Annotated in this window: 42 protein-coding genes, 1 pseudogene and 2 riboswitches; of the genes and pseudogenes, 16 read left to right on the top strand and 27 right to left on the bottom strand. The window is 74.9% G+C overall.

All coding sequences use genetic code 11. From position 1 onward, the window contains the following. Positions 1-136: 136 nt before the first annotated feature. Complete coding sequence (locus tag C5507_RS17630) at positions 137-889, bottom strand: DUF4383 domain-containing protein (protein ID WP_104529814.1); 753 nt, start codon at positions 887-889, stop codon at positions 137-139. Between the two features lie 133 nt (positions 890-1,022). Continuing rightward, positions 1,023-1,092: riboswitch (cobalamin riboswitch) on the top strand. 57 nt (positions 1,093-1,149) lie between these two features. On the opposite strand from C5507_RS17630, the gene cobN reads away from it, so the two are divergent. The 4 genes from cobN to C5507_RS17610 all read left to right on the top strand — a co-directional run bounded on the left by cobN (position 1,150) and on the right by C5507_RS17610 (position 9,669). Then, entirely contained in the window at positions 1,150-4,767 is a 3,618-nt protein-coding gene (cobN, locus tag C5507_RS17625; RefSeq protein ID WP_104529813.1) for a cobaltochelatase subunit CobN, read from the top strand. Between the two features lie 258 nt (positions 4,768-5,025). Continuing rightward, positions 5,026-6,603: an alpha/beta hydrolase fold domain-containing protein gene (locus tag C5507_RS17620; RefSeq protein ID WP_104529812.1), complete on the top strand. Its 1,578-nt coding sequence runs from the start codon at positions 5,026-5,028 to the stop codon at positions 6,601-6,603. Between the two features lie 84 nt (positions 6,604-6,687). Continuing rightward, the gene (locus C5507_RS17615; protein WP_207225711.1) at positions 6,688-7,710 is read left to right on the top strand and encodes an L-dopachrome tautomerase-related protein; all 1,023 of its coding nucleotides are present in this window, start codon (positions 6,688-6,690) and stop codon (positions 7,708-7,710) included. A gap of 96 nt (positions 7,711-7,806) precedes the next feature. Further along, positions 7,807-9,669, top strand: a complete 1,863-nt coding sequence (locus C5507_RS17610; RefSeq protein WP_242611035.1) for a protein kinase domain-containing protein — start codon at positions 7,807-7,809, stop codon at positions 9,667-9,669. A 96-nt stretch (positions 9,670-9,765) separates the two neighbouring features. On the opposite strand, the gene egtD is transcribed toward C5507_RS17610, so the two are convergent. From egtD to egtA, 4 genes are read right to left on the bottom strand one after another with little or no spacing between them, the layout of a single operon-like run. Continuing rightward, positions 9,766-10,740, bottom strand: a complete 975-nt coding sequence (egtD, locus tag C5507_RS17605) for an L-histidine N(alpha)-methyltransferase (protein ID WP_104529811.1) — start codon at positions 10,738-10,740, stop codon at positions 9,766-9,768. Further along, entirely contained in the window at positions 10,737-11,441 is a 705-nt protein-coding gene (egtC, locus tag C5507_RS17600; RefSeq protein ID WP_104529810.1) for an ergothioneine biosynthesis protein EgtC, read from the bottom strand. Before egtC ends, egtD begins: the two co-directional genes overlap by 4 nt. Before the next feature lie 2 nt (positions 11,442-11,443). Beyond that, entirely contained in the window at positions 11,444-12,733 is a 1,290-nt protein-coding gene (egtB, locus tag C5507_RS17595; RefSeq protein WP_104529809.1) for an ergothioneine biosynthesis protein EgtB, read from the bottom strand. Continuing rightward, on the bottom strand, positions 12,730-13,995 hold the full coding sequence (gene egtA, locus C5507_RS17590) for an ergothioneine biosynthesis glutamate--cysteine ligase EgtA (RefSeq protein WP_242611034.1): 1,266 nt from the start codon (positions 13,993-13,995) through the stop codon (positions 12,730-12,732). Before egtA ends, egtB begins: the two co-directional genes overlap by 4 nt. A gap of 213 nt (positions 13,996-14,208) precedes the next feature. On the opposite strand from egtA, the gene C5507_RS17585 reads away from it, so the two are divergent. Next, a complete protein-coding gene (locus C5507_RS17585; RefSeq protein ID WP_104529807.1) occupies positions 14,209-14,673 on the top strand; it encodes an SRPBCC family protein in 465 nt (154 codons plus the stop codon). Positions 14,674-14,688: 15 nt separating this feature from the next. Here C5507_RS17585 and C5507_RS17580 read toward each other — a convergent pair whose 3' ends face one another. Next, positions 14,689-15,540 (bottom strand): DUF1028 domain-containing protein, encoded by an 852-nt coding sequence (locus C5507_RS17580; RefSeq protein ID WP_104529806.1) that lies wholly within the window; start codon positions 15,538-15,540, stop codon positions 14,689-14,691. Between the two features lie 9 nt (positions 15,541-15,549). Beyond that, on the bottom strand, positions 15,550-16,773 hold the full coding sequence (locus C5507_RS17575; protein WP_104529805.1) for an MFS transporter: 1,224 nt from the start codon (positions 16,771-16,773) through the stop codon (positions 15,550-15,552). A gap of 68 nt (positions 16,774-16,841) precedes the next feature. Between C5507_RS17575 and C5507_RS17570 the strand changes: the two genes are divergently transcribed. Then, the gene (locus tag C5507_RS17570) at positions 16,842-17,201 is read left to right on the top strand and encodes an AAA family ATPase (RefSeq protein ID WP_104529804.1); all 360 of its coding nucleotides are present in this window, start codon (positions 16,842-16,844) and stop codon (positions 17,199-17,201) included. 39 nt (positions 17,202-17,240) lie between these two features. On the opposite strand, the gene C5507_RS17565 is transcribed toward C5507_RS17570, so the two are convergent. Further along, positions 17,241-18,869 (bottom strand): glycoside hydrolase family 13 protein, encoded by a 1,629-nt coding sequence (locus C5507_RS17565; protein ID WP_104529803.1) that lies wholly within the window; start codon positions 18,867-18,869, stop codon positions 17,241-17,243. Positions 18,870-19,004: 135 nt separating this feature from the next. On the opposite strand from C5507_RS17565, the gene C5507_RS17560 reads away from it, so the two are divergent. Continuing rightward, positions 19,005-20,237 (top strand): saccharopine dehydrogenase family protein, encoded by a 1,233-nt coding sequence (locus tag C5507_RS17560; RefSeq protein WP_104529802.1) that lies wholly within the window; start codon positions 19,005-19,007, stop codon positions 20,235-20,237. A 42-nt stretch (positions 20,238-20,279) separates the two neighbouring features. Here C5507_RS17560 and C5507_RS17555 read toward each other — a convergent pair whose 3' ends face one another. The 3 genes from C5507_RS17555 to C5507_RS17545 are packed head-to-tail and all read right to left on the bottom strand — an operon-like array spanning position 20,280 to position 23,466. Further along, a complete protein-coding gene (locus C5507_RS17555; protein WP_104529801.1) occupies positions 20,280-21,041 on the bottom strand; it encodes a DivIVA domain-containing protein in 762 nt (253 codons plus the stop codon). Further along, positions 21,038-22,177, bottom strand: a complete 1,140-nt coding sequence (locus C5507_RS17550; protein WP_104529800.1) for a globin domain-containing protein — start codon at positions 22,175-22,177, stop codon at positions 21,038-21,040. The genes C5507_RS17555 and C5507_RS17550 overlap by 4 nt, the downstream gene beginning before the upstream one ends. Positions 22,178-22,203: 26 nt before the next feature. Then, on the bottom strand, positions 22,204-23,466 hold the full coding sequence (locus tag C5507_RS17545; RefSeq protein WP_104529799.1) for a globin domain-containing protein: 1,263 nt from the start codon (positions 23,464-23,466) through the stop codon (positions 22,204-22,206). Between the two features lie 266 nt (positions 23,467-23,732). Here C5507_RS17545 and C5507_RS17540 point away from each other — a divergent pair, with 266 nt between their 5' ends. After that, positions 23,733-24,767, top strand: coding sequence for an LLM class flavin-dependent oxidoreductase (locus C5507_RS17540; protein ID WP_104529798.1), 1,035 nt, complete (start codon positions 23,733-23,735; stop codon positions 24,765-24,767). Here the strand turns inward: C5507_RS17540 and C5507_RS17535 are convergent. The 3 genes and pseudogenes from C5507_RS17535 to C5507_RS17530 form a co-directional block, all read right to left on the bottom strand. Beyond that, complete coding sequence (locus C5507_RS17535) at positions 24,764-26,311, bottom strand: ATP-dependent DNA ligase (RefSeq protein ID WP_104529797.1); 1,548 nt, start codon at positions 26,309-26,311, stop codon at positions 24,764-24,766. The genes C5507_RS17540 and C5507_RS17535 overlap by 4 nt on opposite strands. Before the next feature lie 39 nt (positions 26,312-26,350). Beyond that, entirely contained in the window at positions 26,351-26,602 is a 252-nt protein-coding gene (locus C5507_RS23430; RefSeq protein WP_341272914.1) for an HNH endonuclease signature motif containing protein, read from the bottom strand. 82 nt (positions 26,603-26,684) lie between these two features. Further along, positions 26,685-27,497, bottom strand: a pseudogene (locus tag C5507_RS17530) (DUF222 domain-containing protein); the annotation flags it as partial. 369 nt (positions 27,498-27,866) lie between these two features. Between C5507_RS17530 and C5507_RS17525 the strand changes: the two are divergent. Together C5507_RS17525 and C5507_RS17520 are read left to right on the top strand one after the other, a co-directional pair. Continuing rightward, positions 27,867-29,306, top strand: coding sequence for a lipase maturation factor family protein (locus C5507_RS17525; RefSeq protein ID WP_104529796.1), 1,440 nt, complete (start codon positions 27,867-27,869; stop codon positions 29,304-29,306). A gap of 78 nt (positions 29,307-29,384) precedes the next feature. Continuing rightward, entirely contained in the window at positions 29,385-30,221 is an 837-nt protein-coding gene (locus C5507_RS17520; RefSeq protein WP_104529795.1) for an HpcH/HpaI aldolase/citrate lyase family protein, read from the top strand. Positions 30,222-30,228: 7 nt separating this feature from the next. Here C5507_RS17520 and C5507_RS17515 read toward each other — a convergent pair whose 3' ends face one another. After that, positions 30,229-31,848 (bottom strand): tetratricopeptide repeat-containing diguanylate cyclase, encoded by a 1,620-nt coding sequence (locus tag C5507_RS17515; RefSeq protein ID WP_249027833.1) that lies wholly within the window; start codon positions 31,846-31,848, stop codon positions 30,229-30,231. 308 nt (positions 31,849-32,156) lie between these two features. Further along, a riboswitch (cyclic di-AMP (ydaO/yuaA leader) is annotated at positions 32,157-32,307 on the top strand. A gap of 274 nt (positions 32,308-32,581) precedes the next feature. Here C5507_RS17515 and C5507_RS17510 point away from each other — a divergent pair. After that, complete coding sequence (locus tag C5507_RS17510; protein WP_104529793.1) at positions 32,582-33,493, top strand: VldE C-terminal domain-containing protein; 912 nt, start codon at positions 32,582-32,584, stop codon at positions 33,491-33,493. Positions 33,494-33,515: 22 nt separating this feature from the next. On the opposite strand, the gene C5507_RS22725 is transcribed toward C5507_RS17510, so the two are convergent. Beyond that, a complete protein-coding gene (locus tag C5507_RS22725) occupies positions 33,516-33,671 on the bottom strand; it encodes a hypothetical protein (RefSeq protein WP_165400439.1) in 156 nt (51 codons plus the stop codon). Between the two features lie 142 nt (positions 33,672-33,813). Further along, the gene (locus C5507_RS17505; RefSeq protein WP_104529792.1) at positions 33,814-34,134 is read right to left on the bottom strand and encodes a hypothetical protein; all 321 of its coding nucleotides are present in this window, start codon (positions 34,132-34,134) and stop codon (positions 33,814-33,816) included. An 83-nt stretch (positions 34,135-34,217) separates the two neighbouring features. Between C5507_RS17505 and C5507_RS17500 the strand changes: the two genes are divergently transcribed. The 3 genes from C5507_RS17500 (at position 34,218) to C5507_RS17490 (ending at position 38,296) form a co-directional block, all read left to right on the top strand. Beyond that, entirely contained in the window at positions 34,218-35,870 is a 1,653-nt protein-coding gene (locus tag C5507_RS17500; protein WP_104529791.1) for a bifunctional 3'-5' exonuclease/DNA polymerase, read from the top strand. Between the two features lie 99 nt (positions 35,871-35,969). Beyond that, the gene (locus C5507_RS17495) at positions 35,970-36,794 is read left to right on the top strand and encodes a TSUP family transporter (protein ID WP_104529790.1); all 825 of its coding nucleotides are present in this window, start codon (positions 35,970-35,972) and stop codon (positions 36,792-36,794) included. 38 nt (positions 36,795-36,832) lie between these two features. Continuing rightward, positions 36,833-38,296 (top strand): protein adenylyltransferase SelO, encoded by a 1,464-nt coding sequence (locus C5507_RS17490; RefSeq protein ID WP_104529789.1) that lies wholly within the window; start codon positions 36,833-36,835, stop codon positions 38,294-38,296. A 55-nt stretch (positions 38,297-38,351) separates the two neighbouring features. Here C5507_RS17490 and C5507_RS17485 read toward each other — a convergent pair whose 3' ends face one another. From C5507_RS17485 to C5507_RS17475, 3 genes are all read right to left on the bottom strand, one after another. Further along, positions 38,352-38,900, bottom strand: a complete 549-nt coding sequence (locus tag C5507_RS17485) for a hypothetical protein (RefSeq protein ID WP_104529788.1) — start codon at positions 38,898-38,900, stop codon at positions 38,352-38,354. 88 nt (positions 38,901-38,988) lie between these two features. Further along, entirely contained in the window at positions 38,989-39,444 is a 456-nt protein-coding gene (locus tag C5507_RS23555) for a WhiB family transcriptional regulator (protein ID WP_165400438.1), read from the bottom strand. Between the two features lie 212 nt (positions 39,445-39,656). Then, complete coding sequence (locus C5507_RS17475) at positions 39,657-40,127, bottom strand: heme-degrading domain-containing protein (protein WP_104529787.1); 471 nt, start codon at positions 40,125-40,127, stop codon at positions 39,657-39,659. A 54-nt stretch (positions 40,128-40,181) separates the two neighbouring features. Here C5507_RS17475 and C5507_RS17470 point away from each other — a divergent pair, with 54 nt between their 5' ends. Beyond that, a complete protein-coding gene (locus C5507_RS17470; RefSeq protein WP_104529786.1) occupies positions 40,182-40,730 on the top strand; it encodes a DUF1643 domain-containing protein in 549 nt (182 codons plus the stop codon). A gap of 4 nt (positions 40,731-40,734) precedes the next feature. Here C5507_RS17470 and C5507_RS17465 read toward each other — a convergent pair whose 3' ends face one another. The 5 genes from C5507_RS17465 to C5507_RS17445 all read right to left on the bottom strand — a co-directional run bounded on the left by C5507_RS17465 (position 40,735) and on the right by C5507_RS17445 (position 46,330). After that, positions 40,735-41,598, bottom strand: a complete 864-nt coding sequence (locus tag C5507_RS17465; protein WP_104529785.1) for a siderophore-interacting protein — start codon at positions 41,596-41,598, stop codon at positions 40,735-40,737. A gap of 119 nt (positions 41,599-41,717) precedes the next feature. Continuing rightward, positions 41,718-42,446 (bottom strand): GAF and ANTAR domain-containing protein, encoded by a 729-nt coding sequence (locus tag C5507_RS17460; protein ID WP_242611032.1) that lies wholly within the window; start codon positions 42,444-42,446, stop codon positions 41,718-41,720. Between the two features lie 173 nt (positions 42,447-42,619). Next, positions 42,620-44,425, bottom strand: a complete 1,806-nt coding sequence (locus C5507_RS17455; protein WP_104529784.1) for a helicase-related protein — start codon at positions 44,423-44,425, stop codon at positions 42,620-42,622. A 137-nt stretch (positions 44,426-44,562) separates the two neighbouring features. Then, positions 44,563-45,597 (bottom strand): uroporphyrinogen decarboxylase family protein, encoded by a 1,035-nt coding sequence (locus C5507_RS17450; protein ID WP_104529783.1) that lies wholly within the window; start codon positions 45,595-45,597, stop codon positions 44,563-44,565. A gap of 112 nt (positions 45,598-45,709) precedes the next feature. Continuing rightward, positions 45,710-46,330, bottom strand: coding sequence for a hypothetical protein (locus tag C5507_RS17445; RefSeq protein WP_104529782.1), 621 nt, complete (start codon positions 46,328-46,330; stop codon positions 45,710-45,712). Between the two features lie 163 nt (positions 46,331-46,493). Here C5507_RS17445 and C5507_RS17440 point away from each other — a divergent pair, with 163 nt between their 5' ends. Continuing rightward, entirely contained in the window at positions 46,494-47,471 is a 978-nt protein-coding gene (locus tag C5507_RS17440; protein WP_104529781.1) for a patatin-like phospholipase family protein, read from the top strand. A gap of 16 nt (positions 47,472-47,487) precedes the next feature. On the opposite strand, the gene C5507_RS17435 is transcribed toward C5507_RS17440, so the two are convergent. Both C5507_RS17435 and C5507_RS17430 read right to left on the bottom strand, forming a co-directional pair. Beyond that, the gene (locus C5507_RS17435; protein WP_104529780.1) at positions 47,488-48,486 is read right to left on the bottom strand and encodes a YihY/virulence factor BrkB family protein; all 999 of its coding nucleotides are present in this window, start codon (positions 48,484-48,486) and stop codon (positions 47,488-47,490) included. 64 nt (positions 48,487-48,550) lie between these two features. Next, positions 48,551-48,908: hypothetical protein (locus C5507_RS17430; RefSeq protein ID WP_211295532.1), on the bottom strand; the 358-nt coding region annotated here is incomplete at its 5' end.

Raw genomic sequence — 48,908 nt, 5'->3', positions numbered from 1 at the left:
TGGGCGACGGTGAGCGCTCCGCCGGGAACGCGCACGCGGGCCAGCCCGCCGTCGGCCGCCGCGTGGGTCTGCAGCGCGCCCGGGCACGCGTCGGCGCGCTCGCGGGCCGGCGGCGGGACGGTCATGTCGGGCAAGGCTACTTCGGCAGCGCGGGCCCGCCGGGCTGCTCGTCGAAGGACATCCACACCCGCCGGCGGTCGGCGCGGCGGGTGTGCGCCGCCATGGCCGCCACCCGGCGCCGCTGGTCGGCGGTGGCGACGTGCTGCACGACCGCCACCTCCGCCTCCCGCATCGCCCGCTCCGCCGCGAACTCCTCCGGCGTCGACGGGTACTCGGTGGCCAGGTCGTCGTCCTGCTCCTGCGCGGTGGTCCGCGCGTAGGGGCTGTCGGGCGGCAGGTTCCCGCTCACCCGGCCGTAGGTGCCCAGGACGAGCAGCACCAGCCCGGCGACGACGGAGAAGACGACGTTCGGGAAGCGGAACGCCAGGATGTTCAGGTCGGTGTTGAGCACCGCCAGGTTGGCCAGCGCGGACACCAGGAACAGCACCCCGACGACGATCATGACCGTCGACGCGATGCGTGGTCCGCGCAGCGCCGCCGCGACGAGGACGGCAGCCGTCACGACGGAGGTGGTCGACAGCAGGCCGTTGGAGGAGAGACCGGCGATCCGCTCGCCTTCCGTCGAGAAGAAGTCCAGTCCGTCGAGGAACCCGAGGATGCCGAACGTGGCGATCACCGCCGCGACGGCGAGCGCTCCGAGGCGGTGCACGGCCCCGACCCGGCCCCCGACGCGGCGCCCGGGGACATCGGGGTCGGCGCCCTCGCGCCGGGGAGCCGGCGCCGGCTCCGTGAGTCCGGCGCGGCGGAAGAGGTGCGGAAGCAGAGCCATGGGAACTCCCTCGGGCGAGCCGATCGACACCCCTCCTTCAGCGCCGCGCGTCCATCCGGATGCGGCGCCGTGTGCCCGGGCGAGTCGGTGCCGGTCGGCTAGTAGCGTTCGGGCCACATCACGGCAGTGCAGCGAGGAAGCCGGTGCGATCCCGGCGCGGTCCCGCCACTGTGATCCCGGGCGACCGGGTCAGCCAGACACTCCGGCTGCCGTGCCTGACCACGACCCGGGGCGCGGATCCCGAGGGAGGCGGCGCCGCCGTGTTCACCCTGCTCTCCACCAGCGACACCGACCTGCTGTCGGCCCGCGGGAGCGCCGCGCAGTGGCGGCTGGGGAACCCGTCCCGGCTGGACGGCCCCGGCATCGCCGCGCTCACCGAGGGCAGCGAGCTGGTGGTGGTCCGGATCCTCGGCGTCCGCCGCCAGTACGAGGAGCTGCTCGCCCCGCTGCTGGCCGGCCCCGCGCCGGTCGTCGTCCTCGGCGGGGAGCAGGTGCCCGACGCCGAGCTGATGGAGCTGTCGACGGTGCCGATGGGCGTGGCCACCGAGGCGCACGGCTACCTGGCGCAGGGCGGCCCGGACAACCTCACCCAGCTGCACCGCTTCCTGTCCGACACCGTGCTGCTCACCGGCGAGGGGTTCGAGCCGCCGGCGGTCGCACCCGACTGGGGCGTCCTGGAGCGGACGCCGCGCACCACGGAGGGGCCGGTCGTCGCCGTCCTCTACTACCGGGCGCACCACCTGGCCGGGAACACCGCGTTCGTCGACGCCCTCTGCGCCGCGATCGAGGACGCCGGTGGCCGGGCGCTACCGGTCTTCACCTCCTCCCTGCGCACCGTCGGCCCGGAGCTGCTGGGCACGCTGGGCACCGCCGACGCCCTCGTCGTCACCGTCCTGGCGGCCGGCGGTTCCCGCCCGGCCACCGCGCAGGCGGGCGGGGACGACGGCGCGTGGGACGTCGGCGCGCTCGCCGAGCTCGACGTGCCGGTGATCCAGGGGCTGTGCCTCACGCGTTCCCGCGCCGACTGGCTGGCCGACGACGACGGCCTGTCACCGCTGGACGTCGGCAACCAGGTGGCCATCCCGGAGTTCGACGGTCGGCTGATCAGCGTGCCGTTCTCCTTCAAGGAGACCGACGAGGACGGGCTGACCTCCTACGTCCCCGACCCGGAGCGGGCCGCCCGGGTCGCCGGCACCGCCGTCGCGCACGCACGGCTGCGGCACACCCCACCCGCCGAGCGTCGGATCGTCGTCATGCTCAGCGCCTACCCGACCAAGCACGCCCGGATCGGCAACGCCGTCGGCCTGGACACCCCGGCGTCGGTGGTGCGGCTGCTGGCCGCCATGCAGGGCGCCGGCTACGACATCGGCCCCTTCGACGGCCCCGACGCGCTGCCCGGCGTCGCCGACCTCGACGGCGACGCGCTGGTGCACGCGCTGATCGCCGCCGGCGGGCAGGACGAGAACTGGCTGACCGAGGAGCAGCTGTCGGGCAACCCGGTCCGGATCCCGGCGGCCGAGTACCGCAGGCACTTCGACAGCCTCCCGGCCGACCTCCGCGAGGCGATGGTCGAGCACTGGGGCGAGGCCCCCGGCTCGCTGTTCGTGGACGGCGACGACATCGTCTTCGCCGCGCTGCGTTCGGGCAACGTCGTGGTGATGGTGCAGCCGCCCCGCGGCTTCGGGGAGAACCCGATCGCGATCTACCACGATCCCGACCTCCCGCCGTCCCACCACTACCTGGCCGCGTACTGGTGGCTGCGCTCGGTGTTCGGCGCGCACGCGCTCGTGCACGTCGGCAAGCACGGGAACATGGAGTGGCTGCCCGGCAAGACCGTGGGGCTGTCGGCCTCCTGCGGCCCGGACGCCGCGATCGGCGACCTGCCGCTGGTCTACCCGTTCCTCGTCAACGACCCGGGCGAGGGCAGCCAGGCCAAGCGCCGCGCGCACGCCACGCTGATCGACCACATGGTGCCGCCGATGGCGCGCGCCGACTCCTACGGCGACATCGCCCGGCTGGAGCAGCTGCTCGACGAGCACGCCAACGTCGCGGCCATGGATCCGGCGAAGCTGCCGGCGGTCCGGGCGCAGATCTGGACGCTGCTGCAGGCCGCCAAGCTCGACCACGACCTCGGCCTCAACGAGCGGCCCGAGGACGACCACTTCGACGAGATGATCCTGCACGTCGACGGGTGGCTCTGCGAGATCAAGGACTCCCAGATCCGTGACGGGCTGCACGTGCTCGGCACCCCGCCGTCCGGGCAGAACCGGGTCGACCTGGTCGTGGCCATGCTGCGCGCCCGCCAGATCTGGGGCGGGTCGGTCGCCCTGCCCGGCCTGCGCGAGGCGCTGGGCCTGGTCGAGGACGGCACCGCGGGCCTCAAGGCCACCGACGCCGTCGAGGAGCTGGCCGATGCGCTGGTCTCCCGTATGGAGGAGCGCGGCTGGACCGCCGAGGTCGTCGACGACGTCGTCCGCGAGGTGCTCGACCGCGACGACGCGCAGGTGGCCGCCGTCCTGCGCTTCGCCGTCGACGAGGTGGTGCCCCGGCTGGCCCGCACCACCGACGAGCTGGACGCCACCCTCCATGCCCTGGACGGCGGGTACGTGCCGGCCGGGCCCTCCGGGTCCCCGCTGCGCGGCCTGGTCAACGTCCTGCCGACCGGCCGCAACTTCTACTCCGTGGACCCGCGCGCGGTGCCCTCCCGGCTGGCGTGGGAGACCGGCCAGGCGATGGCCGAGTCGCTGGTCGAGCGGTACCTGGCCGACACCGGGGAGCACCCCCGCTCGGTCGGGCTGTCGGTGTGGGGCACCTCGGCGATGCGCACCTCCGGTGACGACGTCGCGGAGGTGCTGGCGCTGCTCGGCGTCCGCCCGGTGTGGGACGAGGCCTCCCGGCGGGTGACCGGCCTCGAACCCGTCCCGCTCGACGAGCTGGGCCGGCCGCGGATCGACGTCACCGTGCGGATCTCCGGCTTCTTCCGGGACGCGTTCCCGCACGTGGTCACCATGCTCGACGACGCCGTGACGCTGGTCGCCGGCCTGGACGAGCCGGCGGAGCTCAACTTCGTCAAGGCGCACGTCGACGTCGACGTCGCCGGGCACGGAGACCGCCGGCGGGCTACCACCCGGGTGTTCGGCTCCAAGCCCGGCGCCTACGGGGCCGGGCTGCTGTCCCTGATCGACTCCCGCAACTGGCGCGGCGACGCCGACCTGGCAGAGGTCTACGCGGTGTGGGGCGGCTACGCCTACGGCCGCGACCTCGACGGGGTGCAGGCCCGACCGGACATGGAGGCGGCCTACCGGCGGATCGCGGTCGCGGCCAAGAACGTCGACACCCGCGAGCACGACATCGCCGACTCCGACGACTACTTCCAGTACCACGGCGGCATGGTGGCGACCGTCCGCGCGCTCACCGGGACGGCTCCCGCCGCCTACATCGGCGACTCGACGCGGCCCGAGCAGGTGCGCACCCGCTCGCTGACCGAGGAGACCGCGCGCGTCTTCCGCGCCCGCGTCGTCAACCCGAAGTGGCTGGCCGCCATGCGCCGGCACGGCTACAAGGGCGCGTTCGAGCTGGCCGCCACCGTCGACTACCTGTTCGGCTACGACGCCACCACCGGCGTGGTCGCCGACTGGATGTACGAGAAGCTCACCCAGACCTACGTGCTGGACCCGGAGAACCGGGAGTTCCTGGAGACGAGCAACCCCTGGGCGCTGCACGGCATCGCCGAGCGGCTGCTCGAGGCGGTGGACCGGAAGATGTGGGCCGAGCCCGACCCGGCGCTGCTGGCGCAGTTGCAGCAGGCCTACCTCGACACCGAGGGCGACCTGGAGGGCGGGGAGACCCCGGCGTCCACCGGCGCGGGTCGCGAATGACCGTTCCGGGTACGGAGCGCGGCGGGGTCGGTCCGCGATGGTCTGCCGTCGGGGCTCTTCCCGGACGGTGACCCGCTTGGTCCGTCCCGGGTGTCAGCCAGGCGGCGCGGATACCCGGTGGCCGGGGATGTGCGCCCGCGGACCCGCCCGGCGGAGGTGCGTGTACCGGTCCGGGCGCGGGGTAGGTCGCGTGCGATCGATCGTCGAGACCAGGCGGTCCTCCTACTCCCACCCGTCCCTGAGCAGAGGAGCGCACCCGTGGCCCTGGACTACCCGACCCTGCCCGGCGACATCGATCACCTCATCGCCGACGACCACGCGATCGTCGAGCGGCAGTTCCAGCACCTGGAGGCCGGGCGCGGCAACCGGCGGGTGCTGGTGGACCAGATCTCGCTGGAGCTGGCGCTGCACGCGTTCGCCGAGGAGACGGTGCTCTACCCGATCTGGACCGAGATCGGCATGCAGGACGAGCACGACGACGCCGAGCACGAGCACCAGCGGATCAAGGAGCTGCTCGTCACCCTCGGCCGGACCGAGCCGGGCCAGCCGGAGTTCGAGCAGGCGCTGACCGAACTGATCGGCCTCGTCCGCCACCACGTGGACGACGAGGAGAAGGAGGAACTGCCGGAGTTCCGCCGCAAGGCCGGCCCGGAGCGGATGGCGCAGCTCGGCAAGGAGTTCCTCGCCGCCAAGCGCACGGCACCCACCCGACCGCACCCGAACGCCCCCGACGAGGGCCTGGCCGAGCGGATCGCCGGCATGCTCGCCAAGCCGCTGGACCACGTCCGCGACCTGCTGTCCGGCAAGCAGAAGGAGGCGGCCACCGACGCCTCGGGTCTGCTGAACCCGCAGGCGCAGGCCATCGTCGACGCGCACTCCTCGCTCGGGCCGCTGCCGTTCGAGATCCTGACCCCCGAGCAGGCCCGCAAGCAGCCGGGGCCGAAGGAAGCGGTCGAGAAGGTCATGGCCGAACGCGGGCTGGAGGGCCCGGAGCCGGTCGGCTCGGTCGAGGACCTGGACATCCCCGACGGCGCCGGCGGCACGCAGCGGCTGCGCGTCTACAAGCCGGTCGACGCCGGAACTGCGCCCCTGCCGGTGATCGTCTGGATCCACGGCGGCGGCTGGGTGCTGTTCGACATCGACGACCACTACGACGCCTCGTGCCGCGGCCTGACGAACAAGACCGGCGCGATCGTCGTCACGCCGGACTACCGGCGGGCGCCCGAGGCGGTCTTCCCGGCGTCGCACGACGACGTCCTCACCGCCTGGCACTACGTGAAGCAGAACGCGGCCTCCTTCGGCGGCGACGCCTCCCGGGTCGCCATCGGCGGGGAGTCCGTCGGCGGGAACATGGCCGCGGCGACGTGCCTGCAGCTGGCCGCCAACGGCCAGCCGCTGCCGCTGGCGCAGGTGTGCGTGTACCCGCTGACCACCGGCGAGCAGTTCGGCGAGTCGATGGTCGACGCCGCCGACGGCCGGCCGCTCAACCGGGCGCTGCTGAGCTGGATGGCCATGCACGCCTTCGAAGGGAAGCCGGACGCGGCCCAGGACCCGCGCATCGACCTCCTCGGCTGGACCACCGAGCAGCTGGCGCAGATGCCGCCGACGCTGGTCGTCACCGACGAGCGCGACGTGCTCCGCAGCCAGGGCGAGCAGTTCGCGCGCGACCTCGAGGCAGCGGGCGTCGCCACCACGCACCGCCACTACGCCGGCGTCATGCACGAGTTCTTCGGCGCCGCCGCGGTGCTGGACGAGGCGGAGCAGGCGCAGCAGGAGGCCGCCGCGCACGTCACCCGGGCCTTCGACGCGGCACGCGTGGGCGGCGGGTCGCTGTGACCGCGGCACTGCGGCTGACGGTGGAGGAGACCCTCGGCGAGCTGGAGGTCGTGCACCAGTTCGCCGGGGCGATGCCGACCGGGGGTGACCGTGTCGCACGGCGGGCGGGTCTTCGTCTGCTACCCGAAGTGGGGCGACGACGTCGGCTTCACGGTGGGGGAGCTGCGCGACGGGCAGGAGGTCGCCTACCCCTCCCAGGAGCTCAACGACAACCGCGGGGACGCCGACGCCGAGCGGCTGGTCTCGGTGCAGAGCGTCGTCGTCGACCCGGCCGACCGGCTCTGGCTCCTGGACACCGGCAGCCCGATGTTCCAGCCGACCGAGCACGGCGGGCCCAAGCTGGTGTGCGTCGACCTGACCACCGACCGGGTCGTGCGCACGATCCTGTTCCCGACCGACGTGGCGCTGCCGACCACCTACCTCAACGACGTGCGGTTCGACCTGCGCCGGGGTGAGGAAGGCTGCGCATTCATCACCGACTCCTCCGACCAGGGACCGAACGGGATCATCGTGGTCGATCTCGCCTCCGGGGAGAGCTGGCGCCGGCTGCACGAGCACCCGAGCACGAAGGCCACCCTGCCGCCGGACCTGCGCATGGTGGTCGAGGGCCAGGAGTTCGTCGAACGCGCGGAGGACGGCTCCACCTCGCCTGTCCGCATGGGTGCCGACGGGATCGCCATCGCCGCCGACGGCAGTCGGCTGTACTACTGCCCCCTGGCCGGCCGCCGCTGGTACAGCGTCGCGGTCGACGCGCTGGTCGACCGGGCGCAGGACGAGGACGCGGTGGCCGCGACCGTGCGGGACGAGGGTGACAAGGGCTGCGTCAGCGACGGACTGGAGACCGATGACCGGGGCCGGCTCTACGTGACCGACGGGGAGCACGACGCGATCCACCGGCGGCTGCCCGACCGCAGCTGGGAGACCGTGGTCCATGACCCCCGGCTGCTCTGGCCGGACACCCTGTCGGTCGCCGCGGACGGCCACCTGTACGTGACGGCCAACCAGCTGTACCGGCAGGACAAGTACCGCGGGGGAGAGGACCAGCGGCGCACGCCGTACGTGCTGTTCCGCACCCGCATCGGCGCCGGGCCGGTCCGGCTGCGGTGAGGCGAGGGGCGATCCGCGCGTGTAGCGGCTCGCCCCTGCGGGCATCCCCCTCGGGGCCGATCGGGCCCGCGACGACGATCCAGAGGGCAGGGCAGCGTGACCATCGCCGAGCACGGGAGCGTGGTCCTCGGCGACCGCTACGAGCTCCAGGACCTGATCGCCACCGGCGGGATGGGGCAGGTCTGGCGGGGGCGCGACCTCCGCCTGGACCGGGCCGTGGCCGTCAAGGTGCTCCGCAGCGAGTACGCCGACGACCCCGGCTTCGCCGCCCGTTTCCGGGCCGAGGCCACGCATGCCGCGGCCCTCAGCCACCCCAACATCGCGGCGGTCCACGACTACGGCGAATCCACCGTGGAGAGCACCGGCGAGCACATCGCCTACCTGGTCATGGAGCTCGTGGACGGCGATCCGCTCTCCGCGCTGCTCAGCCAGGACGGTCCGCTGGACCCCGACACCGCGATGTCGGTGCTCCGGCAGGCCGCCGCCGCGCTCGCCGAGGCGCACCGTGCGGGCCTGGTGCACCGGGACGTGAAGCCGGCGAACATCCTGGTCCGCCCGGACGGCCGGGTGAAGCTGACCGACTTCGGCATCGCGTGGTCGGCGGCCAGCGTGCCGCTGACCCAGGCCGGCCAGGTGATCGGCACCCCGCAGTACATGTCCCCGGAGCAGGCGTCGGGGGAGAAGCCCCGTCCGGCCAGCGACGTCTACGCGCTCGGCCTGGTCGGCTACGAGGCGCTCACCGGCAGCCCCGCCTTCGACGGGGACAACCCGGTGACCATCGCGCTCAAGCAGGTGCAGCAGGAGCCCGCGCCGATGTCCCCCGACGTGCCCGAGGACGTGCGCAGCCTCATCGACGCAGCGCTCACCAAGGACCCGGACGACCGGATCCCCGACGGGAACGCCTTCCTCGCCGCCATCGACGAGACGCTGGACCACCGGGGCACGGACGACGGGCGGAGCACCCGCATCCTCCCCGTCGCGGCCCCGCGTACGCGCCCGGACGCCGCCGTGCCGGTCGTACCGGCCCCCTCCGTCGCGACGACCGCCCGGACGCCGGCGGCCGCGACGCCGACCGTCGGGGCGGCAGCGGCTCCCGCCGGGTCGGTGGTCACCGCTCCGGCCCCGGTCGAGCGCCGGAGGGCGGGGGCGAAGACCCTGCTGGTGGTGAGCACGGTCCTCGCGGTGCTGCTCGGTGCCGCGGTCACCGGGAGTGCCCTGGGGTTCTTCTCCGGGGAGGGGGCACCCACCGGGGCGGCCGAGGCGGCCGAGGCGGCCGACACGGTGCCCGGCTCGATCGTGCTGACCGCGGAGGACCACGTGGGTCGCCCGGCCGACGACGTCGAGGCGGACCTGCGGGCGCTCGGGCTGACGGTCGAGCGCCGGGACCGGGTCACGGCCGAGCAGCCGCCCGGAGCCGTCGTCGCCCTCGACCCGGTGGGCCGACCGCTGGCCGCCGGCGACGAGGTGCGCCTGGACGTCGCGGTGGCGCCGCCGGCACCTTCGTCCGAGGCCGTGGTCCCGGCGCCCGCCCCGGCCCCTGCCGGGTCCGGCGACCAGGACGGCGCCCCGGCGGGGTCCGCGGACCCCGCCCAGGAGGGTGCCGCCGGCACGGGGAACGGCACCGGAGGGACGCCCGCCGGTGCGGGTGTGGCCGACGGCACCGGCGCTGACCAGGAGGCCGGGACACCGTCGGAGCCGGCGGCGGCGACCGAGCCCAGCGCGGGCCCGAGCGACGGCGTCGGCGAGAGCACCGACCCGGCGACCGAGAGCACCGCTCCGGGGACGGAGCCGGAAACCACGCCGTCACCGACCTCACCCGAGGGGACCGACGAGGCGACCCCGTCGGCTCCTGCCGGCGGCGAGGAGGACGCAGCGGCCACGGAAAGCGGCGCCCCCGCGTCCTCACCGACGGCGGAGGAGGAGACAGCAGCCGGGCCCGACCCGAGCGGCACCTCCTGAAGTCCCCGGCACCGTGCGGCGGCTCGCTGCCCGCGGCCGAGGCTCGACCGACCGGGGCGGGCATCGTCCTGCGTGCGGCCGGGCTCCGACCTCCGGTCAGCCGGCCAGGGGCCGGGCCAGCGAGACGCCGAAGTCGCCGTCGGGATCGGTCCACCAGTGGGTCAGGACCAGCCCTGCGGCCGCGAGCTCGCCGGCCACCCGCGCACGCCGGAACTTCGCCGACACCTCGGTCCGCATCTCCTCACCCGCCGCGAAGGCGACGTCGAGGTCGAGCTCAGCGACCCGCACCCGCTGGTCGATGCGCGAGCGGAGCCGCATCTCGATCCACTCCTGCTGGGCGTCCCAGACGGCGACGTGGTCGAAGGCCTCCGGGTCGAAGTCGGCACCGAGCTCACGGTTCAGCACGGACAGGACGTTGCGGTTGAACGCGGCGGTCACCCCGGCCGCGTCGTCGTAGGCGCGCACCAGCCGCTCCGGAGCCTTCACCAGGTCGGTGCCCAGCAGGAACGAGTCGCCGGGGGACAGGGTGGCGGCCAGCTCGGCGAGGAACGCCGCGCGCTCCCCGGGCTCCAGGTTGCCGATGGTGGACCCCAGGAAGGCGACCATCCGGCGGCCCTCGCGCGGCAACTCACCCAGGTGCTGGGTGAAGTCGCCGACGACAGCGGCCACCTCGACACCCGGGTACTCGGCGGTGATCGCCGCCCCGGCCGCACGCAGCACCGACGGGTCGACGTCGCAGGCGACGAACCGGCGCAGCGTGCCGGCGTCCCGCAACGCGTCGAGCAGGAGCCGGGTCTTCTCCGACGTGCCGCTGCCCAGCTCCACCAGCACATCGGCGCCGGACGCCGCGGCGATCTCCGGAGCCCGCGCCGACAGCACCGCCCGTTCGGCGCGGGTGGGGTAGTACTCCGGCAGCCGGGTGATCTCGTCGAACAGCAGGCTGCCCCGCTCGTCGTAGAACCAGCGGGGTGGCAGCCACTTCGGGAAGGCGGTCAGCCCGGCGAGGGCGTCGGCGCGCAGCGCGGCGGACGCGTCCGCGGGCGTGAGGTGGCTGGTGAGGGAGAGGGTCATACGGGTTCCCGTCGGTCGAGGGGGGTGAGGGAGACGCCGTCGGGCGTCACTTCCACGAGGTGCCGGTCGGGGACGTCCGACCACGCCGGGTCGTCGTCCCAGGGCTCGCTGGCCAGCGCCGTACCGTCCGGCGTCACCAGGACCGACAGCGTGTCGCCCCAGGTGGTGGCCAGCAGCCGTGTGCCGTCCGCGGCGAGCAGGTTGAGCCGGGCGGCCGGGTCGCGGGCCCCGACCTCGCGGACGACGTCGCCGAGGGTGTCGAGCCCGCGGTCGAACACCAGGGCGGCCAGCAGGGCGCTGTCGACGGTCGACTCGGCAGTGCGCGCCGGCGGGAGGGCCGCGCGGGCGACCCGGCCGTTGTGCGAGAGGAGCACCCGGCCGTCGGTGAACGGGGCGACGGCGGACTCCTCCAGCGGCATGCCGACGGTGGCCGAGCGGACCGCCGCCACGACGCAGCCCGATCGCAGCACCGGGGCCACCGAGGCGAACGAGGGGTCACCCCACATCGGCCGGGACGAGCGCCACCGGACCGGACCGTCGTGCCCCGGCGCCCAGAAGCCGACCCCCCACCCGTCGGCGTTGATCGTCCCGTGGCGCTGCCGCCGGGGTGCCCACGACTGGACCAGCAGGGACGACGGCGGCTCGAGGACGAGGTCGGCCAGCGACCGCGGCCGCCCGAGCCAGGCGAGGTGACGGCACACGATCAGGCGTCCCAGGCCAGCCGGATGCCGCTGAAGATCTGCCGGCGGATCGGATGGTCCCAGTTGCGGAAGCTGGGCCGCAGGATCGACGGCGCCACCGACCACGCCCCGCCGCGCAGCACCCGGTAATCGCCGCCGAAGAACGGGGCGGAGTAGTCGGCGTAGAGCATCGGGCGGAATCCGGGCCACGGCACGAACGGCGAGGAGGTCCATTCCCAGACGTCGCCCATCAGCTGCTCCACCCCGTAGGCGGACGCGCCGGCCGGGTAGGCACCCACCGGCGCCGGGCGCAGCGCGGTCCCGCCGAGGTTCGCCACCCCCGGCGTCGGGTCGGCCTCGCCCCAGGGGAACCGCCGGCGGCGGCCGGCTGCCGGGTCCCAGGTAGCGGCCTTCTCCCACTCGAGCTCCGTGGGCAGCCGCGCACCCGCCCATGCGGCGTACGCCTCTGCCTCGAAGAAGGTGACGTGCTGGACCGGTTCGTCCGGCGGCAGGTCCTCGACCGTGCCGAACCGGGTGCGGGTGCCGTCGGCCGCCCAGAAGTGCGGCCGCTCCAGGCCCGCGGCGATCCGGTGCTCCCAGCCGCGGGTCGACCACCACCGGGGAGTCCGGTAACCGCCGTCGGCGACGAAGGCGGCGTACTCGGCGTTGGTCACCGGCACGCGACCGATGCGGAAGGCCGGCAGCTCGACCCGGTGGGCCGGTCGCTCGTTGTCCAGCGAGAACGGCTCGGTGGTCGCGTCGACGCCGAGCACGAACGGCCCGCCCGGCACCAGCACCGAGGTGCCGGCCAGCCCGGGGCGTCCGGGCGGCAGCGGCTCGCCGGTCCCCAGCAACGGCGGCCCGGGGCGCAGCGCGAGCGCCTGCAGCATCGTCTCGTCGTGCTGCTGCTCGTGGCTGACCACCATGGCGAAGTCGAAGGGGTCGTCGTCGGGCCCCAGGCCCTCCAGCCGGTCGAGCACCCGCCCGCGCACCTCGTGGCAGAACGAGCGCGCCTCCACCGGCGGGAGCAGCGGCAGCCTTGCCCGACCGGCCCGCGGATGGGTGAAGGCGTCGTAGAGCGACTCGACGTCCGGCGGCAGCAGCCCCTGCCGCCGGGGGTCGCCCGCCCGGAGCAGCCACAGGTCCTCCTGCTGGCCGATGTGCGCCAGGTCCCACACCAGGGGGCTCAGCAGTGGGGTGTGCTGCCGCAGCAGCACCGGGTCGTCGTGGTCGGTGAGCAGCAGGGTGCGGGCGCGGGCCGCCTCGAGCTCATCGGCGAGGCGTTCGCGCACGGACGGCGACGGAGAGGTCACCGGTCTCCTCCCGGGAGGTCGGTGGCCGCGGCGAGCACGGCCAGGGGATCGGATCCGCCCGCCCGCGCGAGCACCGCGTCGCCCGGGCTGTGCCCGCGCGACACCAGGTCGGCCAGCAGGCAGACCTCCGGCCGGAGGTCTGCGTGCACGGTGTCGACCGCGGCCGCCAGGCAGGCGACGGCCGCGGTGCGCAGCGCACGGTCGGCCAGCCCGATGCGTGCGGCGTCCACCCAGCGGCCCTCGACCGGGGCGCAGGCGTCGGCGGCGCGGTCCGCTGCGGCCGGGTCGTCGAGGAGGGTCGCGGTGACCGCGGCGAGCGCCGGCCACCACGGCTCGGGCGCGGCGTCCAGGTAGCGGAGCTCCAGGTAGCCGCGCGGCCGCACCGGAGGGAACAGCGTGGTCAGGTGGTAGTCCAGGTCGGCCACGGTGGGGGAGCGGCCGGCCAGCAGGGTGGTCCCGGTGAGCCACTCGGCCATCGGCGTCCTGGTGCGCACGGCCTCGGCGGCCCCGGTCGCCGGATCGCGCACCAGCATCACGGGCGCAGCGAGCGCGTACGTGGCCCAGTCCGCCGCCGGGTCGTTCCCCGTCAGTGCCGGGGCGCACCGTGACCGGTCCAGCTCGGCCCAGATGTGCTGCCGTCCGGAACGCCATGCGGCCGGGTGCCCACCCAGCAGCGGCGAGCAGGCCGACACCGCGACCAGCACCGGCCCGAGCCGGTGGGCCTGCGCCATCCGGGGCGCCCAGTGCGGCGCCGGTCCGGCCTCCAGGTTCACCTGCAGTGCCGCCGTCGACGTCATCATCCGGATGCCGGCCTCCTGGCAGCCGACCGCTGCGAAGTGCTGCTCCATCGCCGCGTACCGGCCGGCGGGGCTGAGCCGCAGCGGCGGTCGCAGCGGATCGGTGCCCAGCACCGACATCCCCAGCCCGGCGCGGCTCAGGACGCCGGCGAGCGCGACCCGGTCGCTGCGCAGCCCGGCCACGGCGGCTGCGGCGTCGGCGGCGGGTGGGGAGGAGAGCTCGACCTGGCCACCCGGCTCGAGGGTGACCCGGCTGCCCTCCGGCAGCGGTTCGAGCTCCGCGACGAGCCCGGTCACCCGCTCCCAGGGCACGCGGGAGCCGGGACGGTCGAGGTCGACCAGGTGGCTCTCCAGCTCGAGGCCGACCCGACCGATCGGGCCGGCCCGGAACGCGGTGCCGGCGATGTGCTCGACGGCCTCGTCCAGGCCGACGACGGACGACGGTGCGACGGTCACGGCGGTCACGACGACCACCCCCTCCAGGTCCGGACCGGTCGGTGACGACCGCGGGTCGGTGCGGGGGCGACTCGGTCGTCGCCGTCCACGTGCAGCTCTCATGATCCCGGTCCACGCGAGAACGGCAACCCGGTCTCGCGAGCACCTCGGACGGTGTTCGGAGCAGAGGCCTCCGGCGGATGTGCCGGTCGGAGACCCGCCCGGGGCTGGCACACTGCGGCGATGCGCGAGCTCCGGCATTCCGGGTCGGTCACCGTCCACGCGGCAGCCGAGGCCCTGTACGACCTGGTCTCCGACGTGACCCGCACCGGGGAGTGGAGCCCGGTGTGCGCGACCTGCTGGTGGGACGAGGGGGCGTCCGGGCAGGTGGGCGACTGGTTCACCGGGCGCAACGTCACCCCGGCCCGCACGTGGGAGACCCGCTCGCAGGTGGTGGCGGCCGACCGCGGCCGCGAGTTCGGCTTCGTCGTGGGCGGGTCCCTCGTGCGCTGGGGCTTCACCTTCGCCCCCGTGGACGGCGGCACCGAGCTGACCGAGGAGTGGGAGTTCCTCCCCGCCGGGCAGGCGTTCTTCGCCGAGCGCTACGGCGACGCCGCCGACGAGCAGATCGACGAGCGGACGCGGGCCGCGCACGAGGGCATCCCGTTGACCCTGGCCGCGATCAAGCGGATCGCCGAGTCCGGCTGAGCCGCCGGCGACGGGTCAGTGGTTCCCGGTGGTCGCCCGCAGGTGGCCCAGGACGACGGGGTCGAGGCGGCCGTCGTGCCAGCGCTCCTCGAAGTTCTCCCGGCCCATCCAGTCGTACAGGTCGCGCCGGACGTCGCCGGTCGCGTAGCCGGTGACCGCCAGCCGCTCGCGCAGCTCGACGACCAGGACGTCGTCGTAGTCGAGCAGTTCCCCGTCCGGGGTGCTGCCGAAGTAGAGGTCGTGCAGGTCGAGCATCCGGGCGAGCTCGCCGATCGGCTCGGGCGAGTCGTCGCTGCGCAGGTCGACGAGGACGTCGCCCAGCCCGCCGTAGCCGGCACCGGCCGACACCACCAGGACCGCGGCGGCCTGCTTGCCGTGCGGATCGCCCCCGGCGTCCTGCCCCGCGGCGAGGCAGGCGACCAGCCGGCGGGCGAGCGAGGGCTCGCCGGCGGTGGCCAGCCAGCGGTCGACCATCGCGTCGACCACCTCCGGGCCGGCGAGCAGGTTGCCCTGCGCGGCGAAGGAGCCCTCCGGGCCCTCGCCCGTGCGCCCACCGGCCCACGGCTGCGCGCGCTCGCCGGTGAAGGTCGCGGCCGCGCCGCCGCGGTCGACGACGCCGGCCTGGCGCTGGTCGCGTTGCGGGTCGTCGGCGAAGAACCGGGTGAGCAGCTCCGTGGCGCCCACGCCCGCGCGCAGCAGCTCGATGCCCCGGGTCCGGAGCTCGAGGTTCACGTGCGCCTGGGTGGCGAGCGCGCCGGCGTCGGCCGCCGCGGCCGGGACGTAGGCCCCCGCGGCCAGGAACTTGCTGGCGACGGCGACGCCGAGCGCGGTCCTCTCCGGTGAGCGTCCGACGATGGAGAAGGTCACCGCCGGACCCTAGCCAGCCGGGTCGGCGTCGGACCGGGCACTCCGGCCGCGCAGCACCCCGGAGACCAGCACCGCGACGACGCCGGCGGCGACCACGGTCAGCAGCCCGGTGCGCAGCCCGGCCTGGTCGGCGATCACGCCCACCAGCGGCGGGGAGGCCAGCAGGCCAACCCGTAGCAGCCAGTTGATCATCGACAGGCCGGCGCCCGGGGGAAGCCCCGGCAGCGCGTCGGCCGCGGCGTAGGCGGCCGGCACGAGCGTGGCGGCGCCGAGGCCCGCGACGGCCAGCCCCGCCAGGGTCGCCGGCACCGACGGGAAGGCCAGCGCCGCCCCCATGCCCAGGGCGATGAGGGCGCCACCGGTGCGGGCCACGGTGCGCTGGCCGAACCGGTCGACGACGCGGTCGCCGGTCAGCCGGCCGACGGTCATGGCCGTCTGCAGGGCCACCAGGCCGAGGCCCGCGACGGCGGGGCCGGCGCCGAGGTCGCCGCGCAGGTAGATCGCGCTCCACGACGCCCCGGCGTCCTCGACGAAGACACCCGCGGCCGCCAGCAGACCGAGGGCGGCCAGCACCAGCATCGAGCGCAGCCGCACCCGGGAGCGCCCCGGATTACCAGCGGCGGACCCGGGCGCCTCCGGCGTGCGGTCGTCCTCGTCCGCGCCGGGCAGCCTGGCCCGGCCGGCGATGACGGCCAGCACGGCGAAGACGCCGCCGACCACGCCGAGGTGCCAGGGCAGCGGCACGGCCAGCCCGGCCGCCGCCGAGCCGATCAGCGCTCCGGAGACGGCGCCGATGCTCCAGATGCCGTGGAAGGCGTTGAAGATCGACCGGTCGTAGCGCCGCTGCACCCGCAGGCCGTGCGCGTTCTGCGCCACGTCGACCAGCGCGTCGACCGCGCCGGCGAGGAAGAGCACCGCGGCCAGCACGCCCCAGGACGGCGCGAACGCCACCCCCGTCATCGCGACGGCCAGCACCACCAGCCCGTAGGCGGCCAAGGGGCCGGAGCCGAGCCGGCGGATGAGCGGCGCCGACCACAGGGTGGCCGCCAGCGCGCCCACGGGGCCGGCCGCCAGCGCGGTGCCCAGGCTGGCGTTGCTGAGGTCGAGGGCGTCCTTGATCTCCGGCAGCCGGGGCAGCACGTTGGTGTAGAGGACGGCGTTGACGAAGAACCAGGTGCCGACGGCGGCACGGGCGGCCCGCGGCGGGGCCGCGGCCGGGGGAGCGGACGGCACGGCCCGATCCTGTCAGGTGCGCGGGGCACGCGAGCGGGCGAGCCGGACGACCGCCGGGATGCGGGGGCGTGCGGTCAGCCGATGCCGGCGAGGACGGCCGCCGCTGCCCGCTGCTGCGTCCCTGGGTGCAAATGGTCCACCGGTGGCAGGTGCTGCGCGTCGTCGCGGGGCCGGCGCCGGTCGTCCTCCTGACCGATCCGTGGACCGGTGCCGGCTGGCGGGCCGCGGTCCTGCGTGCCGCCGCGCGGGCCGGCCGGTCGGTGCGCGTGGTGCTGCTGGACGTGCCCGCCGAGGTGGCCGAGCGCGGTCAGCGGGAGCGCGTCGCGGCGCTGGGCGACCGGCCGGACGGCGGCGACGTGCGGGTCGTGGACCGGGCGGCAGCCGACCGGCTGGACCTGGCCGTCGTCCTCGGCCCGTGGGCCCGCTGAGCAGAGCGCCGGGTGGGCGGGCGGCTCAGCCCTCGGACGTCAGTCCTCCGCTATCCAGACGGCGGTGTTCGCCGGCAGCGCCAGCGTCTGCGCCGTCTGGGCCACCTGCGGGGCCGAGCAGAGCAGCACGGTGCCCGGCGTCCGGAGGATCACCGTGTGCTCGCCCATGTTGACCACGCAGCGCACCGACCGGCCGTCCGCCGTCGAGCGGACGGTCAGCAGGCCGCCCCGGCGGGTGATCGACGCCTCGCCGGAGCCCAGCGCGGGGTGCTCGGCCCGCATGGCCAGCGCCCGGCGGTAGAGCCGCAGCATCGAGCGGTCGTCGCGGGCCTGCCGGGAGACGGCGTAGCGGCGCCAGGTCGAGGGGATCGGCAGCCAGGGCGCGGCCGCCCCGGCGGGGGAGAAGCCCACCCCGGGGGCGCCGTTCCACGGCATGGGGACCCGGCAGCCGTCGCGGCCGGCGCGGGCGCCGCCGCTGCGGTGGAAGATCGGGTCCCGCCTGGCCTCGTCCGGGACGTCGGCCTGCGGCAGGCCCAGCTCGTCGCCGGCGTAGATGTAGGGGGAGCCCGGGAGGCTCAGCATCAACAGCGCCGCCGCGCGGGCCCGCGCCTCGCCGACCTCGCCACCGCCGAAGCGGGTGACCTTGCGGTCCTTGTCGTGGTTGCCCAGCACCCAGGACACCGGCGCGCCCACGGCCCCGAACGCGTCCAGCGCGCTGCGGACGCCGTCGGCGAACGATTCGGCCGACCAGCCGGACTTGAGCAGCCGGAAGCAGAAGGACTGGTGCAGCTCGTCGGGCCGCGAGTAGAGGGCGACCTCCTCCGGGTCGGCGAGGCACACCTCGCCCACCAGCATCGTGTCGGGGTACTCGTCGCAGACCGACCGCCAGCGGCGCCAGACGTCGTGCACCTCGGGCTGGTTCCAGGTCATCGCCTGCTCCGGGCCGTGGCCGAAGAGCGTGGGGGAGTAGGCGCCGGGGTTGTCGCGCAGCTCGGCGTCCTTGTACAGGCCGTAGGCGACGTCCACGCGGAAGCCGCTCACGCCGCGGTCGAGCCAGAACCGCAGGGTCTGCTCGAAGTCCTCGGCGACGGCCGGGTCGCGCCAGTTGAGGTCGGGCTGCTCCGGGGCGAACAGGTGCAGGTACCAGCGGCCGTCGGGGGTCCGCGACCACGCCGGCCCGCCGAAGAGCGACTGCCAGTTGTTCGGCGGCTCCTCCGACGCGGGGGCGAAGTGGTACCGCGAGGCCTCGGGGGAGTCGGGGTCGGCCTGCGCCGCCTGGAACCACGGGTGCTGGTCGGAGGTGTGGTTCGGGACGATGTCCAGCACCACCCGCAGGCCCAGCGCGCGGGCGTCCTCGACGAGCGCCTCGAGGTCGGAGACGTCGCCGTACTCGGGGTCGACGGCGCGGTAGTCGCTGATGTCGTAGCCGCCGTCGGCACCGCCCGAGGGGTAGTGCGGGTTGATCCAGAGGGCGTCGACCCCCAGCCAGCTGAGGTAGGGCAACCGGGAGCGGAGCCCCGCCAGGTCACCGATCCCGTCGCCGTTCCCGTCGGCGAACGAGCGCAGGTAGACCTGGTAGACCACCGCCGTCCGCCACCAGGGGGACGCCGACTGGGCCGCGACCTCGTGCTGGGTCGCGGTCCGCACCGTTGCGAGCCGCACTGCCATGCGACCTCCATCGGCAGGTCCGTGCGCGGACGTGAGCACTCCTGGGCGCCGAGTGACCCCTGGGGCGCACCGTGACCTGCTCGTGAGGAAGCCCCGCTCCCTTCCGGGGGATGTCGCACAGGTCAGGATGGCCGCATGGCAGCGGACGGTGCACGCACCCACGACCTGGTCGTCTACGGAGCCACCGGCTTCGTCGGGCGACTCCTCGCCCGCTATCTGGCCGGGCACGCCCCGGAGGGGGTGCGGATCGCGCTCGCCGGGCGGTCCCGCGCCCGGCTCGAGGAGGTGCGGGCCGGACTGCCCGCGGCCGGCCGGGACTGGGCCCTCGTCGAGGCCGACTCCACCGACCCCGACTCGCTGCGCGCGCTCGCCGAGAGCACCCGGGTGCTGGCCACCACGGTCGGCCCGTACGCCCGGTACGGCCTGCCGGTGGTCGAGGCGTGCGCGCGGGCCGGCACGCACTACGCCGACCTCACCGGTGAGGTGCTGTTCGTCCGTGACGCCGGCGAGCGCTGCGACGCCGTCGCCCGGGAGACCGGCGCCCGCCTCGTGCACGCCTGCGGCTACGACTCGATCCCCTCGGACCTGAGCGTCCTCCTGCTCGCCCGGCGCGCCGAGGCCGACGGGGCCGGCGGGTTGCGCGACGTGCAGCTGGTGGCCAGCGCCCGCGGCGGTTTCAGCGGCGGCACCATCGACTCGTTGCGCGCGCAGCTGGAGGCGCTCCAGGAGGACCCAGCGCTGCACCGCGTGCTGGGCGACCCGTTCGCGCTGAGCCCGGACCGGGCGGCGGAGCCGGGCACGCGCCAGCCGCGGGACGCGGGCCTGCCCACGCGCACCCCGGACGGCCGGTGGACGGCACCTTTCGTGATGGCGCAGTTCAACACCCGCATCGTGCGGCGCAGCAATGCGCTGCAGGGCTGGGCCTACGGGCCGGGCCTGAGCTACGGGGAGGTCATGGGCACCGGCCGCGGGCCGCTGGGTGCCCTGACCGCGGGTGGGATCACGGCGGGGCTGCTCGGCGCCGTGTCGGCCATGGGCTGGGCGCCGACCCGCGGCCTGCTGGACCGGGTGCTGCCGGCCCCCGGCACGGGCCCGGGCGAGGCGGCGCGGGAGAAGGGCTGGTTCCGGATGGTGGTCGACGCCACCACCGAGGACGGCAGTCGCTACCGGGCGACGGCCGCCGGCAGGGGCGACCCCGGGTACGCCGCCACCGCTGTGATGCTGGGTGAGGCCGCTCTCGCGCTCGCCCTGGACGACGACCGGCTGCCCGGGCGGACGGGCTCGCTCACCCCGGCCACGGCCCTGGGCGAGGTGCTCGTCGAGCGGCTGCGCGCCGCCGGGCACACCTACGAGGTGACGGCGGTCTGAGCCGCGGGCGACCGGGCCGCGAGCCGGCCCGGTCGCCCGCGGTCAGCTCGCCGGCCGGGCGCTGGTGCCCGCCGTCACGCCGTCGGCCGGGCCCCCGGCCGGGGGGTCCTCCGCGGTGGTGTTGGCCTCGAAGGTCGTCGACCGGTCCGGCCCGCCCTCCGGGGCGGCCCGCTGGGCCGGGGGACGGACCGCCGTCGGGAGGGCGGCCGGATCCGCCCGGCCCCACTCCGACTCGACGTCGCTGAGCAGCGCCTCGAGGTAGGAGCGCAGCTGCGTGCGGCAGGCCTGGCCGAAGGCCTTGAGGTAGGCCACCTGCTCCTCGAGCTCGGCCACGCTGCGCCCGCCGCGGTCGGGGCCGGCGGGTGCCGGCCCGGTCAGCCGGGCGGCGGCCTCCTGGGCGGCCTGGATGATCGCCCCGGCGTTCTCCCGCGCCAGCCGCACGGCCTCCTCGTACTCGGCGCGGGCCTCCCCGGTGACCTGGCGGCTGAACTGCTCCGCCTCGGCCACGTAGTTGTCGGCCGTCTGCTGGGCGCTGGCCAGGATGCGCACCGCCTGCTCGCTGGGGGGCTCGTGGGCCGGCACACCGTTGAGCTGGGCCTGCAGCGTGCGCACCTGCTCGCGCAGCTGGGCCTTCTCCCCGATGTGGCGGGCCAGCTCCTCGGCGGCCCGGTGCACCACCCGGTCGACCTCGGTGTCGACGTAGCCCGGGTGCAGCATCGAGGCGCGCGAGAAGCGCACCTGCTGCAGGTCGGCGGGGCTGAGCCCCCGCTCGGCGTTCCCGAAGCTGTTCGCTGCGCTGCTCATTCGGTCACCTCTCCGTCAACACTGGGCCCCGGTCGGCTGGGGGCGAAGACCTCGCTGGACATGCGCTGCGGCGGGACGCCGTGCTCCCGCAGCCGCGCCACCGTCTCCTCGACCATCGGTCCAGGGCCGGCGACGCAGACCTCCCGGCTGGTCCAGGGGCCGGCGCGGAGCACGACGTCGGCGATCCCGCCCTGCGCGAGGTCCGACGTCGGGTCGTCGGACACCGCGAGGGTGACGGTCAGCCACGGGTTCTCCTGCGCCAGGCGTTCCAGGTCGGCCCGGTCGTGCACCTGCTCCGCGGTGCGGAACCCGGCGAACAGGTCCACCCGGCGCGGCGGTCCGTGCCGGGCCACCTGGTCGACCATCGCCTTGAGCGGTGCCACGCCCATCCCGCCGGCGACCAGCAGCAGGTCCCGGTCGGACTCCCCGTCGAGCGCGAGGTGCCCGATCGGCGGCCCCAGCCGGAGCACGTCGCCCACGCCGATGCTGCGCACCAGCGCGGAGCTGACCGGGCCGCCGTCGCGCGCCTTGACGTGCAGCTCGATCAGCCCGTCGGGCCGCGGGGCGTTGGCGGGGGAGTAGTACCGCCACAGCCGTGGGCGCAGCTCGGTCTCCAGGGACAGCGACTGGCCGGCCAGGTAGTCGTAGCGGGCCCGCGGCCGGATCCGCAGGACGGCGACGTCCAGGGTGCGGCGCTCGTGGCCGACGACGTCGGCGTCCCACCACGCCGGTTGCCCCGCCGCCTCCTCCGCCCCCTGGAGCATCACCGTGGCCACGACGTCGTAGGCCTCGGCCCAGCTCTTGGCCAGCTCCGGCGACCAGTCCGGGTCGAAGTGCTCCAAGGTGGCCAGCAGGCTGGCGCCGGCGGCCGGGTAGTGCGCCGGCAGCACCCCGAACTTGAGGTGGTCCCGGCCCAGCTGGCGCAGGATCGGCACCAGCGCGTCGAGGTCGTCGACGCGGGTCACGACGTCACCGAGGGCGGTGAAGAACCGGTCCCGCTGGTGGGCCATCGAGACGGGGAACATCTCTCGGGTCTCGGGGTGGCTGAGGAACAGGTGCGAGTAGAAGTACAGCGGCGCCTCGTCGCCGGTGGCCGCGGCCTTGGCGAAGTTGGCCCGCATCGCGGGGATGTCCACGGGGGTCTCCTCGGGTCGGTGCGCCGTCAGCCGACCGCGGCGGCGTGCCGGCCGGTGCGCTCGGAGGCTCCCGGGCTCTCCTCGGTGGCGAGGTCGGCCTGCCAGAGGTCGGGGCCGAACACCTCGTACTGGATGTCGCGCGCGGGAACGCCCCGGTCGAGCAGGGCGCTGCGCACGGCCTTCATGAACGGCAGCGGACCGCAGAGGTAGAAGACGGCGCCCTCCGGCACGTCGACGGCGTCGAGGTCCATCGCCCCGGCGCGCACCTCGACGGGCAGGCCGCTCCGGGCGCCCCGCTCGAACCAGACGTGCGCGGTGCCACCGGGCAGCGTGCGCAGGTCCTGGAGCACCTGGTCCCGCAGCGCGAAGGAGTCCTCGTCGGCGTCGGCGTGCAGCAGCGTGACCGGCAGGCGCGAGCCCGCGGTGGCCAGGTGGGACAGCATGCCGGCCATCGGGGTGATGCCGATCCCGGCGCTGGCGAAGACGACCGGGCGCCCGGAGTCGTCCAGCACGACGTCACCGAACGGGACCGACAGCGTGAGCCGGTCGCCCACCTGCACCCGGTCGCAGAGGTGGTTGGAGACCTCGCCGTCCGGCTTGCCGTTCCCGTGCACCCGCTTGACGGAGAACTGGCGGTGCTCCCCGTCGTCGGCGCGGGTGAGGCTGTACTGGCGGGGCTGCCGGGCGCCGTCGGGCATGGGCACCTGGACCGTCACGTACTGGCCGGGCAGCGAGCTCTTCACCAGGCGGTCGTCGACCTTGCGCATCCGGAAGGTGACGACGTCGGCGGTCTCCTGGACCTTCTCGGCCACCTCCCACTCGCGCCAGACCGTCTCCGGGCGTACGCCGCGGGCGCTGTAGAGACCACGCTCCTGGTTGATCAGGGCGTAGGCCATCAGCCAGTAGACCTCGTCCCAGGCGGCGGCCACCTCCGGGGTGACGGCGTCGCCGAGCACGTCGACGATCGCCCAGAAGAGGTTGTCGTGGACGACGTCGTACTGGGCCGGGGTGATGCCGAGCGAGGCGTGCTTGTGCGCGATGCGCGACAGCAGGTGCTCGGGGAGCTGCTCGGGCACCTTGAGCAGGGAGGACGCGAAGACGGCCACCGAGCCGGCGAGCGCCATCTGCTGGGTCCGCTCCGCCTGGTTGCCGCGGTTGAACACCCCGTCGAACAGCTCCGGGTGTTCCCCGAAGAGGTGTGCGTAGAACCGGGTGGCGATCTCCTCGATGTTGTCCGCCACCACCGGCAGCGTCGCCTCGATGACGGGACGGGATCGGTCAGAGAGCACGTGTCCTCCTTGCCAGTCGACTTGCCCCCCGCTGGCGCGGTCACGTTCCGCTGATCGACCGCTACCCGAACATCCGAGATCGACCCGTCCGGATCTCGCCGGGCGTGTCGCGGCGTCCCCACCGGACGGCGAAGATGGTCGACGCCCGTTCAGCGCCCGGGCCGCGTCGGGAGGGCCGGATCGCGGCGGAACTGGTTGAATGCTTGACGACCTGTGCGGTCGTCGTCCGTCCGGTCGGCGTCGTTCCCGGACCCTGGGAGGAACCCATGCACCTCGGCGTGGACAGCTTCGTGGCGGCGGTGACCGATCCGGTCTCCGGTCGGCAGATCGGCCCGGAGGAGCGCATGAGCGACCTCCTCGAGGAGATCGCGCTCGCCGACGAAGTGGGGCTGTACTCCTTCGGGATCGGCGAGCACCACCGCAGCGAGTACTACGACTCCGCGCCGCCGGTCATCCTCGCCGCCGCGGCCGCCCGCACCTCCCGCATCCGGCTCGGCAGCGCGGTCACCGTGCTCAGCGCCGCCGACCCGGTGCGGGTCTTCCAGCAGTTCGCGACGCTGGACCTCATCTCCCAGGGGCGCATCGACCTGGTGGTCGGCCGCGGGTCCTTCACCGAGGCGTTCCCGCTGTTCGGGCTCAGCCTCGGCGACTACGACGAGCTGTTCACCGAGAAGCTGGACCTCCTGCTGCGCATCCGGGAGTCCGAGAGCGTGACGTGGTCGGGCAAGCACCGGCCGCCGCTCACCGGGCAGGGCGTCTATCCGAGGCCGCTGCAGGACCCGCTGCCGATCTGGGTGGGCGTCGGCGGGACGCCGGAGTCCTTCGCGCGCGCCGGGCTGCTCGGGCTGCCCCTGATGGTGGCGATCATCGGCGGGGAGCCGCGGCAGTTCGCGCCGCTGATCGACCTGTACCGGCGGGCCGGGGCGCACGCCGGGCACGCGCCGGAGAAGCTCCAGGTGGGGCTGCACGTGTTCGGGTTCGTCGCGGAGAGCACGCAGGCCGCGGCGGACACGATCTACCCGGGCTGGCACGAGATGTTCACCAAGGTCTCGCGGGAGCGTGGCTTCGCCGCGCCGACGCGCACCCAGTTCGACGCGACCAGCGGTCCGGACGGCGCCTTCTTCATGGGCGACCCCGAGACGGTGGCCGAGAAGCTGGTGCGGATCTCCGGTCAGCTCGGCGGTGTGGACCGGGTGGCGCTGCAGATGACGAACCCGCGCCTGGCGCACGCCGACCTGCTGCGCGGCATCGAGCTGCTCGGGACCGAGGTGGCCCCGCGCGTGGCGGTCGCGACGGACTAGGGCGCGCCGGCCAGCAGCGCCTGCACCGCCTCGAGGGTGTCGGCCTCGGCCGGGGTCTTGTCCGGCCGGTAGCGGAGCACGCGGGCGAACCGCAACGCCACGCCGCCGGGGTAGCGCGGGCTGCGCTGGGCGCCGTCCACGGCGATCTCGACGACGAGACCCGGCTCCAGGAGCACGCCCCAGGGCGTCTCCTCCCGCGCGTGCCCGGGGAAGGTGCGGGTCTGCCAGTCGAGCAGCTCGTCGGTCATGCCCTTGAAGGTCTTGCCGACCATGATCGGCTCGCCGCCGTCGGGATCGCGGGCGCCGAGGTGGATGTTCGACAGTTTCCCGGTGCGGCGTCCGTAGCCCCACTCCGCGCCGAGGACCACGAGGTCGAGCGTGTGCACCGGCTTGACCTTCTGCCACGCTTTGCCGCGCCGGCCGGCGGCGTAGGGGGCCGTGAGGTTCTTGACGACGACGCCCTCGTGCCCGCCGTCCAGCGCTGCCTCGAGGACCTGGGCAGCCTGGTCGGCGTCCGGCCGGCGGATGCCGGGCATGCGCAGCGGGGCGTGGTCCTCGTCGGCGAGCAGGCCGGCCAGCGCGTCGAGGCGGACGTCCAGCGGCTCGTCGAGCAGGTCGCGGCCGTCGAGGTGCAGCAGGTCGAAGAAGAACGGGCTCAGCAGCACCCCGGCGTCGGCGTCTTCGTCCGCACCGGTGCTGCCGAAGCGGCTCATCGTGTCCTGGAAGGCCCGCGGCCGGCCGTCGTCGTCCAGGGCGAGCGTCTCGCCGTCGAGGACCGCCGTGCGGCAGGGAAGCGCCCGCACGCGGTCGACCAGCTCCGGCACCCCGCCGGTCACCTCGCGCAGCGTGCGGGTCCAGACGCGCACCTCCTCGCCGTCCCGGTGCACCTGGATGCGGGCGCCGTCGAGCTTGAACTCCACGGTGACGTCGGGGCCGAGGGCGGCGAGTGCGGCGTTGAGCGAGGAGCCGGGGCTGGCCAGCATGGGCCGCACCGGGCGGCCCACCCGCAGGCCGACGGCGGCCAGGGCCTCGGCGCCGCCGGAGAGGGCGGTCGCGGCGGTGGCCGGGAGGCTGCCGGAGAGCATGAAGGCCCGCCGGACCTCAGGGGCGGGGATGCCGGATGCCGTGGCCACCGCCTCCAGCACGACGCCTTCCAGCGCGCCCTGCCGGAGCTCGCCGGTGATGAGCCGGACGAGGAACCGCTGCTCCTCTGTGGAGGCCCGCGCGAGGACGTCGCGCAGGAGCATCTCCCGGCGTCCGGACGACCCTGTTCCAGCACTGCCGGCGAGTTCCTCGAAGGTCGCGTCGACGGCGGCCACGGTCAGCGTCGACTCCGTGGCGGCGCCGCCGGTGAGGGAGGCGAGCGACCGCCAGCCCACTCCGAGCCGCCGTTGCAGGGTCTCGCCCGAGAGCCACGCGGTGATCGCCGGCACCTCGCGGGCGTCCGCCCGGCACAGGGCCTCGGCGATGAGCTGCGCCTTGGCGGTGCGGCCGCGGGCGGCCGTCACCGCAGCGGACGCGGCGACGACCTCGGCGAGCAGCATCCCGCCATCGTGGCAGGCGGTAGCGACGTGCGAGCGCGGTCAGCCTGCTCGTGACCTCGTGGTCCGGTCGGGGATGCGGGGCAGGACCAGGATCTCGGTCCCGTCGGGGCGCCAGGTGCGCCACCGGCCGTCGGTTTGTCGTTCCACCCGGAAGCCGTGGTGGACCTTGCTGTGGTGGCGTTCGCACAACAGGGCGGAGTTCTCGAGGTTGGTCTGGCCGCCGTCGATCCAGTGCACGAGGTGGTGGACGTCGCACCAGTGGGCGGGGGCGTCGCAGCCGGCGCTCTGCACACTCAACTACGCCACAGCCGCGGTCGCGGTAGTCGATGGCGCGGCGCAGCTGGGGCGGGGAGACCCGCTGGCGGCGGCCGTAGTCCAGGACTTCACCGTCGGGGCCGATGACGATGCGGTTGATGCCGCCGTCGCAGGCCAGCCAGCGGGCCCGGGCGGCGGAGATCAGGGTGCCGAAGCTCGTCTGGGCGGCGCTGGGGCCGGTGGCGGGGTCGACCAGGTCTTGCAGGTCCACGCGGACCATGACGTGGGGTTTCTGGGTGCGCAGGATCGGCAGGTTGCCGGAGGCTAGTGCGTTGTCGCAGAGCTGGACGAGGGCGTCGGCGGACTGCTGGGCGCGGGTGCGGGTGTCCCCGGCGGGGCGGGAGGCCTGCAGGATGGATTCCAGCGCGGCCTGGAACTTCTCCCCGCCGACGGCGTCGAGCTCGCCGCGGAAGGACAGCCTGCCGTCGGCGTGCTTGGCCATGGTCAGCGACCGTTGCTCGGTGGGGTCGGGTTCGGGGCCGTCGGGGTCCAGGCGGGTGAGGTAGTGGTTCACGACCTGCCGGAGTTCGGCGTGCGGGCGGGTGGCGGCCACCTCGGCGAGGGTCGCATCGACGCCGGGCAGGTCGACGCCCTGGGCGTGGGCGGCGGCGAGGTTGTCCGGGGCCACGACCGGCGCGATCGCCGACACCGCCTCCGGGCTCACGTCTCCGCGGGCCGCCGCCGAGGCCACGGCCGGCAACTGGGCCAGGGTGCGGCCGTTGCGGACCAGCTGGTTGGCCGCGGCCGCCGACAGCCGGCCGTGCCCGCGCAGCCAGGAAGCCATCGAGGCCTTGCCGTCGTGCTCGGCGGAGCCGGCCAGCTCGCACTGCCGCACCGTGCGCGCCAGCTCGGCGGCCAGCCGGTTCTGCATCGCCAGCAGCGGGGCCAGGCGCTCCAGCAGCGCCGGGCCGAACAGGCCCTCGATCCGCTCGGCGGCGAGCGCGTCGAGCGCTTGGTCCAGCTGCTCCACGACGCCCCCCACCGGTTCGATCAGACGTTCGAATCCTACCGCCACCCGGCCTGCGCCGCAGCACGAAACCCCAGCTCAAACGTCTGTCCACAATTTCGCCGACGGTCTTGACAGCGGCGCAGCAGGCCGCCCCGCACACCGAGGAGTAGCGCCCGGCGCGGCTGGGAACCGGCCGGGCGTTCCGACGCCGCGCGCGCAGGGGAGGGATCCGCGGCGGGTGGCTTCGCTGTCGGTGGCCGGTTCCGACGCCGCGCGCGCAGGGGAGGGAACGTGGACTGGCTCTCGGACCCGGGCTACTGGGCCAGCCGGCTGGTGTTCACCCGCGGGCTGGCCGCGATCTACCTCATCGCGTTCGTCGCGGCGCTGCGGCAGTTCCGGCCGCTGATCGGCACCCACGGCATGCTGCCCGTGCCGCGCCACCTCGCTCGGACGCAGTTCCGCCGCGCCCCGAGCCTGTTCCACCTGCACTGGTCGGACCGGTTCTTCGCCGCCGTCTGCTGGACCGGCATCGCCGGTTCCGCCGCCGCCGTCCTCGGCCTGATCGACCGGCTGCCGCTGTGGGCCTGGATGGCCGAATGGGCCATGCTCTGGGTGCTCTACCTGTCGATCGTGAACGTGGGGCAGACCTGGTACGGCTTCGGCTGGGAGTCGCTGCTGCTGGAGGCCGGCTTCCTCGCGATCTGGCTCGGGCCCGCCGACGTCGCTCCGCCGGTGCTCGTCCTCTGGCTGCTGCGCTGGCTGCTGTTCCGGCTGGAGTTCGGCGCCGGCCTGATCAAGCTGCGCGGCGACCCCTGCTGGCGCGACCTGACGTGCCTGCACTACCACCACGAGACCCAGCCGATGCCGAACCCGGCCAGCCGGTGGTTCCACCGGTTGAGCCCGCGCATTCACCGGTTGGAGGCACTGGCCAACCACGCCACCCAGCTGGTGGTCGTGTGGGGTCTGCTGCTGCCGCAGCCGGTGGCCACGGCTGCGGCGGTGGTCGTGATCGTGACGCAGGGGTACCTGGTGATCAGCGGGAACTTCGCCTGGCTGAACTGGCTCACCCTCGTGCTGGCCACCTCGGTGGTCGACGGCCGCGTCTGGGAGGCGGTCCTGCCGGTGCAGCGACCGCCGGAGCTCGGGGCGCCGGTCTGGCACCAGGTGCTGGTCCTCGTCGTCACCACCGGGTTGCTGGCGCTCAGCTGGCGGCCGGCCCGCAACCTCTTCTCCCGCCGGCAGGTGATGAACGCCAGCTTCGACCCGCTGCACCTGGTCAACACCTACGGCGCCTTCGGGTCGGTGACCCGCACCCGCTACGAGGTCGTCGTCGAGGGCACCGACGACCCGGACCCCGGGCCGGGCAGCGTCTGGCGGGAGTACGAGTTCCGCGGCAAGCCCGGGGACGTGCACCGTCGTCCGCCCCAGGTGGCGCCGTACCACCTGCGCCTCGACTGGATGATGTGGTTCGTCGGGATCGACCCGCGGTACGGCGGGCGCTGGCTGCCGCAGTTCCTCCGGCTGCTGCTGGAGGGCGACCGGGCGACCCTGCGGCTGCTCCGGTCCTCGCCCTTCCCGCCGGGGTCCCCGCCGACGCACGTGCGGGTGCGGCTGTTCCGCTACCGGTTCAGCACGCCGGAGGAGCGCCGGGGGGCCGGTGCCTGGTGGGTGCGCACCCCGGCGGGCGTGCTGGTCGACCCCGTGTCGCTGGACCAGCTGGGCGCCGGGTAGGTGGAACAGCTCACTCCCGCGGCGCGTCGTGCCACCCCCGCCCGCTCGGTACGCCGCGATCCGCGCGAGGATGGGCGCGTGGTGAGACGGAGAACGGTCGGTCCTGATGATGCGCGCTCGTGGCTGCTGGTCAACGGTGCGCGAGGTGAGCTCTTCGACGTCGCGCACGATTCGCGCGCCGATCAGGTCGTGCTGGACATCGAGGACGCCGTCGACCCCGCCAACAAGGCCGGGGCCCGCGAGGGTGTCATCCGGTGGCTGGCCGAGGCTGGGCACACCGCGTGGGTGCGCATCAACGACCACGCCAGCCCGTTCTGGGCCGACGACGTCGCCCAGCTCGCCGGCTCGCCGGGTCTGCAGGGCGTCATGCTCGCCAAGACCGAGGCCGCCGAGCACGTCACCGAGACCTTCGACCGGCTCGGGGGCTCCACCCCGGTGCTGGCGCTGGTCGAGTCGGCCCTCGGCATCGAGGAGTCGGTGAACATCGCCCGGGCCCGCGGCGCCTTCCGGCTCGCCTTCGGCAGCGGGGACTACCGGCGCGACACCGGCACGAGCGCCGACGACCTCGCCATGGCCTACCCGCGCTCCCGCCTGGTCGTGGCCAGCCGCATCGGTGGCCTGCCCGGCCCGATCGACGGACCGACGGTCAGCAGCAGCCACCCGGTGCTCCGCGAGCAGACGGCGGTCACCGTCTCCCTCGGCCTCACCGGCAAGCTGTGCCTGGACATGGACCAGCTGCCCGTGATCAACGAGGTGATCAGCCCGACGCCGTCCGACGTCGCATGGGCGCGGGACTTCCTCGCGGACTTCGACGCGCGCGGGCAGGTCATCCGCGACGGCAGCGATCTGCCGCGGCTGGGCCGGGCCCGCAAGATCGAGCGGCTCGCCACCGTGTTCGGCGTCGAGCCCACCTGACCGCAGGTCAGCCGGCTTCGCTGACCACCCGGTCGCGCCCCTGGCGTTTGGCGGTGTAGAGGCGGGCGTCGGCCCGCGCGAGCATGTCCGAGGCCGCGGGCGAGTCGAGCCCGTCGGTGCTCGCCGCTCCGATGCTCACCGTCACGGGCAGGTCACCGGTCAGCTCGTCCCACGGCTGGGCGGCCACCGTGCGGCGCACCTCCTCGAGGTGTCGGACGGCGGCCCCAGGGGCCAGCCCGGCGACCACCAGCAGGAACTCCTCGCCACCCAGGCGGGCGACGAACGACCCGGCGTACGCGCTGTCGGCGTTCGCCGGGTCGGTCTCCACGAGCAGCTGGGCCACCGCGCGCAGCACGCGGTCCCCGATCTCGTGGGAGCAGGTGTCGTTGATCCGCTTGAAGTGGTCGAGGTCGAGCAGCGCGACGGTGACCGACCCGGCCGCCGCCGCTGGCTCGCCCAGGACGCGGGGCAGCTCGTCGTCGACGAACCGCCGGTTGTAGAGGCCGGTGAGCGGGTCGCGCAGCGACAGCTCGCGGTAGCGGCGGGTCTGCCGCCGGGCTTCGGCCGTCTCGTACATGGCCTGCAGCGCCCGAGCGCGGGCGTCCCGGTCGGCCGACTGGAGCTCCATGAACTCGTCGGTGAAGAGCTTGTGCTCCTCGAACGCGTGCCGGTAGCGGCCGGCGGCGGCGTGCAGCTCGGCCTGCTCGCGACGGGCACGGACGCGGATCGAGGTCAGGCCGTGCCGCTCGCAGCGGCGCACGCACTCGTCGAGGTTCTCCTGGGCGCCCGCGAGGTTCCCGCGCCGGCGCCGCAGCTCGGCGAGGGTGAGCAGGAAGTCCGCCCCGGCGTCGCCGTCCAGGGAGGCGTCGAGCACCTCCGGGTGCAGCCCGGGCAGCATCGCCGCCTCGGCGTCCTCCAGACGGCCGAGCTCCATGAGCGCGCGGCCGATCGTGTCCAGGCGGCCCGCGCGCAGCGGGACGCCGTGCCGAGCGGACACCTCCTGCAGGCGGGCGCTCCACACCAGGGCCTCGTCGTAGTGCCCGCTGATCGTCTCGCAGTAGGTGCGGTTGTTGAGGACCAGGACCTGGCGCTCGACGTCGCCGATCTCCTCGGCGAGGGCCAGCACGTGGTCGTAGCGCTCGCGCGCCACCAGGTCGCCGTTGAGGCCGAGGCAGTCGGCGAGCCGGGCGTGGTGGTCGATGCGCAGCTGGTGCGGGGCGTCGTCGGCCAGCATGTCCGCGGCGCGCACGGCGTGCTCCAGCGCCTGCGACAGGTCACCGAGCTCCTGGAAGGCGCCGGCCAGGAGGTGGTGCGCGCGTGCCTGCAGGTGCCCTGCCCCGTGCTCGACGGCCCAGCGAAGGGTCTCCTGGGCGCGCCGGCCGGCCTCGGCGACGTTCCCGCGCCGCCGCAGCCGGTCCGCCAGCACCAGGCCGGCCCGCTTCTCCAGCTCCGCGAGCCCGAGCTCGCGGGCGCGGCCCAGGGCACGCTCGGCGAGCACCTCGACGTCGTCGCGCTCGAACCGGGAGACGATCTCCAGGTCGTCCACGACCGCCCCGAGGTCCCGGGTCGCGGACGCGGGCACGACGGAGTCGCACTCCTCGCCCGGACGCTCCGCAACGCTGGTCACTCCGGGTCCATCGGGACCGCACCACGATTGCTTGAGCGTTCGTCCCGGGTGACCTCTGCCGCACCGATCGGAGGGGTCATCCCGGCCCTGACCAGGGCATCCGTGGCTACCGCGGCCCGGGCGCCGCGCGGCCGCCCCGCCGCCCGGGGCAGCCGTGGCGGCCGGCGGCCCTACACCGTCGGGACCGGCCAGCGGTGGCGCGACGCTCATCACGCCGACAAAACTCCGTCATCCGATTGTCACGGGTGCATAACGACGGCTACCGTTGCGCCGTCCGCCCGGTCGTTACGTCCCCACCAGGGGAGTCCGGTCGGACGCCGCCGAGTCGCCCTCCAGGGCGAGCCGGGGACCCATCGCAGTACTGGGGTGAATCCAGTCCCGGGCGTGAGCCCGGGGCCGGTAGGGCTGCTTCCCGCCCGAATCCGTCAGCTAACTCGGTAGGCGGCAACGGAAGAACGGAGAGCCGCCGGATGGCGTGCCCCTGCACGGACGTAGGACCCCGCTCCACCCATCGCCTGCCCCGGGTGTGCTCCCGGATCTGACCCCGCGCGGCCGCACCTGACGCCGCGCCACCGCGGGCCCACCGCCCCGAGCGCCTCCGCTCGACCGGCTCCCTGCCGCTTCCCTGGTGGACCGCCCCGGCGCGGCCGCGGCCGCCGCTGCCCGCACACCCGCGCCCGTGTGCCCCTAGCGGGGCACCGCCGCGCCCACACACATGGAGCACCGAACACCCATGAACCGCCGCACCACCGCCGGTCGCGCTGCCCGCTCGCGCTTCCGCACCCCCACGCCCGCCCGCCGTCCCGGCGTCTACCTCGGGATGGCCGCCGCCGGCGCAGTCCTCGTGAACGTGCTGATCGGCATCGAGCCGGCGGCCCAGGCCGAGGCCGACGTGCCCGAGTCGGTGAGCGTCGCCCAGGAGCTCGGCCTCACCGCGCAGTCCGGCCCCATCGACGTCACCGAGGACCTGCAGCCGCTGGAGGACCTGGCCGCCAGCCGCAGCGACCGCCAGGCCGCCGAGGCCGAGGCCCAGCAGGTGCAGGCCGCCGCCGACCAGGCCGAGCTCGACCGCCGCAAGGCGGAGGAGGAGGCCAAGGCGAAGGCCGAGGAGGAGGCGCGAGCCAAGGCCGCTGCCGAGGCGGCCGCCGCCGCCGAGGCCGCCGCCGCCGAGGCCGCCGCCGCCGAGGCCGCCGCCGAGGCGGCCGCCGTCGAGGCCGCGACCGCCACGGCGACCCAGTCCGCGCAGCGCGCGCCGGTGGCCGCCGCGTCCACCGCGGCCAGCGCCATCGCGAAGATCACGAACAGCGCCGGTGCCGTGCGGCCGCAGACCCAGCGCGCTGCCAACGCCGTCGTCAGCAATGTGCCAGGCGCCGACAGCATCACCATCGGTGGCACCCGGGCCAGTGCCGCTGATCCCGGTGGCCATCCCTCCGGCCTGGCGCTGGACTACATGGTGATGTCCGATGTCGCACTCGGGAACGCGATCGTGGAGTACCACCGGGCGCACTGGGACGAGCTGGGCGTGGACTACCTCATCTACAGGCAGCGGATGCTGTCGTCGGCCAACGGCTCGTGGAAGGCGATGGAGAACCGCGGCAGCGCCACCGCCAACCACATGGACCACCCGCACGTGAACTACCGCTGACGCCGGTGGCCCCGGCGACCGGTCAGAGCAGCCGGTCGAGGTCGTCGGGGCCCGGGCCGGTCCCACCCTTGTCGGTCATCGGCGAGGTTTCCGGCAGGTCGTCGTCGGGTGGCTCGGGGGCGACCGGCCCCTCGGCGTAGAGGGTGTCCGGGTCGCTGGGGTCCATCTCGGTGGGCACCCGGTGGCCCTACCCGCCCGGCGCCACGGGAAAGATCAGGTCCCGTCGCCGCCGCGCGCGGCCGCGACGACCTCGGCCAGCGTCTCGCCGTCCCGGGCCACCCGGGCGCGGCCGTCGTCGGAGAGCACCATCGGCCGCTGGATCAGCTACGGGTGCTCCACGCGGGCCCGGGGCCGAGCAGCCGTTCCACGGCGGGGGAGCGGCGCACCCGGACCGTCCGCCCGGCCCGCTCGGCGGCGGAGAGGTGGTCGAGTACCAGGTCCACCGCGGGCAGCGACAGCCCGGTGACCGACCCCGCGTCGATGCCGTCGACCGGCATGGGCTCCCGGCCGTAGCGGGCCACGAACGAGTCGACGGACGCCGCGTCGACCTCGCCGGCCAGGCAGAGGACCCGGCCACCGGCGGTGTTGAGCAACCGGACGACGCCGCGTTCCGGACCCGGGGGTCTCGGCGGCGGACTCATGCCCGCAGTCTGCCCCGGGATCTGTCGCGGGGCAGCGGACGCACGTGCCGGGCGCTGTCACAGGCGTCGGGAAGACTGCGGGGGTGAAGCGGATCGTCCTCGTGCGCCGCGGCGGGGACGTCGTCGAGGCGGTCGAGCCGTCGTCGCACGGCCCGGGCGGCGCGGCGACCCGCCTGTCGGCGGCCACCCTGCCGGAGTTCGTCCGCGCGCAGGAGCCGGCGCCGGTGCGCTGGATCTGGGACGACACCACCCGCTGGTACCCGGGGCTGCTCGACGCCGGGGTCCGGGTGGCCCGCTGCACCGACCTGCGGCTCACCCATGCGCTGCTGCGGCGCTCGCCCTTCGCCGACCGCTCCCTGCTGACGGCCGACGAGTCGCCGGGCTGGGACGCGCTCCAGCCGGTCACCGCGACCGACGCCGCGCTCTTCCCGCTGGACGATCCTGCGGACCGGCTCGACCCGCTCGCCGAGCACGCCCGCCAGCAGGCCGTGCTCGGCGCCTCCCCGGAGCGGCGCCGGCTGGAGCTGCTGCTGGCCGCGGAGTCCTCCGGCGCCCTGGTCGCCGCGGAGATGACGCACGCCGGGCTGCCGTGGCGCACCGACGTGCACGAGCAGCTGCTCACCGAGCTGCTGGGACCGCGGCCCGTCGCCGGGCACCGGCCCGCGGTCCTCGAGTGGCTGGCCGGCGAGATCCGCCGCGCGCTGGACGCACCGGCGCTGAACCCGGACTCGCCGGGCGACGTGCTGCGGGCGTTGCAGGGCGCCGGGCTCCCGGTGGAGGACACCCGCTCCTGGACCCTGGACGGGATCGACCATCCCGTCGTGCCGCCGCTGCTGGAGTACAAGAAGCGCTCCCGGCTGCTGCAGGCCAACGGCTGGGCGTGGCTGGACGCCTGGGTGCGCGACGGCCGGTTCCGCTCCTGGTTCCTCCCCGGCGGCGTGGTCACCGGCCGCTGGTCGTCCACCGGTGGCGGCGCGCTCTCGGTCCCGGTCCAGGTGCGACCGGCCGCGGTCGCCGACGAGGGCTGGCGGTTCGTCGTCGCCGACGTCGCCCAGCTGGAGCCGCGGGTGCTGGCCGCGATGAGCGGCGATCTCGCGATGGCCGAGGCGGCGCGGTCGGCCGACCTCTACCAGGGCATGGTGACCGCCGGGGCGGTCGGGACACGAGCGGAGGCGAAGCTCGGCATGCTCGGCGCGATGTACGGAGGCACCCGCGGGGAGAGCGGCCGGATGCTGCCGCGGCTGGCCCGCCGGTACCCGCACGCCATCGGCCTGGTCGAGGAGGCGGCGCGGGCGGGGGAGCGGGGCGAGGTGGTGCGCACGCTGCTCGGCCGCGGATCGCCGGTGCCCGCCGGGCCGGCGCGCGAGGCCGACCTGGGCGAACCGCCCGAACCGGGTGCCTCCCGCCAGGAGCAGGACCGGCACCGGCGCGCCTGGGGGCGGTTCACCCGCAACTTCGTCGTCCAGGGCACCGCCGCGGAGTGGGCGCTGTGCTGGCTGGCCGACCTGCGCAACCGCCTGTGGCGGCTCGGCGCGGGGGAGCCGGGGGAGCGGCCGCACCTGGTCTTCTTCCTGCACGACGAGGTCGTGGTGCACACCCCGGAGGACCTGGCGCAGGCGGTGGCCGAGGAGGTGCGGCAGGCCGCGGCGGAGGCCGGCCGGCTGCTGTTCGGCTCCTTCCCGGTCGACTTCCCGCTCGACGTCGCCGTCGTCCGGTCGTGGGCCGACGCAGGCTGAGGCCGCGGGCGGGTCGCGGCAGGCGGTGAGGAAGGATCACGCGGTGCTCGCAGGCGTCCCGCAGATCCCCGTCGGCGTCGTCGCCACGGCGTCGCCGGCATGATCGACCTCTTCCCGGCCGGCTTCCTGCCCGAGGGGCTGACCACCTCGACCCTCGTCCTGGTGCTGCTGGCGGCGCTGACCGCCGGCTTCGTCGACGCGGTGGTCGGTGGCGGGGGGCTCATCCAACTGCCGGCGCTGCTGCTCGTGCCCGGCATGAGCCCGGTCCAGGCGCTGGCGACGAACAAGCTGGGATCGGTGTTCGGGACGAGCACCAGCGCGATCACGTACTACCGGAGGGTCCGCCCGGACCTGCGCACGGCGCTGCCCATGGCCGGCATCGCCCTGGTCAGCAGCTTCCTCGGCGCATCGGTCGCCGCGCTGCTGCCGGCGAGCGTGTTCCGGCCGGTGATCGTGGTCGCGCTGGTGGGCATCGGCGCATTCACCCTGTTCCGGCCGGCGCTGGGCGAGGTCACGGCGCTCCGGCACGTCGGCCGCCGGCACCACGGCATCGCCGCCGGCCTGGGCGCGGGCATCGGGTTCTACGACGGGATCCTGGGCCCGGGGACGGGGTCGTTCCTCGTCTTCGCGATGGTCTCGCTGCTCGGCTACGACTTCCTGGCCGCCAGCGCCAAGGCCAAGATCGTCAACTGCGCCACCAACATCGGGGCGCTGCTCTTCTTCGTGCCGCACGGCTCGGTGTTCTGGGGGCTCGGTCTCCTCCTGGGAGCCGCGAACATGCTCGGTGGCTACCTCGGGGCCCGGACGGCGACCAGCCGCGGCACCCGGTTCATCCGGATCGCGTTCCTGGTGGTCGTCACCGCGCTCATCGTCCGGCTGGGCGCCGACGTGTGGTCGGAGAACGTGGCACCGCTGCTGCGCTGACGGCGGCGGCGACCGCCGGGCGTACGTACGCTCGAACGGTGAGCGTCGCCCCCGGTCCCACCGTCGCCCTCGGCGACCGTTTCGCCCGCGACCTGCCCGAGCTGGCGGTCGCCTGGCGGGCGGAGGAGGCGCCCGACCCACGGCTGCTGGTGCTCAACGACGCCCTGGCCACGGAGCTCGGCCTGGACCCGGCGGCGCTGCGCGGCCCCGGGGGGCTGCGGTTCCTGACCGGCACCGCCGTCCCGGAGGGGGCCGCGCCGGTGGCCCAGGTCTACGCCGGGCACCAGTTCGGCGGGTACAGCCCGCGGCTGGGTGACGGGCGGGCGCTGCTGCTCGGCGAGCTCGCCGACGACCGGGGCCGGCTGCGCGACCTGCACCTCAAGGGCGCCGGCCGCACTCCGCTGGCCCGCGGGGGCGACGGCCTGGCCGCCGTGGGGCCCATGCTGCGCGAGTACGTCGTCAGCGAGGCGATGCACGCCCTGGGGATCCCCACGACCCGGTCGCTCGCCGTGGTGGCCACCGGCCGCCCGGTCCGCCGCGAGACCATGCTCCCGGGCGCGGTGCTGGCCCGGGTGGCGGCCAGCCACCTGCGCGTCGGCAGCTTCCAGTACGTCGCGGCCACCGGGGACGTCGACCTGCTGCGCCGGCTCGCCGACCACGCGATCGCCCGCCACCACCCAGCGGCGGCGGACGCCGAGCAGCCGTACCTGGCCCTGTACGAGGCGGTGCTGGAGGCGCAGGCGTCGCTGGTCGCACGCTGGATGCTGGTCGGCTTCGTGCACGGCGTCATGAACACCGACAACGTGACCATCTCCGGCGAGACGATCGACTACGGGCCGTGCGCGTTCCTCGACGTCTTCGACCCGGCGACGGTCTACAGCTCGATCGACACCGGTGGCCGCTACGCCTACGGCAACCAGCCGGTGGTGACCGAGTGGAACCTCGCCCGGCTGGCCGAGGCGCTCCTCCCGCTGCTGGCCGAGGACCAGGAGACGGCGGTGGGGATCGCGACCGAGGCCCTGGGCACCTTCCGCCGCCGGTACAGCGCAGTCTGGATGGCGGGCATGCGCGCGAAGCTCGGCCTGCCCGAGGGCCTGGCCGACGAGGTCGCCGAGCCGTTGGCCACCGACCTGCTGGCCCTCATGCGCGACAACCGGCTGGACCACACGACGTTCTTCCGCCGGCTCGGCGAGGCGGCGCGGGGCGACGCGGAGCCGGCCCGGCTGCTCGTGCTCGACCTCGCGGCCTTCGACGGCTGGCTGGAGCGCTGGCGCGCGCTGGCGCCCGACGCGGACCTGATGGACCGGACCAACCCGGTGTACGTCCCGCGCAACCACCTGGTGGAGCAGGCGCTGACCGCCGCGACCGACGGCGACACCGGGCCGCTGCACCGGCTGCTCGAGGTGGTGGCCCGGCCCTTCGACGAGCGCCCCGGCCTGGAGCGCTACGCGCAGCCGGCCCCCGACGCGTTCGGGCCCTACGTGACCTTCTGCGGCACCTGACCGGAGCGCGACCGGCCCTCGCCCCGTGAGGCGGGGGCCGGTCGGGCAGGGAGCGTCAGACGGCGGCGATGCCCTTGGCCACCTCGCCGGGGCGCTGCTGCTCGCCGGCGTAGGAGCTGATCGCCACCAGCGTGCCGGTGAGAGCGGGGATGACCCACTGGAGGGTGTCCAGCTGCTGCTGGGCGGCTGCGACCTCGGCCTGCGCGACCTTGGTGCGCTTGCTGGGCCTCGTGCCCGACTTGGACGGCACGGCACCGGCGGCCGACACCCGCTGCCCGAGCACGCGGCTGTAGGCGGTGGCGCCGAGGGCGGCGGCGGTGACCAGCGTCTTGAGGGTCGACATGCCGGCGACGCCCTGCTGCTGCGCGACCCGCTGCTTGTTCGCGCGGACCTGGCCGATGCTGCCGATCAGGTGGGCGCCGATGGCGGCGGCGTTCACCGGGGTCCACCGGTCCCAGCCGGCGTTGGCGACGCGGCCGGTGGCGGAGTCGGTCCCGGCCTCGCCCGCGGCGGCGTTCAGCGCGACGGCGTTGGCCAGCGTGCCGCCGAACCAGGCGGAGAGACCGAGGTCGTGGAGCGAGCGGGACAGGGTGTTGCGGGCCATGGAGAACTCCTCGGCGGGTGTGGGTGGGGTCCACCCTCCCTACCCGCGCCGTCCGGCCTCACGCCGGTGGTGCGCGATCGAAGGCCGGTCAGGCGCTGATCGAGCCGACGCGCTGCTGGCGGAGCCGGCGGCGCTCCCGCTCCGAGAGCCCGCCCCAGATGCCGAACCGCTCGTCGTTGGCCAGCGCGAACTCCAGGCACTGGGCGCGGACCGGGCAGCCGGTGCACACCCGCTTGGCATCGCGGGTGGAGCCGCCCTTCTCGGGGAAGAACGCCTCGGGGTCGGTCTCGGCGCAGAGCGCGTCCATCCGCCATGCCTCCTCGCCGGCCGGCTCCGCGGTCGACGCGGGGGTCTCGGGCCAGACCTCGGCGGACTCCCACTCCGGCGTGGCCTCCCACTGCGGGGTGGGGGCCCATCCGGCGCTGTCCCAGGCGGGGAGGGAGGCCTCGACGGCTGCCCGCGGCTCGGGGATGCGGGCTTCCGTGGCGAAGCCGGTCGCGCCGTCGTGGACGAGGTGGAGGGTGGGGCGGGAGAAGGAAGGCATGGGAAGCTCCTCGGTGGCGGGTGGGCGCTCTGGGTGACGGACCGGTACGGCCCGGCTGCTGAGAGTCACGTTACGGACCCGTGATGCGGTCCCGCACTGGCAGAAACCGGACGAAAGCGTCTCGGTCAGTTGGTGACTTGTGTGCCGGCTTCCCGGCGCGGCGGCGTGGCGCCCGGCATCCGATGCCCTCCACCGCGGGAGGCGCCGGTCGCTCAGCGACCCAGGTGCTCCCGGAGGACGCCGGTGAGCATCCGGTGGTCCTCGAGCTGGGGGAGCCCGGACACCGCCAGCACACCCACGGGGCCGACGTCGCGCACCAGGAGTGGGAACGCGCCGCCGTGCGCGGCGTAGCGGGCGGGATCCAGGCCGAACTGCTCCTCGAACGTGGTGCCGCGCTCGATGCTGGCCTGGCGCACGTACAGCGAGCTGTGCCCGAACCGGTGCACCACGCGGCTCTTGCGCTCGATCCACGACGCGTTGTCCGGGGTGGCCCCGGGCATCGCTGCGGAGAAGAGCCGGTGCCCGTTGCGCGCGATCTCCACGGCGACCGGCGCACCGGCCGCACGGGCAGCGGCCACGAGCGCCGAACCGACCGTCCACGCGTCGTCGTTGGTGAACGAGGTGAACTGCAGCTCGTCCTCCTCGGCGGTGAGCTCGGCGAGGGACGGGAAGGCGTCGGGCATGCCCCTTTCCTACCGTGCCGGCCGCGGCGGGGCCGCCTCTCTACCGTCCTGACGGTGGAGGCATTCACGCAGCTGGCCGGTCGGCACGGGCTCGAGGACCGGGCGGGGACGTCGCCGGACGGGCTGCCCGAGCGCTACCTGTACTCCCCGGACATGGCCCACCGGTACGCGTTCGGCCGCTGGTGGGCCGATCCGGACCTGTCGACCACGGACATCTGGGTGCTGCTCAACCCGGCGACGGGGGACACCGAGAAGCGGCGCCGCCCGACGTTGGACAGGTGCATCGCGCGGAGCCGGAACGCCGGCCGCAGCGGCCTGCTGGTCGTGAATCTGTTCGCCTACCGGCACACCGACCCGAGAACCCTCCGGCGTGCGGCCGAACCGGTCGGCCCGGCGAACGACGATTCACTCCGGACGTTCACCGCGGCGGCGCCCCGGACCATCGTGGCCTGGGGCAACGGGGGCTCGCTGCACGGCCGCTCGCGAGAGGTCGCCCCGCTGCTGGACTCGCCGCTGTGCCTGGGCACCACCGGGCGGGGGGAGCCGCTGCACCCGCTCTACGTGCCCGGCGACGCGGTCCTCGTGCCCTGGGCCCCCCGCTGACCGGTCACCGTCCGACGGCGGTCTCCTCGGCCTCGATCCGGGCGTTCCACTCCTGCTTGGTCGACTGCCACCTGTCCTCGGTGTCCCCGCGCCGCCAGTAGCCGGAGATCGACGTCCACGCCGGGTCCAGTCCCCGCTCGGCCCGGAGGTGCCGGCGCAGCTCCCGCACGGCGTAGGCCTCGCCGTGCACGAACACGTGCCCGTTCCCCTCCGGCAGCGGCACCGCGCGTACGGCGTCGACCAGCGGCGCGCCCGGCTCGGCGTCGCCGCGGTGCAGCCACCGCAGGTCGACCCGGGGGCCGACGACGAGGTCGGTCTGCTCCTCCTCGGGCCCGGCCACCTCGACGAACACCAGCGCACGCGCGCCCTCGGGCAGCCGGTCCAGCGTCGCGGCGACCGCCGGCAGCGCGGCCTCGTCACCGGCGATCAGGTGCCAGTCGGCGTCCGGCCGGGGGGCGTAGGCGCCGCCGGGCCCCATGAACTGGATCCGGTCGCCCGGGCGGGCCGCTGCCGCCCACGGTCCGGCCACGCCCTGGACGCCGTGGTGCACGAAGTCGATGGTCAGCTCGCCGGCCGCGGCGTCCCAGGCCCGCACCGTGTACGTGCGGGTGACCGGCCAGTGCTCCTGCGGGTGGTCGGCGCGCACCTGCTCGACGTCGTAGGGCACCCCGTAGGTGGCACCGGCCGGCGGGAACAGCAGCTTGACGTAGCGGTCGGTGAACTCGCCGTCGGGGAACCCCGCGAGACCCGGCCCACCGAGGACGACGCGGACCATGTGCGGGGTCACCCACGAGGTGCGCACGACCTCGCCGATCCGCGGCGTCCGCTTGCGCGACGCGCCCCCGCCGTTCCGTCGTGCCTCGCTCATGCCCGCTCCGCTCCCGATCACGCGGATGCCCCCACCGTTCCGGCGCCGGGCCCGCCACGGACGACGGTACAGAGGTAAGCCTTACCTTTGGGCAGGGAGGTGTCGCCGAGGACGCCAGGTCAGCTGGCCGGCGGCCCGCCGGCCACGCCGTCCACGATGGCCTGCGCGATGTCGCGCAGCTTCCGGTTCGACCGCTGGGACGCGGCGGCCAGCACGTTGAAGGCCTCGGTGGCGTCGCACCGGCGCTGGCTCATCAGGATCCCCTTGGCCTGCTCGATGACCGCGCGGGAGCGCATGGCCATGTCAAGGTTGTCGGCCAGTTCGCGGGTCGTCTCGTACAGCTGCATGTTCTGCACGGCGACTGCGACGTAGGAGGCGAACGCCCGGGCGGTGTCGCGCGCGTCGTCGTCGAAGGCATCCGCCTCGACCGCGTACAGGTTGAGCGCGCCGTGGATCGTCTCCCGCACCGGCGCGGGTACTGACAGGGAGCTCAGCGCCCCACGCTCGACGCACAACCGGGTGTAGTCCCCCCAGCGGGTCTCCTCGCGGGTGTCGGTGATCTCCCGGATCTCCTGCCCGACGGCCGCCTCCAGGCACGGGCCGTAGCCCCTCCCGTACTGCGACTCGTCGAGGTCGAGCGCCAGGCGGCCGGTGAAGGCAGCAGTGCTGGGCTTGTCGTTGGCGACCAGGCTGACCGACGCCTCGGCGACCCCGGGGATCGCCTCCTTGGCCAGCTCGGCGATGCGCTGCAGCACGTCGTCCATGGAGGACTCGGCGAACGACATCCGCCCCAGCTCGGCGAACGCGGTGCGGACGTCGACGGACGGGGACTTCTCTTCGGTGTGCACGGCGGGTCCCGCCTGTCAGGTCCGGCTGGCCGCGAGAGCCTCGAACCCGGAGTGGGCTCCCCACGGGGATGCCCTGACCCTCGGGCCGCTGCATGACCCGGGGGAGCCGTCGCAACGGCGCGCGGCCGCGGACGCCCTCCCCGGTCGACGGGCGGCGCCCCGCCGGTGGCGTCTCAGCCCCGGCGGGTCCGCCCGCGAGGGCCGCCCTGGCGTCCGCCGAACGCACGCCCGGCGGCGCGCCCCGCGACGCGCCGGCCACCGGCGGCCGGGCGGGACGGTCGCTCGCCACCGCGTCGGCCGGGAGGGGCGCTGCACGGGCGGCACGTGGTGAACCAGGGGGCGATCGCGTTGCCGCACTCCACGCACTTGCCGGAGCGTCCCAGGGCGATGGCGTCCGGGAGCAGCTCGGTGATCGTCTCGGCGCACTCCTCCTCGACCCAGGCGGCGTCCTCGCTGCTCAGACCGGCGACGCCGGGGAACTGCCGGAGCAGCGCCTGGGCGTCCCGGGCGGCCGCGGCGGCCTGCTCGAACTCCTCGACGCCGCCCCCGCGCGGAACATCGGGGAGGACCGTCTCCGGCTGCACCGGCAGCCCCGCGGCGTGCTGCAGCGCGGCCTTGGCCAGCACCAGCCACCGGGTGCGCCGCGGCGGGTTGTAGTCGATCGGGAGGTTCACCAGCCGCCACACGGTGTCCAGGTCGCCGACGGCGCCGAGCGGGCCGCGCAGCAGCGGCAGCAGGGCATGCACCCGCAGCACCAGGCTCGTGACGTCGTCGGCGGTCATGGCCTCGTCGCGGGTGGCCGCCCGCGCCCACGCCATCCAGCGGGTGAGCGCCTCGGGCAGGTCGACGGCCTCGAAGGCGCCGAGGTCCTCGAGCTCCGGCCGCAGCCGGGGCGCGCGCTTGGGCAGGTCGCTCATCTGGTCGCCCCGGGCCACCGCTGCTCCGACGGCGAGCAGTCGCTGGTCGGGGCGGAGCCCGGTGACCCCGAGCAGCACGCCCACCGCGCCGTGGCCGGTCAGCCCGTAGCGGCCGGCCCGCCCGGCGATCTGGGCGGTCTCCCAGCTGCGCAGCGGCCGCATCTCGGTGCCGTCGAACTTCGTCGTCTCGGCGAACAGGACGGTGGTGGCCGGGACGTTGATGCCGTGCCCGATCACGTCGGTGGTGACCAGCACCTCCAGCTCACCGCTGGTGAACCGCTCGATCACCTCGCGGCGGGTGGCCGGGGGGAGCGCGCCGTAGAGGACGCCGACCTTGCCCGGCCGGTGCTGGTCGAGCTCGGCGGCGGCGGCGTACACGGCCTTGCGGGAGAAGGCGACGACGAGCGTCTGCGGGCGGACGGTCTCCGGGCGCACCGGCGCCTTGAGGACGTCGAGCCGCGAGAGCCGCTTGTGGTTGACGACGGTGATGCGCTCGGCGTCGGCCACCAGGGGCTTGAGCAGGAGGTAGGCCTCCGCCGCGGAGATCAGGTGCATCTGCCGGTACTCGCCGGTGAGCAGCAGCCGCGCCCAGTGGTGGCCACGGTCGGGGTCGGCGACCCAGTGCGACTCGTCGAGCACGAGCATCTCGCCGCGCATGGGCGCCTTCTCGACGGTGCAGCAGATGATCGCCGCGTTCGGGTCGATCTCCTCCTCGCCGGTGGACAGGCCCACCGTCCCCTCGGGGAGCTGGGCTGCGAGCTTGGCGTAGGCCTCGTGGGCCAGCTGGCGCAGCGGTGCGGCGTAGACGCCGGAGCCGGTGGCGGCCAGGGCCTGGAGCGACTCGAAGGTCTTGCCGGAGTTGGTGGGGCCGAGGTGGAAGACGACCTCGGCCGGCCGGGTGGTCCGGCCCGGCAGCTCCGGCGCCGCGCCCTCCACCCAGCTCTGCTGGGCCCGCCGCTCCTCGCGCTCGGCCGCGCGGTCGGTGGACCGGGCCGACGACTGACGGACTGCGGAGCGTTCCCGGCGGCGGGACGTGGCGGGCTGGGGCTGGGTGTCGGGCAAGCAGTGTTCCTTCGGGTGTGACGACAGGCAGGGTCGACGCCAGTGGTGGCGGACCGTCGCACAGCACAACACGGACGGTGGTCGGTTCATGCCCCGGGGCCCCCGACCCGCCGGTCAGCCGTTCTCGGAGCCCGGGATCAGAGCTCGGCGCGGAGCACCGCCGCCGCCTCGGCGAGGGAGCGCATCTTGCCGGCGGCCGCGGCCCGCGGCAGGTACTTGAGCCCGCAGTCGCTGGACAGCACCAGCTTGTCGACGTCGACGTGGTCCAGCGCGCGGCGGACCCGGTCGGCGACCGTCTCGGGGGTCTCGACGTCGGGGGTGGAGAGGTCCAGGACGCCGAGCGCGACCCCCTTGCCGCGCAGCGGCCGCAGCGTCTGCGGGTCCAGCCGCGACTGCGCCGTCTCCACCGAGACGGTGTGGGCGGGGGTGTCGGCCAGCTCGGCGAGGAAGGAGTAGCCCTCCGGGCGGTCGGCGACCATCGCGGCGTAGCCGAAGCAGAGGTGCACGTGCACCGGGCCGGGTGCATCGGCGATCGCCCGGGTCAGCGCCTCGGCGCCGTACCGGCGGGCGATCTCCGGCCGGGCCTGCAGCCACGGCTCGTCCACCTGGACGATGTCGGCGCCGGCGGCGAACAGGTCGGCGATCTCCTGGGCGACGACGTCGGCGTACGCCAGTGCCAGCGCGCGGTCGTCGCCGTAGTGGTCGTCCTGCGACTGCTGCGCCATCGTGAACGGCCCCGGCACGGTGATCTTGACCGCGCGGTCGGTGTGCGCCCTCAGGAAGCGGACGTCCTCGACCTGGACCGGCGCGGGCCGGCGGAGCTCCCCGACCACCCGCGGCACGGGGATGTCGATGCCCGAGCGGTTCCGGACGGTGCCGGGGTGCTCCAGGTCCAGGCCCTCGAGGGCGGTGGCGAAGTGGTTGGAGTAGGACTCCCGGCGGACCTCCCCGTCGGTCACGACGTCGAGGCCGGCCTCCTCCTGCGACCGGATCGCGGCCAGCGTGGCGTCGTCCTGCGCCTCCTGCAGGTACGGCGCGGGAACCCGCCAGAGCTCCTGGGCCCGCACCCGCGGTGGGAACTGGTGGCCCAGCCGGTCGCGGTCGATGAGCCAGTCCGGCTGCGGGAGGCTCCCGACGACCATCGTGGGCAGCGGGGGCAGCGACGCCGGCATCCGGACCTCCTTGGCCGGCGCGCAGCGCCGGACCGTGCTCGTGAGCGTGACCGGGTCATCCTCGCCTGCCGGGATCCGGTCGTGCCGCCGGGGCTTCCTGCGGCCGGTGGGCTCAGCTGCTCTCGGGCACCCGCAGCTCGGCGATGGAGAGGTCGAACTCGGCGGTGTCCACGACCTCGATGCCGAGCGAGGGGCCGAATTCCTCGCGGAACTGCCGCGCCCCCTCGGCGGAGTCGTCCAGATCGGCCCGGGTGTCGTAGGTGACGGTCGCGACGCTGAGGCCCTCGGCGCGCTGCGCCAGCACGCTGACGCTGCAGAACCCCGGCAGGTCGTCCAGCTTCGGCATGAGCGAGAGCCGGACGGCGTCCACCGCCTTGTCCACGGCGTCGGGGTCGCTGCGCAGCCAGGTCACCCGGGAACAGGTGCCGTGGTGGGAGTCGTGCACCCGGTGCATGGCGGCGATCTCCCACTCGTCGACCTGGGCGGTGCCGCCGAGCACCGCGAGCGTGCGCTCCTGCGACGTCCGGACGGCGTCCTGGCTGGCGCGCATGGTGGCCTCGTCCACCCACGACGTGGTGACGATGCACCGGCCGGTGGTCCGGTCGGCCAGCATCGACAGCCCCACGCAGCCCTCCAGCCGGCGCAGCGCGGGCATGTCCTCGTCCCGGACGAAGGCGATGCCCTGCTCCACCGACTGCGGGTTGCCGTGGATCGTCGTCGAACGGGCGTACATGTGCAGCCACCTCTCGTCGGGGCGCTCGGTCGCGGTCGTGCCCGGTCGGCAGCGCCGTGCGGCACAGAGTGCTCGCCCACCGGGGCGGGGGGCAAGACCGCCGGGACGACCCCTGGCCGGGGACGAACTGCCTGCGTGCGCCGCCCGTGGCAGGCTCGCCGGCGTGGCGAGGGTGGGGCTGGTGCTGGGTGGCGGCGGCGTCGTCGGGCAGGCCTACCACTCCGGGGTGCTGGCCGTGCTGCAGCACGACTTCGGCTTCGACGCCCGGGACGCCGACGTCGTGGTCGGCACCTCCGCCGGGTCCATCACCGGCTCGCTCCTGCGGCTGGGGGTCTCGGCGGAGGACCTGGCCGCCTGGACCGTGAAGGCGCCGCTGTCCGGCGACGGCGACGTGCTCCGGCAGATGACGGAGGCGCGGGTGCCCGAGCTCGCGCCGTTCCGCCCGTGGACGCTGCTGCGGCGGCCGCTGCGTCTTCCCGGACCGCACATGGTGGCGCGGGCGCTGACCCGGCCGATGCAGTTCCGGCCGATGGCCGCCGGCATGGCGCTGATCGCCCCGGGCCGGCACGACGTCGTCGAGCAGCTCGCGGCCCTGAGGGAGCTGGAGCAGCCGGGATGGCCGGAACGGGACCTGTGGATCTGCGCCGTCCGCCGCCGGGACGGCCGCCGGGTGGTGTTCGGCCGGCCGGGCGCGCCGGAGGCGCCGCTGCACCTCGCGATCGGGGCCTCGTGCGCCGTCCCGGGCTACTTCACCCCGGTGCGGATCGGGCGGCACGGCTACGTCGACGGCGGGGTGCACTCACCGACGAACGCCGCGGTCCTGCGCGGGCCGGGCATCGACGTGGTGGTCGTCATCGCCCCGATGAGCGGGCCCACGGGCTGGCGGCCCGGCATCTTCACGGCCGCCCGCCGGCACTCCGAGCGACTGCTGCAGCGCGAGGTGCGGGCCTTGCGGGCCGAAGGCATCCGGACCGTGGTCTTCACTCCGGGCGCCGAGGAGCAGCTCGTGATGGGCAACGACATGATGTCGCGCAGCCGCCTGGACGATGTGGTCGCCCAGGCGTTCCTGGCGGCGGGGGCGCACGCGGCGACGCCTGAGGTCGCCGAGCTGCTGCAGGAGGCCTCCGGCGGCGCCGGCTGAGCGGTGCCCCGGGGGCTCATTCCTCGCCGGGGTAGGGCGGTGCGCTGTCGGCGACGATCGCGCCGCGCTCGCCCAGCGGCCGGTCGGGGCCCACGGTGGAGTCTCGGGTGGTCTCCCGCTCCGTCTCGGCATTGACGGCCGCACCCAGGATCACCAGCAGGACCGTCGTCCACAGCCAGAACATGCTGATGGCGACGCCGGCGAGGGGCCCGTAGGTGGACTCGTAGCTGCCCAGCGTCTCCACGTAGGTGAACAGCCCGATCGTGGTGACCAGCCAGAGCACCGTCGCGACGGCCGAGCCGCCGGTGATCCAGCGCCAGCGGGCGTTCTTGCGGTCGGGGGCGAACCGGTAGAGGGCGGCGAGCACACCGGTCATGAGCAGCGCGATCGCGCCCCACGTCAGCACCGGCGCGACCGCGCGCAGCAGCGCCGGTGCGCCCTGCAGCCAGCGGGAGGCCGCTCCTGCGCCGGCGATGACGGCGCCGAGCAGCAGGGCGCCGCCGAGGACCATCACCAGCGCGATGCCCATCCGGCGCAGGAAGCCGCGGGTCTCCGTCTCGTGGTAGGCCAGGGTCAGCCCGTCGATCAGGTAGCTCGCGGCGGTGGCCGCCGTCGACAGCGCCACGACCAGACCGGTCAGGCCGCGGAACGTGAGCACCTGCGTGGACGCGGTGGTGATGGTGGTGAGCTGGTCGGCGACCAGCGGCTCCAGCTCGGTCGGGAGCACCCGCACGACGCCCGACATCTGCTGGAGCGCCTGCTCCGGCGTGTTGACGGCGCCGTAGACGGAGATCGCGGTCACCAGCACCGGCGCGATGGACAGGACCGCGAAGAAGGCCACCCCCGCGCTCTGCACCATCAGCCGGTCGCTGAACACGTGCGCCACGACCCGGCGCAGCACGTGCCGCCAGCGTCGCGCCGGGATGCCGGCCGGCGAGGTCGCGTCGTAGGACCGGGGCCCGGGCTCCGGACGGGCTCCCGGCCCCTCCCGCCGGCCGTCCCCGCGCGACGCCATGGCTCATGACACCCGTGCGGCGCGCCCCGCGCAACACCGTGCCGCGCCCTCCGGCCGGCCGACGTCAGTGCGTGCGCGGCGTCCCCGCCCAGGAGCGCAGCCGCTCGCGCCACCGGGTCGCACGGAGCGCGGCGTGGGCCGCCCGGGCCTGCGCCAGGTCGCGGACGTCGGACTGCAGGGCCGACCGCCGGCGCTCGAGGCCCTCGACCTCGGACTCCAGGGAGGACCGCCGGGCGCGCAGGACCTCGACCTCGGCGCGGACGGCGGCCGAGCGGGCCGCCGCGTCGTCCTCCCGGCGCTGCCGGAGGGCGGTGGCCTCCTCGTCGGCCCGGCGGCGCTGCTCCGCGGCGACGCCGAGCATCCCGAGCACCTCCTGGCGGGCCTGCAGCCGGGCGGCGAGCGCCTCGTCGGCGGCCCGGCGC

Source organism: Blastococcus saxobsidens, assembly GCF_002938435.1.
Lineage (GTDB): Bacteria > Actinomycetota > Actinomycetes > Mycobacteriales > Geodermatophilaceae > Blastococcus > Blastococcus saxobsidens.
The sequence above is the reverse complement of the archived record's forward strand: the minus strand, read 5'-3'. Positions and strand labels throughout refer to the sequence as shown.

Excerpts from the sequence above, each read along its gene's own strand:
- C5507_RS17630 (WP_104529814.1), bottom strand. The coding sequence starts at position 889 with ATGGCTCTGCTTCCGCACCTCTTCCGCCGCGCCGGACTCACGGAGCCG.
- egtD (WP_104529811.1), bottom strand. The coding sequence starts at position 10,740 with ATGACCCTCTCCCTCACCAGCCACCTCACGCCCGCGGACGCGTCCGCC.
- C5507_RS17585 (WP_104529807.1), top strand. The coding sequence starts at position 14,209 with ATGCGCGAGCTCCGGCATTCCGGGTCGGTCACCGTCCACGCGGCAGCC.
- C5507_RS17565 (WP_104529803.1), bottom strand. The coding sequence starts at position 18,869 with ATGGCAGTGCGGCTCGCAACGGTGCGGACCGCGACCCAGCACGAGGTC.
- C5507_RS17560 (WP_104529802.1), top strand. The coding sequence starts at position 19,005 with ATGGCAGCGGACGGTGCACGCACCCACGACCTGGTCGTCTACGGAGCC.
- C5507_RS17555 (WP_104529801.1), bottom strand. The coding sequence starts at position 21,041 with ATGAGCAGCGCAGCGAACAGCTTCGGGAACGCCGAGCGGGGGCTCAGC.
- C5507_RS17540 (WP_104529798.1), top strand. The coding sequence starts at position 23,733 with ATGCACCTCGGCGTGGACAGCTTCGTGGCGGCGGTGACCGATCCGGTC.
- C5507_RS17535 (WP_104529797.1), bottom strand. The coding sequence starts at position 26,311 with ATGCTGCTCGCCGAGGTCGTCGCCGCGTCCGCTGCGGTGACGGCCGCC.
- C5507_RS17510 (WP_104529793.1), top strand. The coding sequence starts at position 32,582 with ATGAACCGCCGCACCACCGCCGGTCGCGCTGCCCGCTCGCGCTTCCGC.
- C5507_RS17505 (WP_104529792.1), bottom strand. The coding sequence starts at position 34,134 with ATGAGTCCGCCGCCGAGACCCCCGGGTCCGGAACGCGGCGTCGTCCGG.
- C5507_RS17495 (WP_104529790.1), top strand. The coding sequence starts at position 35,970 with ATGATCGACCTCTTCCCGGCCGGCTTCCTGCCCGAGGGGCTGACCACC.
- C5507_RS17485 (WP_104529788.1), bottom strand. The coding sequence starts at position 38,900 with ATGGCCCGCAACACCCTGTCCCGCTCGCTCCACGACCTCGGTCTCTCC.
- C5507_RS23555 (WP_165400438.1), bottom strand. The coding sequence starts at position 39,444 with ATGCCTTCCTTCTCCCGCCCCACCCTCCACCTCGTCCACGACGGCGCG.
- C5507_RS17475 (WP_104529787.1), bottom strand. The coding sequence starts at position 40,127 with ATGCCCGACGCCTTCCCGTCCCTCGCCGAGCTCACCGCCGAGGAGGAC.
- C5507_RS17465 (WP_104529785.1), bottom strand. The coding sequence starts at position 41,598 with ATGAGCGAGGCACGACGGAACGGCGGGGGCGCGTCGCGCAAGCGGACG.
- C5507_RS17450 (WP_104529783.1), bottom strand. The coding sequence starts at position 45,597 with ATGCCGGCGTCGCTGCCCCCGCTGCCCACGATGGTCGTCGGGAGCCTC.
- C5507_RS17445 (WP_104529782.1), bottom strand. The coding sequence starts at position 46,330 with ATGTACGCCCGTTCGACGACGATCCACGGCAACCCGCAGTCGGTGGAG.
- C5507_RS17435 (WP_104529780.1), bottom strand. The coding sequence starts at position 48,486 with ATGGCGTCGCGCGGGGACGGCCGGCGGGAGGGGCCGGGAGCCCGTCCG.